The 46,634-nt window shown below is 61.4% G+C and carries 48 protein-coding genes; 18 read left to right on the plus strand and 30 right to left on the minus strand.

Annotated elements, in window-relative coordinates; translation table 11 throughout:
* The 12 genes from CFII68_RS06110 to iscR all read right to left on the minus strand — a co-directional run.
* Positions 1 to 645 (minus strand): helix-turn-helix domain-containing protein (locus CFII68_RS06110; RefSeq protein ID WP_018611565.1); only part of this gene is annotated, 645 nt, incomplete at its 3' end.
* Complete coding sequence (gene pilW / locus CFII68_RS06105; RefSeq protein WP_018611567.1) at positions 645 to 1,403, minus strand: type IV pilus biogenesis/stability protein PilW; 759 nt, start codon at positions 1,401 to 1,403, stop codon at positions 645 to 647. The genes CFII68_RS06110 and pilW, both read right to left, overlap by 1 nt.
* Positions 1,404 to 1,415: 12 nt before the next feature.
* Entirely contained in the window at positions 1,416 to 2,564 is a 1,149-nt protein-coding gene (gene rlmN / locus CFII68_RS06100) for a 23S rRNA (adenine(2503)-C(2))-methyltransferase RlmN (RefSeq protein ID WP_018611569.1), read from the minus strand.
* 28 nt (positions 2,565 to 2,592) lie between these two features.
* Entirely contained in the window at positions 2,593 to 3,018 is a 426-nt protein-coding gene (ndk, locus tag CFII68_RS06095; protein WP_003185145.1) for a nucleoside-diphosphate kinase, read from the minus strand.
* An 88-nt stretch (positions 3,019 to 3,106) separates the two neighbouring features.
* Positions 3,107 to 3,307, minus strand: coding sequence for a Fe-S cluster assembly protein IscX (iscX, locus tag CFII68_RS06090; protein ID WP_018611573.1), 201 nt, complete (start codon positions 3,305 to 3,307; stop codon positions 3,107 to 3,109).
* A gap of 13 nt (positions 3,308 to 3,320) precedes the next feature.
* On the minus strand, positions 3,321 to 3,662 hold the full coding sequence (gene fdx / locus CFII68_RS06085; RefSeq protein WP_018611575.1) for an ISC system 2Fe-2S type ferredoxin: 342 nt from the start codon (positions 3,660 to 3,662) through the stop codon (positions 3,321 to 3,323).
* A 3-nt stretch (positions 3,663 to 3,665) separates the two neighbouring features.
* Complete coding sequence (gene hscA / locus CFII68_RS06080) at positions 3,666 to 5,528, minus strand: Fe-S protein assembly chaperone HscA (protein WP_018611577.1); 1,863 nt, start codon at positions 5,526 to 5,528, stop codon at positions 3,666 to 3,668.
* A gap of 50 nt (positions 5,529 to 5,578) precedes the next feature.
* Positions 5,579 to 6,100, minus strand: a complete 522-nt coding sequence (hscB, locus tag CFII68_RS06075; protein ID WP_018611578.1) for a co-chaperone HscB — start codon at positions 6,098 to 6,100, stop codon at positions 5,579 to 5,581.
* Between the two features lie 8 nt (positions 6,101 to 6,108).
* Positions 6,109 to 6,432 (minus strand): iron-sulfur cluster assembly protein IscA, encoded by a 324-nt coding sequence (gene iscA, locus CFII68_RS06070; protein ID WP_003185155.1) that lies wholly within the window; start codon positions 6,430 to 6,432, stop codon positions 6,109 to 6,111.
* Between the two features lie 24 nt (positions 6,433 to 6,456).
* Complete coding sequence (gene iscU / locus CFII68_RS06065; protein WP_003185157.1) at positions 6,457 to 6,843, minus strand: Fe-S cluster assembly scaffold IscU; 387 nt, start codon at positions 6,841 to 6,843, stop codon at positions 6,457 to 6,459.
* Between the two features lie 43 nt (positions 6,844 to 6,886).
* A complete protein-coding gene (locus CFII68_RS06060; protein ID WP_018611581.1) occupies positions 6,887 to 8,101 on the minus strand; it encodes an IscS subfamily cysteine desulfurase in 1,215 nt (404 codons plus the stop codon).
* Positions 8,102 to 8,151: 50 nt separating this feature from the next.
* On the minus strand, positions 8,152 to 8,643 hold the full coding sequence (gene iscR, locus CFII68_RS06055) for a Fe-S cluster assembly transcriptional regulator IscR (RefSeq protein WP_018611583.1): 492 nt from the start codon (positions 8,641 to 8,643) through the stop codon (positions 8,152 to 8,154).
* Between the two features lie 405 nt (positions 8,644 to 9,048).
* On the opposite strand from iscR, the gene ggt reads away from it, so the two are divergent.
* The gene (gene ggt / locus CFII68_RS06050; protein ID WP_018611585.1) at positions 9,049 to 10,776 is read left to right on the plus strand and encodes a gamma-glutamyltransferase; all 1,728 of its coding nucleotides are present in this window, start codon (positions 9,049 to 9,051) and stop codon (positions 10,774 to 10,776) included.
* A 40-nt stretch (positions 10,777 to 10,816) separates the two neighbouring features.
* A complete protein-coding gene (locus CFII68_RS06045; RefSeq protein WP_018611588.1) occupies positions 10,817 to 11,350 on the plus strand; it encodes a cysteine hydrolase family protein in 534 nt (177 codons plus the stop codon).
* Between the two features lie 95 nt (positions 11,351 to 11,445).
* On the opposite strand, the gene CFII68_RS06040 is transcribed toward CFII68_RS06045, so the two are convergent.
* A complete protein-coding gene (locus CFII68_RS06040) occupies positions 11,446 to 12,306 on the minus strand; it encodes a CAP domain-containing protein (RefSeq protein ID WP_018611590.1) in 861 nt (286 codons plus the stop codon).
* Positions 12,307 to 12,545: 239 nt separating this feature from the next.
* On the minus strand, positions 12,546 to 13,511 hold the full coding sequence (locus tag CFII68_RS06035) for a DMT family transporter (RefSeq protein WP_033062828.1): 966 nt from the start codon (positions 13,509 to 13,511) through the stop codon (positions 12,546 to 12,548).
* A 300-nt stretch (positions 13,512 to 13,811) separates the two neighbouring features.
* Here CFII68_RS06035 and CFII68_RS27580 point away from each other — a divergent pair, with 300 nt between their 5' ends.
* The 3 genes from CFII68_RS27580 to CFII68_RS06020 all read left to right on the plus strand — a co-directional run bounded on the left by CFII68_RS27580 (position 13,812) and on the right by CFII68_RS06020 (position 17,196).
* The gene (locus tag CFII68_RS27580; RefSeq protein ID WP_156886108.1) at positions 13,812 to 13,976 is read left to right on the plus strand and encodes a hypothetical protein; all 165 of its coding nucleotides are present in this window, start codon (positions 13,812 to 13,814) and stop codon (positions 13,974 to 13,976) included.
* 901 nt (positions 13,977 to 14,877) lie between these two features.
* Positions 14,878 to 16,008, plus strand: a complete 1,131-nt coding sequence (locus tag CFII68_RS06025; RefSeq protein WP_018611597.1) for a sensor histidine kinase — start codon at positions 14,878 to 14,880, stop codon at positions 16,006 to 16,008.
* Between the two features lie 96 nt (positions 16,009 to 16,104).
* A complete protein-coding gene (locus tag CFII68_RS06020) occupies positions 16,105 to 17,196 on the plus strand; it encodes an SMP-30/gluconolactonase/LRE family protein (protein WP_018611598.1) in 1,092 nt (363 codons plus the stop codon).
* Between the two features lie 161 nt (positions 17,197 to 17,357).
* Here the strand turns inward: CFII68_RS06020 and CFII68_RS06015 are convergent, their stop codons facing one another.
* From CFII68_RS06015 to CFII68_RS06000, 4 genes are all read right to left on the minus strand, one after another.
* Entirely contained in the window at positions 17,358 to 17,744 is a 387-nt protein-coding gene (locus CFII68_RS06015; protein ID WP_018611599.1) for a DUF1850 domain-containing protein, read from the minus strand.
* On the minus strand, positions 17,741 to 19,768 hold the full coding sequence (locus CFII68_RS06010) for a TRAP transporter permease (RefSeq protein WP_018611600.1): 2,028 nt from the start codon (positions 19,766 to 19,768) through the stop codon (positions 17,741 to 17,743). Before CFII68_RS06010 ends, CFII68_RS06015 begins: the two co-directional genes overlap by 4 nt.
* Before the next feature lie 79 nt (positions 19,769 to 19,847).
* Complete coding sequence (locus CFII68_RS06005) at positions 19,848 to 20,798, minus strand: TAXI family TRAP transporter solute-binding subunit (protein WP_018611601.1); 951 nt, start codon at positions 20,796 to 20,798, stop codon at positions 19,848 to 19,850.
* A 238-nt stretch (positions 20,799 to 21,036) separates the two neighbouring features.
* Positions 21,037 to 22,035 (minus strand): LacI family DNA-binding transcriptional regulator, encoded by a 999-nt coding sequence (locus tag CFII68_RS06000; protein ID WP_018611602.1) that lies wholly within the window; start codon positions 22,033 to 22,035, stop codon positions 21,037 to 21,039.
* 167 nt (positions 22,036 to 22,202) lie between these two features.
* On the opposite strand from CFII68_RS06000, the gene CFII68_RS05995 reads away from it, so the two are divergent.
* The 3 genes from CFII68_RS05995 to CFII68_RS05985 all read left to right on the plus strand — a co-directional run bounded on the left by CFII68_RS05995 (position 22,203) and on the right by CFII68_RS05985 (position 25,906).
* Positions 22,203 to 23,378 (plus strand): Gfo/Idh/MocA family protein, encoded by a 1,176-nt coding sequence (locus CFII68_RS05995; RefSeq protein WP_033062829.1) that lies wholly within the window; start codon positions 22,203 to 22,205, stop codon positions 23,376 to 23,378.
* Positions 23,375 to 24,454 carry a sugar phosphate isomerase/epimerase gene (locus tag CFII68_RS05990; protein WP_018611604.1) on the plus strand — a complete coding sequence of 360 codons (1,080 nt, stop codon included), beginning with the start codon at positions 23,375 to 23,377 and terminating at the stop codon, positions 24,452 to 24,454. The genes CFII68_RS05995 and CFII68_RS05990 overlap by 4 nt, the downstream gene beginning before the upstream one ends.
* Positions 24,455 to 24,673: 219 nt before the next feature.
* Positions 24,674 to 25,906 carry a nucleoside permease gene (locus CFII68_RS05985; protein ID WP_033062831.1) on the plus strand — a complete coding sequence of 411 codons (1,233 nt, stop codon included), beginning with the start codon at positions 24,674 to 24,676 and terminating at the stop codon, positions 25,904 to 25,906.
* Between the two features lie 18 nt (positions 25,907 to 25,924).
* Here the strand turns inward: CFII68_RS05985 and CFII68_RS05980 are convergent, their stop codons facing one another.
* Positions 25,925 to 26,581: a polysaccharide lyase family 7 protein gene (locus CFII68_RS05980; RefSeq protein ID WP_018611606.1), complete on the minus strand. Its 657-nt coding sequence runs from the start codon at positions 26,579 to 26,581 to the stop codon at positions 25,925 to 25,927.
* Positions 26,582 to 26,827: 246 nt separating this feature from the next.
* On the opposite strand from CFII68_RS05980, the gene CFII68_RS05975 reads away from it, so the two are divergent.
* Positions 26,828 to 27,163, plus strand: coding sequence for a hypothetical protein (locus CFII68_RS05975; protein WP_018611607.1), 336 nt, complete (start codon positions 26,828 to 26,830; stop codon positions 27,161 to 27,163).
* A gap of 166 nt (positions 27,164 to 27,329) precedes the next feature.
* Here the strand turns inward: CFII68_RS05975 and CFII68_RS05970 are convergent, their stop codons facing one another.
* The 4 genes from CFII68_RS05970 to CFII68_RS05955 form a co-directional block, all read right to left on the minus strand.
* The gene (locus tag CFII68_RS05970) at positions 27,330 to 29,093 is read right to left on the minus strand and encodes an L-lactate permease (RefSeq protein WP_018611608.1); all 1,764 of its coding nucleotides are present in this window, start codon (positions 29,091 to 29,093) and stop codon (positions 27,330 to 27,332) included.
* Positions 29,094 to 29,346: 253 nt separating this feature from the next.
* Complete coding sequence (locus CFII68_RS05965) at positions 29,347 to 29,595, minus strand: DUF6124 family protein (RefSeq protein WP_018611609.1); 249 nt, start codon at positions 29,593 to 29,595, stop codon at positions 29,347 to 29,349.
* 542 nt (positions 29,596 to 30,137) lie between these two features.
* Positions 30,138 to 30,518 (minus strand): RidA family protein, encoded by a 381-nt coding sequence (locus CFII68_RS05960; RefSeq protein WP_018611610.1) that lies wholly within the window; start codon positions 30,516 to 30,518, stop codon positions 30,138 to 30,140.
* A gap of 133 nt (positions 30,519 to 30,651) precedes the next feature.
* Complete coding sequence (locus CFII68_RS05955; protein WP_018611611.1) at positions 30,652 to 31,455, minus strand: MBL fold metallo-hydrolase; 804 nt, start codon at positions 31,453 to 31,455, stop codon at positions 30,652 to 30,654.
* A gap of 91 nt (positions 31,456 to 31,546) precedes the next feature.
* On the opposite strand from CFII68_RS05955, the gene CFII68_RS05950 reads away from it, so the two are divergent.
* The gene (locus CFII68_RS05950; protein WP_033062834.1) at positions 31,547 to 32,515 is read left to right on the plus strand and encodes a GlxA family transcriptional regulator; all 969 of its coding nucleotides are present in this window, start codon (positions 31,547 to 31,549) and stop codon (positions 32,513 to 32,515) included.
* A 6-nt stretch (positions 32,516 to 32,521) separates the two neighbouring features.
* Here the strand turns inward: CFII68_RS05950 and kefC are convergent, their stop codons facing one another.
* The 4 genes from kefC to CFII68_RS05930 all read right to left on the minus strand — a co-directional run bounded on the left by kefC (position 32,522) and on the right by CFII68_RS05930 (position 37,101).
* Positions 32,522 to 34,348 (minus strand): glutathione-regulated potassium-efflux system protein KefC, encoded by a 1,827-nt coding sequence (gene kefC, locus CFII68_RS05945; RefSeq protein ID WP_018611613.1) that lies wholly within the window; start codon positions 34,346 to 34,348, stop codon positions 32,522 to 32,524.
* Between the two features lies 1 nt (position 34,349).
* Positions 34,350 to 34,871: a glutathione-regulated potassium-efflux system oxidoreductase KefF gene (gene kefF, locus CFII68_RS05940; protein ID WP_018611614.1), complete on the minus strand. Its 522-nt coding sequence runs from the start codon at positions 34,869 to 34,871 to the stop codon at positions 34,350 to 34,352.
* A 176-nt stretch (positions 34,872 to 35,047) separates the two neighbouring features.
* On the minus strand, positions 35,048 to 36,394 hold the full coding sequence (locus CFII68_RS05935) for a cell wall metabolism sensor histidine kinase WalK (protein WP_018611615.1): 1,347 nt from the start codon (positions 36,392 to 36,394) through the stop codon (positions 35,048 to 35,050).
* Positions 36,391 to 37,101: a response regulator gene (locus CFII68_RS05930; protein WP_024617406.1), complete on the minus strand. Its 711-nt coding sequence runs from the start codon at positions 37,099 to 37,101 to the stop codon at positions 36,391 to 36,393. The genes CFII68_RS05935 and CFII68_RS05930 overlap by 4 nt, the downstream gene beginning before the upstream one ends.
* Before the next feature lie 379 nt (positions 37,102 to 37,480).
* Here CFII68_RS05930 and CFII68_RS05925 point away from each other — a divergent pair, with 379 nt between their 5' ends.
* From CFII68_RS05925 to CFII68_RS05910, 4 genes are all read left to right on the plus strand, one after another.
* Positions 37,481 to 38,269: a VacJ family lipoprotein gene (locus tag CFII68_RS05925; RefSeq protein WP_018611617.1), complete on the plus strand. Its 789-nt coding sequence runs from the start codon at positions 37,481 to 37,483 to the stop codon at positions 38,267 to 38,269.
* Positions 38,262 to 38,498, plus strand: coding sequence for a hypothetical protein (locus tag CFII68_RS05920; protein WP_018611618.1), 237 nt, complete (start codon positions 38,262 to 38,264; stop codon positions 38,496 to 38,498). Before CFII68_RS05925 ends, CFII68_RS05920 begins: the two co-directional genes overlap by 8 nt.
* A gap of 154 nt (positions 38,499 to 38,652) precedes the next feature.
* On the plus strand, positions 38,653 to 39,954 hold the full coding sequence (locus CFII68_RS05915; protein WP_018611619.1) for an Nramp family divalent metal transporter: 1,302 nt from the start codon (positions 38,653 to 38,655) through the stop codon (positions 39,952 to 39,954).
* A gap of 69 nt (positions 39,955 to 40,023) precedes the next feature.
* The gene (locus CFII68_RS05910) at positions 40,024 to 40,503 is read left to right on the plus strand and encodes a VOC family protein (protein ID WP_018611620.1); all 480 of its coding nucleotides are present in this window, start codon (positions 40,024 to 40,026) and stop codon (positions 40,501 to 40,503) included.
* 218 nt (positions 40,504 to 40,721) lie between these two features.
* On the opposite strand, the gene CFII68_RS05905 is transcribed toward CFII68_RS05910, so the two are convergent.
* On the minus strand, positions 40,722 to 41,123 hold the full coding sequence (locus CFII68_RS05905) for a RidA family protein (protein WP_018611621.1): 402 nt from the start codon (positions 41,121 to 41,123) through the stop codon (positions 40,722 to 40,724).
* Positions 41,124 to 41,255: 132 nt separating this feature from the next.
* On the opposite strand from CFII68_RS05905, the gene CFII68_RS05900 reads away from it, so the two are divergent.
* The 4 genes from CFII68_RS05900 (at position 41,256) to CFII68_RS05885 (ending at position 44,052) form a co-directional block, all read left to right on the plus strand.
* Positions 41,256 to 42,185 carry a LysR family transcriptional regulator gene (locus tag CFII68_RS05900; RefSeq protein ID WP_018611622.1) on the plus strand — a complete coding sequence of 310 codons (930 nt, stop codon included), beginning with the start codon at positions 41,256 to 41,258 and terminating at the stop codon, positions 42,183 to 42,185.
* Entirely contained in the window at positions 42,182 to 42,919 is a 738-nt protein-coding gene (locus CFII68_RS05895; protein WP_018611623.1) for a CPBP family intramembrane glutamic endopeptidase, read from the plus strand. The genes CFII68_RS05900 and CFII68_RS05895 overlap by 4 nt, the downstream gene beginning before the upstream one ends.
* Before the next feature lie 97 nt (positions 42,920 to 43,016).
* A complete protein-coding gene (locus CFII68_RS05890; RefSeq protein ID WP_018611624.1) occupies positions 43,017 to 43,421 on the plus strand; it encodes a hypothetical protein in 405 nt (134 codons plus the stop codon).
* Positions 43,422 to 43,659: 238 nt separating this feature from the next.
* The gene (locus CFII68_RS05885) at positions 43,660 to 44,052 is read left to right on the plus strand and encodes a GFA family protein (protein WP_018611626.1); all 393 of its coding nucleotides are present in this window, start codon (positions 43,660 to 43,662) and stop codon (positions 44,050 to 44,052) included.
* 5 nt (positions 44,053 to 44,057) lie between these two features.
* Here CFII68_RS05885 and CFII68_RS05880 read toward each other — a convergent pair whose 3' ends face one another.
* Together CFII68_RS05880 and CFII68_RS05875 are read right to left on the minus strand one after the other, a co-directional pair.
* Positions 44,058 to 45,506, minus strand: coding sequence for an aldehyde dehydrogenase family protein (locus CFII68_RS05880; protein WP_018611629.1), 1,449 nt, complete (start codon positions 45,504 to 45,506; stop codon positions 44,058 to 44,060).
* A gap of 204 nt (positions 45,507 to 45,710) precedes the next feature.
* On the minus strand, positions 45,711 to 46,634 hold a 924-nt coding region (locus tag CFII68_RS05875), incomplete at its 5' end, for an FAD-binding oxidoreductase (RefSeq protein ID WP_018611630.1).

The raw sequence follows: 46,634 nt of genomic DNA on the forward strand, positions 1-46,634 counted from the left end.
CGGCGCTGTCGGTGCAGCGGGTGCCGGGGCTGGAACAGCCGGCTCGGCACCCGCCTGGGCATCAGCGGCGTCCTGGCCCTGTGGCAACGCCAGGGCGGTTTCGCCTTCGGCCTGGCCTTCGACGACAGCCTGGTCTTCCGGCTCGTCCAGCGGATGGATCTGGGTGGTGCCGTCGGCGCCCTCGACCTCAACGTGCTCAGGGTTCATGGCGACCGGCTCCTTGCTGCGCAAGGACGCCTGGTCCTGCCACCAGACAAAACCGCCGCCAATCACCGCGATCAGCAGCAACAGGCTGACGATTCGCAAAATGGTGTGGGAAACGCGAACCGGCTCCTCGATGCGACCCAGGCTGTGCACGCTGCTGCCCTGGGCATCGGAACCGGTGTATTGATCGAATTGCTGGACCAGCACGGTCTGGTCCTTGCCGAGCAACTTGGCATAGGCGCGGATGTAGCCCCGGGCGAAGGTGTGCCCAGGCAGCTTGTCGAACGCGCCCGCTTCCAGATTGCCCAGGGAAGCCACGGTGAGATTGAGCTTGAGGGCTACTTCGGCCAGCGACCAACCATTGCTTTCGCGGGCTTGACGCAGGGTCTCACCAGGATTTACGCGAGTCGCTGCTACAACTTCGGGATGCGCCGCTTTCATCATTGCTCCGACAGGTATTGCTGATATTCCGGCGTACCGGGATAGAGTCTTTTGAGTTGCAGGCCGTAACTTGCAGCCTTGTCGCGATCTTCAAACACATGTGCCAGCCGAACGCCGAGCAATAGACTACGTGCATTTTGCTCACTCAGCAGGCTAAAACGCTCGTAGTAGTCACGCGCGGGCACATAATGCCTGTCTTCGTAAGACAACTCAGCCATTTCGAGCAGCGCCCGCGGTTGCTGGCGGTTGAGCCGCAGCGCCTTTTCCAGCTGCTGGCGGGCCAGGTCACGCTGGCCCAGCTGCGCGGCCGTCATGCCGAGGTTTTCGAAAACCCGCGAACGCTCAGGGTAAAGGGTGTCGGCGGCGGCCTGCTCGAAGCGCTCGTAGGCTTCTTTGAAGCGTTTCTGCTCGAAAAGAAAGCTGCCGTAGTTGTTCAGGATCCGTGCGTCTTGCGGGCGGGCAGACAGCGCCTTGCGAAAATGCTGGTCGGCCAGCTCCGGTTCCATCTCGGCCTGGAACACCAGGGCCAGGGCCGCGTTGGCATCCGGGTCGGAATCGTCCAGCTCCAGGGCTTTCTTGAGCGGCACCTTGGCCCGTTCGGTCATGCCCTGCTGCAGGTAGCCAATGCCCAGTTGCACGTAGGCCACACGCGCCTCGTCGCGCCCTTTGCTGGTCCTCATCGGGTTGTAGTCACCCGACAGGACACAACCGGAACAAAGGCCGGCCAACAGCAAAACGAGCGCGAAGCGCAGGGACATAGAGTTCCTCTCTTAGTGACTGTTCGCAGCGTTTTGCACCACATCGTCCGCGGCGTTCAACTCACGCACGGCAATGTAACGCTCGCTGCGACGGGTGCGATCCAGCACCTGTCCTACCAATTGGCCACAGGCGGCGTCGATGTCTTCGCCGCGAGTGGTGCGCACGGTGACGTTGAAGCCAGCGTGGTGAAGCTGATCCTGGAAGCGACGAATCGCGTTGTTGCTCGGACGCTCATAACCGGAATGCGGGAACGGGTTGAACGGGATCAGGTTGATCTTGCACGGGATGTTCTTGAGCAGCTCGATCATCTCGACCGCGTGTTCGACCTTGTCGTTCACATCCTTGAGCAGCGTGTACTCGATGGTCAGCACGCGCTTTTCGCCCAGGGACGACATGTAGCGCTGGCACGACTCGAGCAGCATCTTAAGCGGATACTTCTTGTTGATCGGCACCAATTGGTTACGCAATGCGTCATTGGGTGCGTGCAGCGACAACGCCAGGGAGACGTCGATGTGCTTGGCCAGCTCATCGATCATCGGCACCACGCCCGAGGTGGACAGGGTCACCCGGCGCTTGGAGATGCCATAGCCCAGGTCATCCATCATCAGATGCATGGCCGCGATGACGTTGTCGAAGTTCAGCAGCGGCTCACCCATGCCCATCATCACCACGTTGGTGATGGCACGGTCGACGGTCGCCGGGACGCTGCCAAAGGATTTGTTGGCAATCCACACCTGGCCGATCACTTCGGCGGCGGTGAGGTTGCTATTGAAGCCTTGCTTGCCGGTGGAGCAGAAACTGCAATCCAGGGCACAGCCTGCCTGGGACGAAACGCACAAGGTGCCGCGTTTTCCCTGGGGAATGTAAACGGTCTCGACGCAGCTGCCGGACGCCACGCGCACCACCCACTTGCGGGTGCCGTCGCTGGAGATGTCCTCGCTGACCACTTCCGGACCGCGAATTTCAGCAACGGTCTTGAGCTTTTCGCGCAAGGCCTTGCTGACATTCGTCATGGCGTCGAAGTCGTCGACGCCAAAGTGGTGAATCCATTTCATCACCTGGCCGGCACGGAAACGCTTCTCCCCGATCGAGTCGAAGAATTTTTCCATTTCCTGTTGGGTCAGCCCCAGCAGGTTGGTTTTAACAGTCGATGTAGTCATGGATTCACCTTCACTCTTAAGCCAATGCTTAGCGAGCGGTTACTTCAGTAGCGGCGAAAAAGTAAGCGATTTCGCGAGCAGCAGCGGCTTCGGAGTCCGAACCGTGAACGGCGTTGGCGTCGATGGACTCGGCGAAGTCAGCACGGATGGTGCCAGCAGCAGCTTCTTTAGGGTTGGTAGCGCCCATCAGCTCACGGTTGCGAGCGATAGCGTTTTCGCCTTCCAGCACCTGAACGACAACCGGACCGGAAGTCATGAAGGCAACCAGCTCACCGAAGAAACCGCGCTCGCTGTGCTCAGCGTAGAAGCCTTCGGCTTCGGCCTTGGACAGTTGCTTCATTTTCGAAGCTACAACGCGCAGGCCAGCGTCTTCGAAGCGGGTAACGATCTTGCCGATCACGTTTTTAGCAACGGCGTCAGGCTTGATGATGGAGAAAGTACGTTGAACAGCCATGGTGTAACTCCAGAAACGGTAATTTGCGAAAAATTAAACCCGCGAATTATACGCGGGTTCAGGGGTATTGCCTAACCTGCCAGGTCGATCAGTCGATTTCTTCGATCCAGAGCGCCTGAACCGCTTCCAAGACCTTCTCGCCACAACGGCCAGAGGTGCTGTCGAAATCGGGAAGCTCCATGATCCAGTGCTGCAGATCGACAAAATTAACAGTCAACGGATCCACGTCCGGCTTGGCTTCGGCCAGTTCTTCTGCGATGCGTTGTACATCATTCCAACCATAGCTCATGACAGTGTCACCATCAGTGCGGCGCTTCGGCCGCATGGTTAAGCGAATATTTCGGGATTTCGACGGTCAGGTCTTCGGTGCCGACGATGGCTTGGCAACCCAGGCGCGATTGCGCTTCCAGGCCCCAGGCCCGATCAAGGAAATCTTCCTCCAGATCGTCCGCTTCTTCCAGCGAATCGAAGCCCTCACGAATGATGCAATGGCACGTCGTGCAGGCGCAGACGCCGCCACAGGCACTTTCCATCTCGATATGGTGCTCATGGGCCAGCTCGAGAATGGAGATTCCCGGCTCAGCCTCCACGACCATGCCCTCCGGACAGAACTTCTCGTGAGGCAGAAAAATCACCTGCGGCATCAGTTATTCCTCGATTTCATTCAGGTTGCGCCCCGCCAGGGCGGCTTTCACCGTCGAGTCCAGGCGGCGGGCAGCAAAGGCATCGGTGACGTGCGACAGACGCTTGGTCTGCTGCTCGATGGCATAACCATCGGTGCCTTTGATCAATTCGGACAATTCCTGCATCTGCAGCTCGATGACCATGCGCTCTTCGGCATCCAGCAAGCGCTCGCCGTCAGCCTCAAGGGCACCTTGCACGGCCTCGATCAGGCGCTGGGCGTCGACCTGTTGCTCGCGCAGCACACGCGCCACCTTGTCGTCGCTGGCATGCTGGAACGAATCCTTGAGCATCTTGGCGATTTCGCCGTCGGTCAGGCCATAGGACGGCTTGACCTGGATGCTCGCCTCCACGCCCGAACCCAGTTCGCGGGCAGAGACGTTGAGCAAGCCGTCGGCGTCGACCTGGAAGGTCACGCGGATCTTCGCCGCACCCGCCACCATCGGCGGGATGCCGCGCAATTCGAAACGAGCCAGGGAGCGGCAGTCGCTGATCAGCTCACGCTCGCCTTGCAGCACGTGGACCATCATGGCCGACTGGCCGTCTTTATAGGTGGTGAAGTCCTGGGCGCGAGCAACGGGGATGGTGGTGTTGCGCGGAATCACCTTCTCCATCAGGCCGCCCATGGTTTCCAGGCCCAGGGACAACGGAATCACGTCAAGCAGCAGCAGTTCGCCGCCATCGCGCTTGTTGCCAGCCAGGGTATCGGCCTGGATCGCGGCGCCGATGGCAACCACCTGGTCCGGGTCGATTTCAGTCAGCGGCTGACGGCCAAAGGCCTCGGCAACGGCTTCGCGAACCCGAGGCACACGGGTCGAACCACCGACCATGACCACGGCCTTGACGTCTTCCAGCTCTACGCCGGAATCGCGCACGGCACGGCGGCAGGCCTTGAGGCTGCGGGCGACCATGGGCTCGATCAGGGCATCGAAGGCTTCGCGGGTCAGCGCGGCTTTCCAGTCGCCATAAGCGACTTCAACCGTGGCGGCGTCGGTCAAGGCTTCCTTGGCGGCGCAGGCGGTTTGCAGCAAATGGCGTTGCGCACCTGGATCGAGGTCGGCGGACAAACCGGCTTGCTCGATGATCCAGCCAGCAATGGCATGGTCGAAGTCATCGCCGCCCAGGGCGCTGTCGCCACCGGTAGCCAGGACTTCGAAGACACCGCCGGTCAGGCGCAGGATCGAAATATCGAACGTACCGCCGCCCAGATCGTAGATCGCGACCAGGCCTTCGGCATGCTGGTCCAGGCCGTACGCCACCGCAGCGGCCGTCGGCTCGTTGAGCAGGCGCAGCACGTTCAGGCCGGCGAGCTTGGCCGCGTCCTTGGTGGCTTGGCGCTGGGCGTCGTCGAAATAGGCCGGCACGGTGATGACCGCACCCACCAATTCACCGCCCAATGCCGCTTCGGCGCGCTGGCGCAGGACCTTGAGGATGTCGGCGGAAACCTCGACCGGGCTTTTCGGGCCCTGTACGGTTTCGATGAACGGCATGTGGGATTCGCCACCGACGAAGCGGTACGGCAGTTGGTCGCCCAATTGCTTGACGTCGGACAGACCACGACCCATCAAGCGCTTGACCGAAACAATAGTGTTGAAAGGGTCGGTGGCCGCGGCCAGCTTGGCCGACTCGCCCACTTCGACGCGATCGGCGTGATAGCGCACGGCGGATGGCAGGATCACCCGCCCCTGCTCGTCGGCCAGCGGTTCGGAAAGACCGCTGCGCAAGGCAGCGACCAGGGAATTGGTGGTACCCAAGTCGATCCCGACAGCCAGGCGACGCTGGTGCGGTTGTGGACTTTGGCCGGGTTCGGCGATCTGCAGTAGGGCCATCGTAATCAGGACTTATCTGTAATCAGGCGTGCGACCGGAGCGGCACTGGGTTAATCGTCGAGGCGCTCTTCGAGCTGGCGCACTTCATAGGTGAGCTTGTCGAGAAACTGCATGCGCCGCATCAGGCGCTCGGCCTGTTCGCGTTGCGCGGCATCGTTCCAGCAGGCTGCGAAGCTTTCGTTCAGTGTTTGCTGGGCGTCTTTCAAGCGACGCTTGAATACCGCGACACCGGCCAGGTCGGCGCTGTCCTGCAGGTCCTCGAGCTCTTCGCGCCACTGCATCTGCTGCAAAAGAAACTCGGGATCATGGACCGTGACCTCCAGCGGCAACTCATGGCCGCTGATGGCGAGCAAGTACCGCGCGCGCTTGGCCGGGAGCTTGAGCGTCTGGTAGGCCTCATTGAGGTTCGCCGACTGCTCGAGCGCCCGCCGCTGCTCCGCCTCGGAAGCATCGGCAAAGCGGTCGGGATGGACGCCACGGGCCAATTCAAGGTAACGCGCGGACAACTGATCGAGATCCAGCTGGAACGCAGGCTGCATCTGGAACAACGCAAAATGACAAGGAGTACCCACAAGCCGCCTCAGATGTTGAAGCTTTCGCCGCAGCCACACTCACCGCGCACGTTGGGGTTGTTGAACTTGAAGCCTTCGTTCAACCCTTCCTTGACGAAATCCAGTTCGGTGCCGTCCAGGTACGTCAGGCTTTTCGGGTCGATGATCACTTTCTGACCATGACTCTCGAATACCTGATCGTCTTCGCCCACTTCGTCGACGAATTCCAGTACATAGGCGAGGCCAGAACAGCCCGTGGTGCGAACACCCAGGCGGATACCCTCGCCCTTGCCGCGCCCCGCAAGTGAGCGCTGGATATGGTTAGCTGCCGCTTCTGTCATCTGGATAGCCATGAAAACTCCTTACCAATGCGCGGATCAGATCAAGCCTTTCTTCTGCTTGTAATCGCGAACGGCGGCCTTGATGGCGTCTTCGGCGAGTACCGAGCAGTGGATCTTCACTGGCGGCAGGGCCAGTTCTTCGGCCAGCTGGGTGTTCTTGATGGTTTCAGCTTCATCAAGGGTCTTGCCCTTCATCCACTCGGTGGCCAGGGAGCTGGACGCGATGGCGGAACCGCAGCCATAGGTCTTGAACTTGGCATCTTCGATGATGCCTTGCTCGTTGACCTTGATCTGCAGGCGCATGACGTCGCCGCACGCCGGAGCGCCGACCATGCCGGTGCCGACATCAGGATCCTGCGCGTCCATCTTGCCGACGTTGCGCGGGTTCTCGTAGTGGTCGATGACCTTTTCGCTATATGCCATTTGCTTCAATCCTCATCAGTGAGTCGCTCTGGTGGCGACTTCTTCAGTGCGCCGCCCACTCGATTTTCGAAATGTCGACGCCGTCTTTGTACATGTCCCACAGCGGCGACAGAGCGCGCAGCTTGGTAACGGCCTCGCAGACTTTCTGCGCGGCGTAATCGATTTCTTCTTCGGTGGTGAAGCGACCGAAGGTGAAGCGGATCGAACTGTGGGCCAGTTCGTCGTTGCGGCCCAGGGCGCGCAGTACGTACGAAGGCTCCAGCGATGCCGAGGTGCAGGCCGAACCGGACGACACGGCCAGATCCTTGAGCGCCATGATCAGCGACTCGCCTTCAACATAGTTGAAGCTCAGGTTCAGGTTGTGCGGTACGCGGGCGGTCAGGCTGCCGTTGACGTAGAGTTCTTCCAGGTGCTCGACCTGCTTGAAGAAGCGGTCGCTCAGGGCCTGGATGCGTACGTTCTCGGCAGCCATGTCTTCCTTGGCTACACGGAAGGCCTCACCCATGCCGACGATCTGGTGGGTCGCCAGGGTGCCGGAACGCATGCCACGCTCGTGACCGCCGCCGTGCATGGTCGCTTCGATGCGAACACGCGGCTTGCGGCTGACGTACAGGGCGCCGATCCCTTTAGGACCGTAGGTCTTGTGGGCCGAGAACGACATCAGGTCGACTTTCAGCTTGGACAGGTCGATGTCGACCTTGCCGGTGGACTGCGCGCCGTCGACGTGGAACAGGACGCCCTTGGAGCGGGTCAGCTCGCCGATGGCGGCGATGTCGTTGACGGTGCCGATTTCGTTGTTCACATGCATGATCGAAACCAGGATGGTGTCGTCGCGCAGGGCGGCTTCGACCATGGCTGGGGTGATGATGCCGTCTTCACCGGGCTCGATGTAGGTGACTTCGAAGCCTTCACGCTCCAGTTGGCGCATGGTGTCCAGGACAGCCTTGTGCTCGATCTTGGAGGTGATCAGGTGCTTGCCCTTGGTGTGATAGAAGTGCGCGACACCCTTGATTGCCAGGTTGTCGGACTCGGTGGCACCGGAGGTCCAGACGATTTCACGCGGGTCGGCGTTGACCAGGTCGGCGACCTGGCGACGGGCGTTTTCGACCGACTCTTCGGCCTTCCAGCCGAACACGTGGGAACGGGACGCCGGGTTACCGAAGTTTCCGTCGACCAGCAGGCATTCACTCATTTTTTGCGCAACACGCGGATCAACCGGGGTGGTCGCAGAGTAATCAAGGTAAATCGGCAATTTCATGGACTTTCTCCTAAATCAGGCTGGCTGGCGTTCCGCGTGCTCTGCGGCAGTCATTCGACGGCGGACGCTTCAATCTTGTCCAGGTGCAGCGTCTTGCTATTGCAACGGCGCTGGTCCTGACGCTGGGCTACTTCTTGCACCTCACGACGAGTTACAAGGTCAGCCAAGCTGATACCGCTTAGAAATTCGTGAATCTGCAGGCTGAGGTCGCACCACAAGTGGTGGGTCAGGCAAGTATCGCCGCCATGGCAGTCGCCAAGGCCCTGGCATTTGGTCGCATCGACCGATTCGTTCACCGCATCGATCACCTGGGCAACCTGGATGCCCTGCATGTCGCGCGACAGCTGGTAGCCGCCGCCTGGGCCGCGAACGCTGGAAACCAGGTTGCTGCGGCGCAGCTTGGCGAACAGCTGTTCAAGGTAGGACAGGGAAATGCCCTGGCGCTCGGAGATATCGGCCAGGGACACCGGCCCGTGCTGCGCATGCAATGCCAGATCCAGCATTGCGGTCACGGCGTATCGGCCTTTTGTAGTCAGTCGCATGGACAATTACCACGGAGTTCGGAATGGGGGCGAGTATGCAATTCCCGAGTATTTAAGTCAAGTATAAGACCTAGTGCTTTACTCAGGTTTACCCGCGAAAGAGCGCGCGCATGATAGCAAAGGCTGGCCGGCGGCGACCAGCTATACCGCGTTATCGTTTATCGCGAGCAAGCTTTGCTCCCACAGGATTCCCTCGCTCCCACAGAAGGCTCTTTTAAAAACCAGAACTCCTGTAAAAACCAGGACTCCTGTGGGAGCAAGGCTTGCCCGCGATGCAGGCACCTCGGCGTGACTGAAAAACCGAGGCGATGCCATCGCGGGCAAGCCTTGCTCCCACAGGTGATACAGGACACTTGTGCTCTTGATGCGATCCCCCGACTTTTTAAAACAAGAAGAGGCCGACTCATGAAGTTCGAATCCTTTGCCCGGACCCTCGTTGCCACCACCCTGACCCTCAGCTGTTTGTATGCCCAAGCCGCCTCCCAGGCGCCAGTGGCTGCCGAGAACGGCATGGTGGTCACCGCCCAGCACCTGGCGACCCACGTGGGTGTCGATGTGCTCAAGAACGGCGGCAATGCCGTGGATGCGGCGGTGGCGGTGGGGTATGCCCTGGCGGTGGTGTATCCGGCGGCGGGTAACCTGGGCGGGGGTGGGTTCATGACCCTGCAACTGGCCGATGGCCGTAAGACGTTCCTGGATTTCCGCGAAAAGGCCCCCCTGGCCGCCACCGCCAACATGTACCTGGACAAGGACGGCAACGTCGTGCCCGAACTCAGCACCCGCGGGCACCTGGCAGTGGGTGTGCCCGGCACCGTGTCCGGCATGGAACTGGCGTTGAGCAAATACGGCAGCAAACCCCGGGCGGAACTGATCGCTCCGGCGATCAAGTTCGCCGACGAAGGCTTCACCCTGGAGCAGGGCGATGTCGATCTGCTGGAAACTGCCACCGATGTGTTCAAGAAGGACATACGCGACTCCGGAGCGATCTTCCTGCACAACGGCGAGCCCATGCAGGTCGGCCAGAAGCTGGTGCAAAAAGACCTCGCCAAGACCCTGCGGGAAATCTCCGCCAAGGGCGCCGACGGCTTCTACAAGGGCTGGGTCGCCGATGCCCTGGTCACCTCCAGCCAGGCCAACAAAGGCATCATCACCCAGGCCGACCTGGACAAGTACAAGACCCGCGAACTGGCTCCGGTGGAGTGCGACTACCGCGGCTACCACATCATCTCGGCGCCGCCGCCCAGTTCCGGTGGCGTGGTGCTGTGCCAGATCATGAACATCCTCGACGGTTATCCGATGAAGGACCTGGGGTTCCATTCGGCCCAGGGCATGCACTATCAGATCGAAGCCATGCGCCACGCCTACGTGGACCGCAACAGTTACCTGGGTGACCCGGACTTCGTGAAGAACCCCATCGACCATCTGCTGGATAAAAACTACGCCGCCAAGCTGCGGGCCGCGATCGAGCCGCAACAGGCCGGCGACTCGCAGAAGATCAAGCCCGGCGTGGCGCCCCATGAGGGCAGCAACACCACCCATTACTCCATCGTCGATAAGTGGGGCAATGCCGTTTCGGTCACCTACACCCTGAACGACTGGTTCGGTGCCGGTGTCATGGCGAGCAAAACCGGGGTGATTCTCAACGATGAAATGGACGACTTCACCGCCAAGGTCGGCGTGCCCAACATGTATGGCCTGGTGCAGGGCGAAGCCAACGCCATCGCGCCGGGCAAGGCGCCGCTGTCGTCCATGAGTCCGACCATTGTCACCAAGGACGGCAAGACGGTCATGGTGGTGGGTACCCCGGGCGGCAGCCGGATCATCACCGCGACATTGCTGACTATCCTCAATGTGATCGACTACGGCATGAACCTCCAGGAGGCTGTCGACGCACCGCGTTTCCACCAGCAGTGGATGCCGGAGGAAACCAACCTGGAGACCTTTGCGGCCAGCCCGGATACCCGCAAGCTGCTGGAGAGCTGGGGGCACAAGTTTGCCGGCCCGCAGGACCCCAACCACATTGCCGCGATCCTGGTCGGTGCGCCGTCATTGGGTGGCAAACCGGTGGGCAAGAACCGCTTCTATGGCGCCAACGACCCCCGTCGCAACACCGGGTTGTCGCTGGGGTATTGAGTCATCGCACGGCTCCGATATTGCTTGAAGAGGGAAGGTCATGAACACCGCATTGCTGATCATCGATGTCCAGAACGCGCTGTGCTCAGGCGAAGAGGAATGCTTCGACAGCCAGCGCATCATCCGGACCATCAACGAGCTGGCGGCCAAAACCCGGGCCCTCGGCTTGACGGTGATCCTGATCCAGCACGAAGAGTTGGAAGGTTCGTTGACGTATGGTTCTGCCGCCTGGCAACTGGCCGACGACCTGTTGACCGCTGCCGATGACCTGCGGGTGCGCAAGACCACCCCCGATGCCTTCTACCAGACCGACCTGCAACCGTTGTTGCAGGCCCGAGGCATCGACCGCCTAGTGATCTGCGGGCTGCAAACCGACTATTGCGTCAACGCCACCGTGCGCCAGGCCCATGCCCTGGGGTACGACGTGGTTCTGGCGGCCGATGCCCACTCCACGGTGGACAACGGCAGCATGGCCGCCGAGCAGATCATTGCCAATCACAACAACCGATTGGGGCGGCTGAGCAGTGCGGTGTCGCGGATCGATGTGGTGGCGGCGGCTGACATTCGCCTCTGACCCGAAACCAATGGTTAAACCTGTGTCGAGGGGATGTCTCTGTGGCGAGGGGATAAATCCCCTCGCCACAATGGTGTATGCAAGTCGGGATCACATCACGGTGCGCCAAGCACCATCGTCCAGTACACCCCCGCATCACTGCGCGAATCGCTGGCGGAAGCTGCGCCCATCTGGGTGAACATCGGGTTCATCAGGTTGGCGCAGTGCCCTGGGCTGGCGAGCCAATCGTGCATGGCCTGGCTCGGTGAGCGTTGTCCGGCGGCGATGTTCTCGCCCAATTTGCGTCCGCGAAAGCCGGCGCGCTTGGCCCGATCGGAAGAGGAGCGACCGTCCGGGTCGCGATGGGCGAAATAATTCTCGCGGGCCATCGACCGGCTGTGGCCTTGGGCGGCGGTTCCCAGCGCGGCGTTCCAGCTCAGCGGCCGGGCCGCTGCGAAGCGCTGGCGCCCGCACATCCGTGGCTTGGCCCTGGCGGCGTTGACCTGGGCCAGCAGCGACTTGTCCGCCGCACCCGCGTCGCTCATCCGTGTGCCACCCATGGGCTGCGCCAGCACCACGCGCCATTCATCACCGACCCGATTGACGCCGATGTCGGCGTACTGGTTGTCCAGCAGCGCTGCGCAATGTTCATCGGCCAACATGTCGAAGGCTTCTTCGGCGTCCCGCGCATCGGTCAAGCGAATGCTGCGCACGGCCCGGGCTTGATAGCCGGCGTCTTTCAAGGTGTCCCGCAGGCCACCGCGAAAGCCAATCGGCAAGCCCAGGCTTGAACGCAGCACCAGCGGCGGCGTGGCACGTACTGTGCGCCATTCACAACGGCGCGACTGGCTACGGAAATCGTTGATGGCCTCCACCAGCTGCCTTTCGCCGCGGGCATGGGCGGGGCTGGCGAATAGAGGAAACAGGGCAAGCAAGCACAGCAAAACGAAACGGCAAGAGCGAACAGGGTGGCGCATGGGGCGAACGGCTCAAGAGGGGGAGTTGCCATAGCGCCAGGCTTGGCGCCGATCAGCTGGAAAACCCGCCGCTGCAGATCGGCGGGGGTTTCACGGCTGGGGTAGGACTGTCGGTTTTGGAACAAGTTTCAGGAAGGCGAAGACTATCTGTGGGCTGGCACAACACTATTGTGGCGAGGGGGTTTATCCCCGCTGGGGCGCGAAGCGGCCCTAAAACCTGACATCTCGGTGTGTCAGGTTCATGAAGTCGGCTGAACTTGGGGCTGCTTGACCCGCTCAACCTTGCGATAGGTCAGCAGCACGATGCCCGTCACCACAATCGCACCACCCATCACCTGGCCCGGGTTGAGCATCTGGTCCAGCACCAGCCAGCCGATCAGCAGCGTGGCCAGCGGTTCGATGTTCATCACCGGGGCGTTGCGCGGCATGTCCAGGCGGGGCACGGAAATGAACAGCACGGTAAACCCGGTGCCATAGAGCACCACCAGGGTCGCCAGGGCGAACCAGCCGGTGTTGCTGGCTGGCAGGTCGAAACCGCCGGGCAGGGCGCCTGTCAGGCCAGCGAGGTTGACGCTGCTGAAGACGATGAAGATCGTCAGCAGGCTGCGGACCGAGCCGCGCACCTGGGACAACTTGTGATCGGTGATCCACAGTGCGCAGGCAAAGGCACAAGCCGCGCAAAAGGCCAGACCCACCCCCAGCAGCCATTGCGGGCCGACGCCTTGCCCAGACGAGAACCGCGACGGCACTTCCAGCACGAACACCAGGCCCACCAGGATCATGCCCATCAACGCAGCCGTGCGCGCCGTCGGGCGTGGTCCGCCCAGGGCCCAGGTCAGCAAGGCCAGCAGTATCGGAAACACGTTGCCCACCAGCAGCGCCAACGCCACTGGCACCCGGGCCACGGCGGAGTACAGGCACAGGCTCTGGGCGCCGATCAACAGCCCCAGCGTCAATTGCCAACGCCACGCACCGGGCGGCAGGCGCAGGCTTTGTCGTTGCCAGAGCACCATCGCGGCCAGCACCAGCAGCGTCCCGCCCGAGCGCAGCAGGATCGCCAGCAGCACACCGGCACCGTCATCGAACGCGGCCCGCGCGGCGACGTGGTTGCCGGCGAAGGCACAACCCATGCACAGCAGGACGAGCACCGCGAGGTGGCGGGGTAACGGTGTGGGGGTGTCAGATGCAGCGATGGGGCGAGTCATGGCAGGTGTCTCGAAGGCGGCCGCCAAGGCAAAAGGCCCCGGATCGGCTGTTTTAGTTATAGGTTGTCGTATGACTGTAAGGTTTTTACCTCGTGGGGTGCAAGGGACAAGGTGCGCAGACCTGTGGGTTCTGGTGCATGGGTGCGGTTGCCTCGGTACTTACTTGCTTTGGTGTGTATATCCGTTATTTCGGTAACGGCGGCTGGCTGTTCCGCTCTTACAGCGGGTCACTTTTGGAAGAGCGCCAAAAGTAACCAAAAACGCTTTGCCCCACCACTCGGTGCCTCGCTAGGGCTCGGCATGCCCTCACTCCGGCATTGCTCCGTGGGCCGCCGCGAAGGGCCATCCATGGCCCAGCGCGGCTACCTCGGCATCCATGCCGAGGTGCCCACTGCGCAATACCTGCGTTCGGCCAGCGTGGTTAACGGGGCGCCTGAGATCAACGTCCACCGCGAGGCGGCCTAACGGCCGGCCTGGTTCTTGGTGGAGACCGCGTTCCTCCTGTGGGAGCGGGCTTGCTCGCGAAGGCGGAGGGGCAGTTTGCGGTGATGTTGGATGTGCCGGCCTCATCGCGAGCAAGCTCCCACAGGTGATTCTGGGTGTCCATGAGTCTTGTGTTCACCGCAGGTCATTGTGGGAGCGAGCCTGCTCGCGATGGCGGTGTCACAGTCGATGAAGAGGTTGGATGTGCCGGCCTCATCGCGAGCAAGCTCCCACAGGTGATTCTGGGTGTCCATGAGTCTTGTGTTCACCGCAGGTCATTGTGGGAGCGAGCCTGCTCGCGATGGCGGTGTCACAGTCGATGAAGAGGTTGGATGTGCCGGCCTCATCGCGAGCAAGCTCCCACAGGTGATTCTGGGTGTCCATGAGTCTTGTGTTCACCGCAGGCCAATGAGGGAGCGAGCTTGCTCGCGATGGCGGTGGTTCAGCTACATAGATGTTGGACGTGTCGCGCTCTTGCTTTGCTTTGCTTTGCTTTGCTTTGCTTTGGATTTTGATCTCGACGCCCCGTCAAACCACGCTGGCCGAACGCAGGCATTGCGCAGTGGGCATCCCGGCATGGATGCCGGGATAGCCGCGCTGGGCCATGGATGGCCCTTCGCGGCGGCCCACGGAGCAATGCCGGAGTGAGGGCACACCGAGCCTAGGCGAGGTGCCGAGTGGTGGGGCAGAAGCGTTTTGCTTACTTTTGCGCTTCTCAAAAGTGAGCCGCTGTAAGAGCGGAACCGCCAGCCGCCGTTACCGAAATAACGGATATACACACCAAATAAAAATGAACAGCATTACCCACATTGTGCGGTGCTTTGCTGTACAACAATCAGGCCGCTGTGTCGTCTACAGCATCGCCCTACTTGCGGAAAAACCCATGCGCCTGGCCGATTTCATCCTCGACAATATCGAGCCGATTCTTCAGGCGTGGGAAGACTTCGCCAAAACCATAACCCCTGCGTCCCTAGGCATGGACTCCGTGGCCCTGCGCGACCATGCCGAGCAGATGCTGCGCACCATCGCCGCTGACCTGCGCACCTCGCAAACGCGCAAGGAGGCAATTGCCAAGTCCCACGGGGAGGCTCCGCCGGCGGATGCCGAAACCGCCGCCGAAACCCATGCGGTCATCCGCCAGTCCTCGGGTTTTACCGTGGAGCAAATGGTTTCCGAATACCGGGCCCTGCGCACCAGCGTGCTCATGCTCTGGATGCCGCACACGCAGTTGGATCACAAGCAGGTCATGGACGATCTGATTCGATTCAACGAGGCCGTGGACCAGGCCTTGGCCGAGTCCGTCGTCAGTTACTCGGGGGCGGTGGATGCGTCGCGCAACATCTTTCTCGGGATTCTCGGGCATGACCTGCGCAGCCCCTTGGGCGCGATCCTGCTGAGTTCCGAAGTGCTGCTGCGGGCGGGGGACCTGCCCGCCAAAGCCACCAAGATCACGTCGCGCATCTACACCAGCGTCAAGCGGGCCAACAAAATTGTCGGCGACCTGCTGGACTTCACCCGCACCCAACTGGGTTCGGGCATTCCGGTGCAGCGCTTCAACGGCGATCTGGTGGCCGCCTGCGAAGGCATGGTGGAGGAGGCGCGGGCCTATCACCCGGAAAGCAAAATCCTCTTTGAAACGACCGGTGCCGTGGAGGGGCTGTTCGATCCGGCCCGCATGGAGCAGGTGTTCGCCAACCTGATTGGTAATGCCGTCCAGCATGGCGCCGAAGGCACGCCGGTGACTGTTTCGTTGAGCGTTGAAGAGGACATGGCCGTGATCGCGATCAACAACCAGGGCAAGCCTATCGAGAAAGAGGCCATTGCCAACATCTTCAACCCAATGGTCCGAAATCTGCGCAGCGGTGAAGCGCAGTACGGTTCCACGGCCGGGCTCGGACTGGGTCTGCACATCGCCTCGGCGATCGTATCGGCCCATCAGGGCACCATCGAGGTTCACTCGAAGGCGCGAGTCGGCACGACTTTTACCGTTCGTATACCGCTGCACCCGGACTGATCAATTGTTCGGACGAGCCGTCTCACATGCTTGTACGATGTCTTATCACAGAGTAAAACTGTCGTCCCGTCCAATAATAATTAACGGAGACGCACGATGGATGCTTCGCAATCTGCAACCGCCGCCGATCAGGGCCGCCGGGTTTTCCTGAAAAAATCCCTGGTGGTCTCGGCCGCTGCCGCCGCCCTTGGCAACCTGCCGGGTCTTGCCCAGGCCGAACCCTTGAGCCAGCGTTACCCGGACCCGCTGATCAACATCCTTGACCCCAGCTTCATGGACTTGCGCATCTTCAACGCCAGCGTGGAGAAGCTCGCCACGGGCCTGCGTTGGGCGGAAGGGCCGGTGTGGGTCGGTGACGGTCGTTACCTGCTGGTCAGTGACATTCCCAACAACCGTATCGTGCGCTGGGATGAAATCACCGGCAGCCTGTCGGTGTACCGCGAAAATTCCAATTTCTCCAACGGCATGTGCCGCGATCGCCAGGGCCGGTTGCTGGTGTGCGAAGGCTCCACCACCGCCAGCGAAGGCCGACGCATCACCCGCACCGAGCACAACGGCACCCTCACCGTGCTGGCGGACAGTTTCGAGGGCAAGCCTTTCAACTCGCCCAATGACATCGTGTGCAAGCGCGATGGTTCGGTCTGGTTCACCGACCCACCGTTCCAGACCGGCAACAACTACGAAGGGCACAAAGTGACGCCTGTCCAGCCCCACGCGGTGTATCGCATCGATGGTGAAAACGGCAAGGTCACTCGGGTGATCGATGACCTGGCGGGGCCGAACGGGCTGTGTTTTTCTCCGGACGAAAAAACTCTCTACGTGGTCGAAGGCCGGGCCAAGCCCAACCGCTTGATCTGGGCGATCACGGTCAAGGATGACGGCACGCTGGGCGAGCGGCGCAAGCACATCGAAGGCCTGGATTACGCGGCGATCGATGGGATCAAATGCGATGAAAGCGGCAACCTCTGGTGCGGTTGGGGTGGCAATGGCGACCCCAAGGCCGACCTGGAAAAACTCGATGGCGTGCGGGTGTTCAACCCTGAAGGCAAGGCCATCGGGCACATCTCCCTGCCGGAGCGCTGCCCCAACGTCTGCTTCGGCGGCCGGGAAGGCAATCGGTTGTTCATGGCCGGCAGCCACTCGTTGTATTCGCTGTTCGTGAATACACGGGGGGCGACGTTTGCCTGAGTGAACGGTTCTCCATTGTGGCGAGGATACTGTGGGAGCAAAGCTCGCTCGCGATACAGGCGATGCGGTCTTTCAGAAATCGAGTCGCCTGTATCGCGGGCAAGCCTTGCTCCCACGGCCTAGTCACAAGGGTGTGTTCAGTGGGGTATCCTCTGATGGGTTCAGGATTGTTTGCAACTCCACAGCTCCACGGTCGGCTGGCCCTCTGTCGGCGGCCCCAGCCAATGGCTCATCGCCCGACAACCGCCATCGAAACACAACTGATAATCGCCAGCCTGCGGCGTGCGCCCCAGTTTCAGCGGTTGCAGGGGCGGCACCTGGCGTTGATAGTGCCAGCTGCCATTTTCCAGCCGGGCATTGTCGGGAATCTCCATGCCCGCGCCATTGCCCTTGACCCTGGCTTCACCCAGCACCAGGCCCTGTTCGCTGACGCGATAGTCTTCCTCCCAGCGGATCTTTTCGATGGTGTGGTTCCATGCCAGCGTGAAGTCGGCAACGGGAAGCTGGGCCCAGACCACGCCGGACAGGCCCAGGCACAAACCGATCACGCCAAGGCCCGCCCGGCACGTCGCGAGCGCCAGACGTGCTGGAAAATCAGCAACCCACCCAGTACGAAGCCAATCTCGTCGGTCAATGGCAGGGCTACCACCAGCAACGCGCCAGCGGCAAAGCACAGCAGGCGTTCCCAAATCGGCATTTTCTGTTGCAGGTAACCGGTGGATGCCATCCCCCAAAGCCCGACGGCCAACAACGTCTTGATCAGCATGTACGCGGTCATCCACAGGTTGTCGCCCTGGAGCATCAGTGCCGGGTTATAGACCGTCATGAACGGAATGACGAAGCCGGCGAGGGCGATGCGCACTGCCCAGAAGCTGATCTTCAGGCCACTTTCCCGGGCAATGGGCGCTGCGGCGAAACACGCCAGTGCCACTGGTGGCGTCAGGTCGGCGAGGATGCCGAAATAGAACACGAACATGTGCGACACGATCAGCGGCACGCCCAGTTCCAGTAGGGCGGGCGCGGCGATCGAGCTGGTGATGATGTAGTTGGGAATGGTCGGGATGCCCATGCCCAGTACCAGGCAGGTGAGCATGGTAAGGATCAGTGACAGCAACAGGTTGTCCCGGCCGATGGCGAGGATGTAGCCGGCAAAAGTGGAGGCCACGCCGGTCAGCGAGACCACCGCGATGATGCTGCCCACCAAGGCGCAGGCGATCCCCACCGGAACGGCGTGACGCGCGCCATCCACCAGGGCATGCAGGCAGATGACGAGGGTTTCCCGCGTGCCTTGCATGAACCAGCAGGCCACCACCAACACGCCGATCACCGCAAACACGACACCGATGCCCAGTCGGAAAAAACCGACGCACAGCAGCCCCAGCGCGATCCAGAAGGCACAGCGCAACGCGTAGTTCGAGACCTTGAGAATGATCGCCGAGCCGAGAATCACGATGGCCGTCAGCGCCAGGCCGACCATGCCGGAAAACAGCGGTGTGCGTCCGGAAAACAACAGGTAGACCAACACCCCGAGCGGGATCAGCAGGAACCAGCTCTCCTTGACCGCACCCCAGGCGCTGGGGCACTGGTCCTTGGGCAAGCCCTTGAGGTCGGAGCGCTTGGCTTCCAGGTGAACCATCCAGAACACCGAGCCGAAGTACAGGCACGCGGGTATCAATGCGGCCTTGGCGATTTCAACGAACGGCACATTGATGGTTTCGGCCATGATGAACGCTACCGCGCCCATCACTGGCGGCATGATCTGGCTGCCCATGCTGGACGTGGCCTCTACACCGCCGGCAAACGCCGCCTTGTAGCCGAAGCGCTTCATCAACGGGATGGTGAATTGCCCGGTGGTGACCACGTTGGCGATGCCCGAGCCGGTGATGGTGCCCATCAGCGCCGATGACACCACGGCTACTTTCGCCGGTCCGCCCAGTTTGTGGCCGAACAGGCCCATGGCGAAATCGGTGAACAGCTTGATCATGCCGGCCTTTTCCAGGAAGGCGCCGAACAGGATGAACAGGAAGATATACGTGGCCGACACGTAGGTGGGTGTGCCATACAGCCCTTCGGTGCCGAACGACAGTTGGTTGATGATTTGATCGACGCCATAGCCGCGATGGGCCAAGTCGCCTGGCAGATATTCGCCGAACAGGCCATAGGCCAGGAATACGCCGCAAATGATCGGCAGGGCGATGCCCATCACCCGTCGTGCGGCTTCGAACACCAGCACAATCAGGATCACGCCGATGATCATGTCGGCGGTGGTCAGGTCGCCAGAGCGCTGGATCAGGTCGGCCTCGAACACCCACTGATAGACAGCCGTCGCGACGCCCCCCAGGCTCAAGACCCAGGCCAAGGGTTGCCAGGGTCGCTGCTTGCCATAGGCCGGGTAGCTGAGGAACACCACCCACAGCAGAAAGCCGACATGCACCGCCCGCAGCACGATGCTGGAAACCGGAGAAAACGCGGCGGTGACGATCTGAAACACTGAAAACAACAAGGCCACGTAGAACAGCGTCTTGGGCCAGTCCCGCGGGTCCGTGGCGATGCCGTGCTGGTCTTCACTCATGAGGTGCCTGCCTTCTGTTCACATCCAAGGGGCGAAAACACGACGGCCAACGACAGCGAGCGCCGTTGACCGTATCGGGCTACAGCGCGCCCACTTCCTTGTAGTAGCGCTCGGCGCCGGGGTGGAGCGCGATTGGCAGGTTTTTCGCGGCGTTCTTCAGGGTGATGTCCTTGGCCGCCGAATGGGAGGTGCCCAGGCGGGTGAGGTTCTCGAACAGCAGCTTGGTCATTTGGTAGGCCACCTCATCCGGGACATCTTCGCGGGTGACCAGGATGTTGGTGATGGCCACGGTGGGTACGGCGTCGGTCTGGCCGTCGTAGGTATTGGCCGGGATCATTGCGCTCTGGTACGCCGGGTTGGCGATTTTCTCCACCACATCGGTGGGCACCGATACGTAGTTCAACGCCATGGTCGAGGCCAGGTCGCGAATGGCCGCCATGCCCAGGCCCGAGGATTGAAGCGTGGCGTCCAGTTGGCGGTTCTTGATCAAGTCCACCGATTCGGCGAACGGCAAGTACTGGACCTTCATGTCCTGGTAGGTCAGCCCCGCAGCCTTGAAGATGGCCCGGGCATTGAGTTCGGTGCCGGACTTCGCCGCGCCAACGGAAACGGTCTTGCCCTTGAGGTCGGCCAGGGTCTTGATGCCGGACTCCTGGCTGGCGACGATCTGGATGTAATTGGGGTAGGCGCCGGCGATGGCACGCAGCTTGGTCAGCGGCGCCTTGAAACCGGCGTCTTCCACGCCGTTCTTGGCGTCCGCCACCGAGTCGCCCAAGGCCAGGGCCAGCTCCCCGCGCCCGGCTTGCAGCAGGTTCAGGTTTTCCACCGAGGCCTTGGTGGCTTGCACCGATGTCTTGGCGTCCTGGATGCCGTTGCTGTAGATCTGTGAAAGCCCGACCCCGATCGGGTAATAAACCCCGCTGGTGCCCCCCGTCAGGATGTTGATATACACCGGGGCAGCCTGGGCCGCGGTGGTAACCGCCAAGGCGGCCGCGGCGGCCAGGAGGGTGAAGCGCTTGTTGACTCGCATGGGGGGACCTCTCCGTCTTGTTATGGCTTTATGCAGAGTTCTTCCACTGTAGTTCAAACGCGGGTGATGGCGAGTAAAGCCGTGGTCAGGAGGTTTTGTGGCGAGGGGATTTATCCCCGCTGGGCCGCGAAGCGGCCCCATTAATGAACAACCCAATCAAATTGACACACCGGAGCATCAGGTTTCAGGTCCGCTTCGCGGCCCAACGGGGATAAATCCCCTCGCCACAGGTTCCTTGTTATGCCAGGGGCGCCGTACTGCCACGCACCGTCAACTCAAACGGCAACACCACATGCCGCTCGGCAATCGGCTTTTTCTCGATCAAGGCAATCAGCATCTCCACCGCTTTTTGCCCAAACGCTTCGGCAGGCTGCGAAATGGTGGTCAGGGGCGGGTCGCAATAGGCGGCGAACGGGATGTCGTCAAAACCCACCAGGGAAATATCCTCGGGCACCCGCAGGCCCATCTGCTTGATGCGCCTGAGCGCGCCGATGGCCATCTCGTCGTTTTCACAGAACAGCGCGCTGGGACGGTCGGCTTGCTCCAGCATCGCGCCGGCGCCATCGTCGCCGGCCTTCAAGGTGAAGTCGCCATGGCAGATCAGGCTTGGGTCGACGGCGATACCGGCCTGGTTCAGGGCATCCTGGTAGCCGGCCACGCGGTCCAGGGTCAACGGGCTGCTGCGTGGCCCCTTGATGATGCCGATGCGGCGATGGCCGAGGCCGATCAGATGCTCGGTCATGGCCTGGGCGGCGGCGCGGTTGTCGAGGCTGATGGTCGGGTAGGGGGCGTGCTTGACCACTTCGCAGGCGTTGACCAGCGGCAGGCTTTCAGCGCCTGCGGGCATCGATTCGAAAGGATCGCTGGCGCGCAACTGGATCACCCCGTCGGCCTGGTGGGCGTAGACCAGGGCGGCGAATTCCCGCTCGATCTGCGCGCGGCCCTGGGTGTCGCACAGCAGCAATCGATAACCCGCTGCCTGCGCGGCTTGCTGCGCGCCGCTGATCACCCGGGCGAAAAACGTATTGGCGATGGCCGGCACCAGGATCACCAGGTTGCCGGTGCGCCGGGAGCGAAATTGCACCGCCATCAGGTTGGGCCGATAGCCGGCCTGTTCCACTGCCGCGTTGACCTTGTCCCGCGTCTCGGGAAGCACCCGTTCGGGCGATTTCAGGGTTCTGGACACCGTGGCCACCGAAACACCGGCCAGCCGGGCCACTTCACGAATGTTGGACAAAATCACCTCAGGGGGCAGGGGCTACGGTTGGGGAGCTTACCGCAGGTTGGGCGCCTCACAAATGTTCATGCATGGCCTCATCGGGTTTGACACGCAGGAAAACTGAGCCTAGATTTCTGCCATGATGTAACCGGTTACATCATCATCCTGACAGGAAGAGAATCGCGATGAATCCTGTAGCACCGAAAATAAGAATGGGCTTCGTCGGCGGTGGAGAGGGCGCCTTCATCGGCCAGGCCCATCGTCAGGCCGCGGGTCTGGACGGCGGTTTCGAACTGGTCTGCGGCGCCTTCAGCCGCGACCCGCACAACACTCGGCAGACCGGCGCGGCCCTGGGCCTGGCCGGGTCCCGTTGCTACCACGACTGGCAGCAGATGCTCGACACCGAAGCGCTGCTGCCACTGGATCAGCGCATGGAGCTGCTGGTGATCGTCACGCCCAATCATCTTCATGCACCCATTGCCAGCCAGGCCTTGAAAGCCGGGTTCCATGTGTTCAGCGAGAAACCCGCCGCACTGGACCTCAAGGAGTTGCTGGCCCTCAGGGAGGTGCTGCAAGGCAGCCGTTGCCTCTACGGCCTGGCCCACACCTACCTGGGCTATCCCATGGTGTGGCAGGCCCGGGACATGGTGCGCTCGGGCGTGATCGGCCAGGTGCGCAAAGTACTGGTCGAGTACCCCCAAGGCTGGCTCAGCCAGGATGTCGCCGCCCAGGGCAATAAACAGGCCGAATGGCGCGACGACCCCGGCCAGTCGGGGTTGGGCGGTTGCATCGGCGACATTGGCACCCACGCGTTTTCCCTGGCCGAGTTCGTCGCGGACCAGCCTATCCAACAGCTATGCGCCGCCTTGGGTACGCACATCCCGGGCCGGCAATTGGATGACGACGCCGCGATGCTGTTCAAGATGGCGAGCGGTGCCAGCGGCGCGTTGATCGCAAGCCAGGTCTGCACCGGCGAAGAGAACCCGCTGAAGATTCGCGTCTACGGTGACAAGGGCGCCCTGGAGTGGCGCCAGGAAGAACCGGCGAGCCTGATCCATCGCGCCTTTGACCAACCCCTGCGGATCCTGCGCAGTGGTGTCGGCCAGCCGTGGCTGTGCGCGGCGGCGACCCGGCGCATGCGCCTGCCGGCTGGGCATCCCGAAGGCTACCTGGAGGCCATGGCCAACCTCTACGGCGATTTCGCCCAGGCCATTCGCAGCCATGTCGAAGGCCCTGACGCCCCAGGCGTGCCCGGCATCGAGACCGGCTTGCGGGGCATGGCATTCATCGAGGCCGTCCTCCTCAACCACCGTGGCGACGCGAAGTGGACCACCGTGCAAACCGGAGCATCCTTGCTGTGAATACCCTCGACACATCACCGAGCGGCCTGCGCGGCCCAGGCATTTTCCTGGCGCAGTTCATGTCCGCCGAAGCACCGTTCGACACCCTGGCCAATATTGCCCAATGGGCGGCGTCGCAAGGCTACAAAGCCATTCAACTGCCAACGTCGGGCACGCAGTACATCGACCTGGCCAGGGCCGCTGAGAGCCAGGATTATTGCGATGAACTCAAGGCCACCTGTGCCCAGGCTGGTGTCGAGATCAGCGAGTTATCGACGCACCTGCAAGGCCAGTTGGTGGCGGTGCACCCGGCGTTCGACGCGCTGTTCGACGACTTCGCCCCGGCCCATCTGCGCGGCCAGCCCCAGGCGCGGACCGAATGGGCGATCGAGCAACTCAAGCTGGCCGCCCGCGCCAGCCAACGGTTGGGCCTCAAGGCCCATGCAACGTTTTCCGGCGCGCTGCTGTGGCCGTATCTCTATCCCTGGCCGCAGCGCCCGGCGGGCCTGGTGGAGCAAGGTTTCGCCGAACTGGCCCGGCGTTGGTTGCCGATTCTCGACTGCTTCGATGCAGCGGGTGTGGACCTGTGCTACGAAATCCACCCCGGCGAAGACCTCCACGATGGGGCCTCGTTCGAACAGTTCCTGGAGGCGGTCGATCATCACCCACGGGCGGCGATTCTCTACGACCCCAGCCATCTGCTGCTGCAACAGATGGACTACCTGGGCTTCATCGACCGCTACCACGCGCGCATTCGCATGTTTCACGTCAAGGACGCCGAGTTCCGCCCCGATGCCCGTTCCGGGGTGTACGGCGGCTACCAGGGCTGGGTCGATCGCCCCGGGCGGTTCCGTTCGTTGGGCGATGGCCAGATCGATTTCAAATCGATCTTCAGCAAGCTGACCCAATACGATTTCAGCGGTTGGGCGGTTTTGGAATGGGAGTGCTGCCTGAAGGATTCGCAACAGGGAGCGGCAGAAGGGGCGGCGTTCATCCAGCGGCACATGATCAGCAAGACTGGCAAGGCGTTCGATGACTTCGCCAGTGTCACGGCGGATGAGGATTCCAATCGGCGGTTGTTGGGCCTGTTGAGGTAGCCGGCTCAACCCAAAAACCTGTGGCCAAAACCCAATGGCCAGGAAACCCATTGTGGGAGCAAGGCTTGCCCGCGATGAACGAAAACGCGGTTCAAGGGTTAGACCGCGGCGTGGCCATCGCGGGCAAGCCTTGCTCCCACAGTGGAGGTAAATCCCTTTGCAACAAAAGCGATGTGTTTTTTCTTTCTTCACAAGAACAACAATAAAACGGTGACTGTCATGACCACGATGAACGCACGCCTCAGCGTGATGATGTTCCTGCAATTCTTTATCTGGGGTGGCTGGTTCGTCACCCTGGGGACTTTTCTCTCCAGCACGCTGGGCGCCAGCGGCGGGCAGATCGGCATGGCGTTTTCCACGCAATCGTGGGGGGCGATCATTGCGCCGTTTGTCGTTGGCCTGATCGCCGACCGCTACTTCAATGCCGAACGGATCCTGGCAGTGTTGCACCTGCTCGGCGCGGTGTTGCTGTATCAGCTGTATTCGGCGGCGGATTTCAGCGTGTTCTACCCGTACGTGCTGGCGTACATGGTGGTCTACATGCCGACGCTGGCCCTGGTCAATTCCGTGGCGTTCCGGCAAATGCGCGACCCGGCGCTGGAGTTCTCGCGCATCCGGGTGTGGGGCACCATTGGCTGGATCGTCGCCGGCGTGGTGATCAGTTTTGTGTTCGCCTGGGATTCGCGCGAAGCGATCTCGGCAGGCGGTTTGCGCAATACCTTCCTGATGGCGGCCATCGCGTCCCTGGTCCTGGGGCTCTACAGCTTTACGCTGCCGGCCACGGCACCGCTCAAGGAGCAGGCCGGCACAGGTGGTGTAAGGCAACTGCTGGGGCTGGACGCGTTGGGTCTGTTGAAGGATCGCAGCTACCTGGTGTTCTTCATCGCCTCGATCCTGATCTGCATTCCCTTGGCGTTCTATTACCAGAATGCCAACCCGTTCCTGGCCGAAACCGGGATGACCAACCCCACGGCGAAGATGGCCATCGGGCAGGTGTCCGAAGTGTTGTTCATGCTGCTGTTGCCGCTGTTCATCCAGCGCTTCGGCATCAAGCTGGCGCTGTTGGTGGGCATGTTGGCGTGGGCGCTGCGCTATGTGTTGTTCGCCTACGGCAATAACGGCGACCTGGCGTTCATGCTGTTCACCGGCATTGCCTTGCACGGTATCTGCTACGACTTCTTTTTTGTCTCGGGGCAGATCTACACCGACGCCAAGGCACCGGAACGCTTTCGCAGCTCGGCCCAGGGCCTGATTACCCTGGCGACCTACGGTGTGGGCATGCTGATCGGCTTCTGGGTGGCGGGGCAGGTGACCGATCACTTTGTCGTGGCCGGCGGTCATGACTGGCAGAGCATCTGGCTGTTCCCGGCCGGATTCGCGCTGCTGGTGTTGGTCTGCTTCCTGTTTACCTTCCGTGGCCAGCAGGCGCTTGTTGCGCCGTCAAAGGCCTGAAGCAGGGCTGGGCGTCAGTCATTTGTGACTGACGCTCAGTTTGGTGTAGGTCACTTTCCCGCCTTCATTGGAATAGCCTTTGTTGTCCAAGGTGTAGACGCCGGCCTTGAAATAGAAATCGTAGCCTTGCCAGGACTTGTCCAGCTTCACCTGTTTGCCACCGTTGCCGATCAGCACCGAGAGCTGGCCTTGCTTGTCCATTTGCAGCGTGTACGAGAAGGATTTGTTCAACGGTACCTTGGGCACGGTGTAGATCACCGGGCTCTTCTTGTCCTTGGGCTTGACTCGATATTCCACGTCGATATTGCCGATACCCTTTTCGTAGCGGTACACCAGTTTCAACAAGGGCGTCGGCGCATCCTTGGCGTGAATCTGCGCCACCACCACGCGGCCTTCGGAAGGCACCTGGTTCACCGACAGCTCGCCCTTGAGGGTGTTGGTGCCGCTGTTGTAGCGCCAGTTGCGCAGCTTGCCGTCTTTGCCGGTTTCCCGCAGTTCCGAGCGCGGGTACTCGCTTTTACCGGTATGGGAGCCGGTGACCGGCGCCCAGAAGACGATCCGCTGGCCGTTGTTGTCGAAATACTTGTTTTTCAGGGTCGGCATGGCTTTGGTCGCCACGACCTGCGCCGGCGTTTGCACGGGCAGGGTAATGTTCCAGACAGTCAGGTCAATCATGATAAAACCCTCCAACGGGACCGGCCGTTACCTATCGGCCGTCAAGGCAAGAACTGCCTTCCGTGGCGCAGTTTTCATGTTATCGACGAGGGCCTGCTTCGCTGGAGATGCAACTGACGGATGGCTCTGCGATGAGCCTTCCAGGCACTGAATTGGGCGGATTATCGTGTGTCAATTTGTTGCTGATCGGTTAGAGTACGTGCCGCCCGAGAGACGGATCCCGGGCGTTTTCTCATGGAGTATTCAATGAACCACATCAGCAAAGTTGTCGCCTGCGCACTGTTCGGCCTGGCCCTGGCGGGTTGCACCGGTACCGCGATGAAAACCCAGCAATACGACAGCAGCCAATACACCGTTGTCGGCCACAGTGAAGCCAAGGCCACCGGCCTGCTGCTGTTCGGCCTGATCCCGATCCGCCAGAACAACCGTTTCGTGCGTGCCCAGACCGCAGCGATCAAGGCCAAGGGCGGCGACGCCATGATCAACACCCAAGTCCAGGAAAACTGGTTCTGGGCCTGGGTCCTGACCGGCTACACCACCTCGGTGTCCGGTGATGTGGTCAAGCTGAAAAGCGTTCAGTAAACGTGCTTTCATGGTAGGTGCGCCAATCTGTTTTGAAGGCGTTCACCTGTGGCGAGGGAGCTTGCTCCCGCTGGGGCGCGCAGCGGCCCCGTTTTTTGCGGTCGCTGCGCAACCGAGCGGGAGCAAGCTCCCTCGCCACAAAAGCACATCCTCACGTCCCTATCTATCAATGTCCGCCGACGACCATATGCGTGAACGGCGCCACATACGCCTGCAACGTCACCAGCCCGCCCACCAGAATCGCCAGCACCACCGAGTGGAAAAACACGTAGCGCAGGATCTCGCCTTCGTGACCGTACCAACGGGTCGCGGTGGAGGCGACCACGATCGATTGGGCGTCGACCATCTTGCCCATGACCCCGCCGGAACTGTTGGCCGCCGCCATCAGCACAGGGCTGAGCCCCAACTGCTCCGCTGTCACCCGTTGCAAGCCGCCGAACAGCACGTTGGAGGCCGTGTCCGAGCCGGTCAGCGCCACGCCGAGCCAGCCCAGCAGGGTGCCGAACATGGGGTAGAAAATGCCCGTGGCGGCGAAGGCCAGGCCCATGGTCGCGTCCAGGCCTGAGTAGCGCGTGAGAAACCCCAGGGCCAACATCGCCACGATGGTGATCAGCGAGTAGCGCACCACCCAGAGCGTTCGCAGGTAGTGATGCAGCAGTTGCGGGATGGAATAGCCCATCAGCAAGCCACCGAGAATCGCCGCCAGGAAGATGCCGCTGCCGGTGGCGGTGAACCAGTTGAACTTGTAGACCGCTTCTTCGGTTTTAGGCTGGGGCACCACGGGCGGGACTTTTTCGATCTGCTGGTGGATGGTCCCGAAGGTCAGCAAGGGCGAGAAGATCGGGTTGGCCTCGCGCATCGGTTTGCCCTGGGGGTCGAGCTTGGCCGATTGGGTCTGCGGGTCGATGGCCGGGCGGGTGTCGAAAATGTTCTTGAAGCCCTGGGTGCCCCAGGCGAACACGAATACCGTGAGGATGATCCATGGCATCCAGGCCCGTAGCACGGCGGGGCGGTTGTCGCTGGCGAAAGCGCCGCTTGCGACCGGTTGCTGTTGCTCGCTCGCTTCGATTTTCGAGTCATCGTGCCGGCCCGACAGCGCCGCCGAAGTGTGCACCGTGGCCGGCTTCCAGACTTTGAGGAACCCGGCGAGGCAAGCCATGGAGATCAGCGCGGCAATCACGTCCACCAGCATTGGCCCATGGTAGTTCGACACCAGGAACTGCGGGATGGCGAAGCTGACACCGGCCACCAGGATGGCCGGCCAGACCTCCAGCATCTTGCGCCACCCGGCGAAGGCCCAGATCAACCAGAACGGCACCAGCACCGAAAAAAACGGCAACTGCCGCCCGACCATCATCGACAGCTCCATCTCATCCAGCCCGGTGACTTTGGCCAGGGTGATGATGGGCGTGCCCAGGGCACCGAACGCCACGGGCGCGGTGTTGGCGATCAGCGCCAGGCCCGAGGCGGCCAGGGGCGAAAACCCGAGCCCGATCAGGATCGCGCCGGTCACCGCCACTGGCGTGCCGAAGCCCGCCGCGCCTTCGAAGAACGCACCGAAGCAAAAGGCGATCAGCAGCAATTGCAGGCGTCGGTCATCGGTGATGCGCGCGAGGGAGTCCTGCAGGACCTTGAATGAGCCGTTCTCGGTGGTCAGCCGGTGCAGGAAAATGATGTTGAGGACAATCCAGCCAATGGGCAGCAACCCGTTGGCGGCGCCATAAAGCGCCGCAGACCCGGCCATGCCGGCGGGCATGCCGAAGGCGAAAATCGCAATGAGCAACGCCGAGGCCAGGGCATACAGCGCCGCCAGATGCGCCTTGACATGAAAGAACGCGAGGGACGCCAGCATCACCACCACCGGAACCGCCGCCAGGAGCGTCGACAGCACCGTATTACCGAAGGGATCGTAGACTTGTTGCCAGACCATGTTCCACCTCTGCTTTTTATTGTTGGAAGTGCAGGCCCCGGGGGGATTGGCAAAGAAGTATAGGCGGGGATTGGGGGAGCGGATTGTCCAGGGAATAGCCAGGCATACTCCAGTCGATCGTCCCCACGCTCCGCGTGGGAATGCCGCCAGGGACGCTCCGCGTTCTGCTTCTGGGATGTGACGCAGAGCGTCACGGGATGCATTCCCACGCAGAGCGTGGGAACGATCAAATACAGGCCTTTTGTGATGAGGGCTAGCGTGCTTCGACGTTATCCAGCGCGCGGTTCGCCAGCAATGCGCCCAGCTCGATCAGTTGCTGGATACCCAGGATAATGTGGCGCCTGGGACCTTCCTGGTCGAACGCCAGGTCACTGACCATGGCATTGGCCGAGGCCAGGGTTTCGCTGAGGTTGGCGAGCAGGGTTTCGGTGTCGACGCCATGGGCGACGGTGAAGAGCTGGCCTGGATCGGTGTCCGGTGGGTTGGGTGTTGGTTTGAACATGGTTGAATCTCCAAATCGAAAAATGGAGCCATCACTCTCGCTACCAAACGAAGGGTGGCGGCCATACGCGGGTTGGTAGACCGGTGACTTGGAGAACCGGCGCGTCCGAAGACGCCCTGCGCATGACCGCCATAAAACAGTTCCGAAATGGACTGTATGACAAGGGCTATGCGACAAGTCAAAAGCCGGGCTACCAAACCCGATCGCTGATTCAATCAGCGACCCGGAAACGATAGAGCCCTGGCCCAAGGCGCACAAGCCGGCGGATTCTGGCGCAGTTGTAGGCAACGGCGCAAGACAACGTAGCCCGATCCCGAATGCTCCTACATCTGGATTAACAAGGTCCCCTGCTGGGCTGGAGCCTGGGTTAACCACTATCTGTGGCGAGGGGATTTATCCCCGCTGGGCTGAAGCAGCCCCAAAAAAGGCAGGTAGTGATCAAGCTGACACACCGAGTTGGCAGACATTGGGACTGCTGCGCAGTCCAGCGGGGATAAATCCCCTCGCCACAAAGGAGTCGTACCTGTTGGAGCTTGGTCAGTTCAACCCTTCGCCGCCATCGCCGTCACTTCCACCTTCATCCCTTCAACCGCCAGCGCGGCCACGCCCACGGCGGCGCGAACCGGCCAAGGCTTGGCGAAGAAACGTTTGTAGACCTCGTTGAAAGCGGCGCGGTCAGCCATGTCGGTCAGGTAGATGGTCAGGTGCAGGACCCGGTCCATGGAACTGCCGGCGCCTTCCAGGGCGCTCTTTAGGGCTTGCAGCGTGCATTCGCTCTGCAGCGTGATGTCACCCAGTTCCAGGCTGCCGTCGGCGTGGGTGGGGATTTGCGTGGAAACCAGCAGGCCGCCGAAACCGGCGACGTCGGAGGAAATGGAGTCCTCATCCGAATCTGGAATAAACGTGATATCTGGGTTGCTCATGCAAAGCCTCATGCTGGAAAAGAAAAAGGACCGCCGCAGTTTACCGTCCATTGCTGCGGCGTTCCTGCATTCCTTTGGGAGCGCGCTTGCTCACGATGGCGTCAGGCAGCCAGGGCTTGCCCTGGCTCGGGCGTCATACTCGGGCTGGCCGAGGAATGCTCGCCCGAAAGACCAACGTCTCGCCATCCTCCGGTATCAACAACCGGTCTGCGACACCGGCCTTCACGGCGGCTGCGGCCAGGGCCTTGCGGGTCGTCGGGCAGTGGCTGATCGCTTCCAGGTGATTGGCCACCACGGTCCCGCGAGATAAGCGAGTGAATTCCAGTGTCTCGTCGATGCCCATGATGATGTCGCCGCCGATATCGAACCGTGCCCCGCCTGCCGGAACCACGCTGACCTGTGGCTGGTGTCGCAAGACGAATTCGCACACGGTGGGGGTGAGCACGGTATCGCCGGTGAGGTAGACGCTCGGTTCGCCGGGCAGCTCGATCAGGTAGCCGACGCCGTGCTCCATCAACTTGCCCACCAGGCCCAGCCCGTGGGTGCACCGGACGGTGCGAATAGTGCCGCCCAGGAATGGGGTGGGTTGGTCATGGGCCTGGGCGAGCGCCTGGACATTCAAGCCACGCTTGTTGAGATAGGGCGCGTCATGGGGCGTGCAGATGACCGGGATCTGTTTTTCCCTCAGCCAGCGCTTGGCCGCGCGGTCCAGATGGTCGAAATGGCCTTTCTGGCAGTGGGTGATCAAGCAATGGGTGACGGTCTCGAGGGCCTGCGCTGTCGAGGCCGGAAGCGCCACCAGCGGATTGCGTTGCGTGGCACCAAACAGGCGAAGCGGCGGCAGCGTGCCCTGGCCAGCCAGCATCGGGTCGACGAGCACGCGATACGGGCCGAGTTCAAGAATGATCGTGGCGTTACGGATCTGCTGGATGTTCATGGGGCGTTCCTGTTGAGCGAGCGCTTCATGGTGCCGACTCGGTCCGGTGTGCATAATGGCCGGATCTGACATCTTTGATTCGTTTCAGGCCATGACCAACAAACTTCGCATCGGTTTGCTCCTGTTTCCCGGCTGCATGCCCGCCGGCCTGTTCGCGTTCGCCGATCTGCTGCATGCCGCCAACCGCAGAGGAGGGCGGGCGCTGTTCGAGGCCCGCTACATCGCGTTGCAGGCCGGGCCGGTGGTGTGTGCCCATGGCGTGACCCTGCAGGCGGAAGCGGCGTTGGGCAGCGCCGGGCTGGACGCCGTCCTGGTTCCCGGTTTCTGGGCCGAGTCGGCCGAGCAGGTGAATGCGCTGCTGGCTGAACAGACAACCCTCGTGAGCGCGCTGTCCAAGCATGCCCGATCGCTTCAGCTCTGGTCCTATTGCACCGGTGTCTGCCTGCTGGCCGCCGCCGGCCGATTGGACGGGCAGGGCGCGACGGTGACCTGGTGGCTGGCGCAGGCGATGCAGCAGCAGTATCGAAACGTCCATTGGCAAAGCGAGCAGAACTGCGTGTTCAACGAGCGCACGGCGACCGCGTCTGGGGTGAACGGCTACCTGCCCATCGCCGAAAAACTCATCGAACGCAGCGTCAGCAGCGACGTACTGCGCGATATCACGCGACTCATGGTGCTGCCGCGCCCGGCCATTCCCCATGCGGCGTTCCAGGGCACCGCCCTGATCGAGCAACCCAGCGGATGGTTGCGGCAGTTGCATGGGTTGATCGAACAGATGCCGGCCGAGCGGGTCACTGTGCAGGCACTGGCCAGCCAGTTGGCGGTGTCCGAGCGCACCCTGGCGCGCAAGGTCAGCCGTGAAACGGGTCAGACTGTCGCGGCCTACGCCCGGCGCATCAAGTTGAACCAAGTCAGCGAACGCCTGACGTTGACGGCGCAGCCCCTCGCCAGCATCGGTGCCGAGCTGGGTTTCAGCAGCAGCTCCAATTTGCAACGGATGTTCAAGGCGCTGACCGGGCTGACGCCGGTGGCGTACCGGCGCAAATTCGGGCGTGTGTGACGCCGGTCAACCGGTCGTCTTTTCCGTTTCGTTGCGATGGTGTTCCTGCCAGTTGTCGACGGGGCGGGCACGGTCTTCGTTGAACATGTCCGTGAGCAGCGCATTGGCGCGCCGGTAGGCATCGTGGCGGAACTTGAGGTCATCTTCCGGCTGGGCGACGATTTCCTCCAGCATCTTGAGATTCAGCCGTCGGAACTGGTCTGCCCGCTCGCGCGCTTCGTAAGCCCCCACGCCCATGTGCTCCAGCGCACTGCGACCCAATGACAGCGCACTCTCGAAGGTTTCCCGCTCAGCCGCCTCCACGCCCATCTGCCGAAGGGTGATGAGGTGTCCCATGTCCCGCGCCCGCACGATCAACTGCAACGCGGGAAAGTGCTCCTGGGCCAGCCGGGTCAGCGTCAGGTTGTCTTCCCGATCGTCGATCGCATTGATCAGCACCACCGCTTGGGCCGCGCCGGCTGCATGCAACAAGTCGAGGCGCGTGGCATCGCCATAAAAGACTTTCACGCCGAATTTACGCAGCGTCTCGATGTTGTCAGGGTCGTGATCCAATACCACCACCTCGACGCCGCAAGACATCAACAGACGTCCGGCGATCTGCCCGAAACGCCCGAACCCGGCGATGATCACCCGTGGGTTCTGCTGATCGACGAGGTCGGATTCGCGTTTGTTTTTCTTGGCGACGGACTCGAACCGATCCAGCAACACGATCAGCAAAGGCGTCAGGCACATGGACAAGGCCACCGCCAGGGTCAGGCTCTTGCCCCATTGATCGGTCAAGATGCCGGCCACGGTCGCCGCACCAAACACCACGAAGGCGAACTCGCTGCCCTGGCCCAGCAACACCGCCTGCCAGGAGCGCTGGCCGGCGGGGACGTTGAGGAACCGGCCCGCCATCTTGATCACCAGCAGCTTGATCAGGATGAAACCCAGGGTCAGGGTGACGACTTTCAGCGGTGCGTTGATCAGGGTGCCGAAATCGATCGACATGCCGACACCGATGAAGAACAGACCCAACAGCAGGCCTTTGAACGGTTCAATGTCGCTTTCCAGCGCATGGCGGTATTCAGAGCTGGCGAGCAGCACCCCGGCGAGGAACGCGCCCATGGCCATCGACAAACCGGCCTCTTCCAGCAGAAAGCCGAAGCCGAACACCAGGAAAAGTGCGACGGCACTGAAAATCTCGCGCAAGCCTGAGCGTGCCGCGAAGCGCAGCAGCGGTCGCGTCACGTAGCGCCCCAACAGCACGACGATGGCGATGGCGGCGACGATTTTGCCAATCGATAGCAACAGCGCGGTGCCCGAAGGCGTGTCGCCGTGGGACGACAACAACGGAATCATCGCCACCAGCGGAATCGCCGCGATGTCCTGGAACAGCAACACGGCAAAGCTGCTGCGGCCGACGGCGGTGGCGGTCAGGTTGCGTTCGCTCATGGCCTGCATGGCGATGGCCGTGGAGGACAGGCTCAGGGTCAGGCCGACCAGCAGCGCTGCCGTCCAGTTCAGGCCAAGGGCCGTGCAGAACAAGCCAATGGCAGCGCCACAGGCGAGCATCTGCAGGGCGCCACCACCGAACACCATCTTGCGCAGGGCCCAGAGCCGTTTGGGGTCGAGTTCAAGGCCGATGATGAACAGCATCAGCACCACGCCGATTTCAGCGAATTCCAGAATGGCCTTCACATCGGTAATCAGCTTCAGCCCCCACGGGCCGATGATGCACCCAGCCAGCAGATAACCCAGCACCGGGCCCAGGCCAAACCGAACGGCAATCGGTACGATCAGCGTCGCCGAGGCCAGGTAGATCAGCATTTCAATCAGGCTGTGCGTCTCCATTTCAATCTTCCTTCCAGGCGGCCAGACGAGCGCCATAGTGTTTGATTTGTGCGTGTTGGGCCTCAGGGTCGGCGGCATAGGCGCCATGCACGACCACCGGCTCCAGCCAGCGCATGCCGCAGTAAATGGCCGTGGCGTGGAGAGGTTGGGCCAGCGCCGCAAAATCGGGGTAGTCGGCGATCGCAAAATGCGCCTGATCGCCGCCCGTGGTGACGGCCCACAGCAGGCGCTTGTCCTTGAGGGCTGTGGCACCTTTACCGTAGGCCCAGCCGTGGGTGAACACCTTATCGATCCACAATTTCAGCAGGGGCGGTGTGCTGTACCAGTACATCGGGTGCTGGAGGACGACAAGTTCTGCTTGTTCCACCGCTCGCTGTTCCGCCTCGACGTCGATATCGAAGTTGGGGTAAAGCGCGTAGAGCGAACGTATGACCACGTCCGGGTTGTTCGACACTCGCTTGAGCATCTGCTGGTTGACCCGCGATTTGTCGGGGTAGGGGTGTGCATAAATGATAAGAATCATCGGTGAATTCCTTGGTTTGGCTCCGTCGATTCTTGTTTTTCGTGAGCGCGAGCGGTGGCTTGGAGCGGGGCGATACAAACAAGAGCGCCTTCCTGGGGCAGGGTCCAGGTCGCAAAGGCCGGACATCCTACCGAGGAAGGCGCTGATTGTTTAGAGCTGATCGATACATCGAGGCTTCAGTCAAGCGGCAGCGAGACCCTGGCCTCCAACCCGCCACCCCGTCGATTCCTCAGGGTCAGCGTCCCGCCATGCTCCAGCACCGTCGCCCGGGCCGCCGACAGGCCCAGCCCAACGCCTCCAGTGTGCTTGTTGCGCGAGCCTTCGATGCGAAAGAACGGCGTGAAGACCTGCTCAAGGTGTTGGGCGGCGATGCCGGGTCCGCGGTCCAGAATGCAAATGTCCACACGATTGGCGTCGGCCTCGAGTCGAACCGTCGGTGCGCCGCCATATTTGATTGCGTTGTCGATCAGGTTGACCAAGGCGCGCTTGATGCCGATGGGGCGGCCGACATACACGAAGCGTTGGGCACCTTCAAACGCGACCTCGGTACCGGCGTCCTTGAGGTCATCGACGATGGTGTGCAGCAACTCGGCCAGGTCGAACGCGGTGGCATGTTCCAGCCGGGCATCGTCGCGGAAGAATTCCAGGGCTGAATTGACCATCGCCTGCATCTCGTCCACGTCCCGGAACAAGCGCGATTGTTGTTCGGCATCCTCGATGAACTCCCCGCGCAAGCGCATGCGGGTCAACGGCGCGCGCAAGTCATGGGAGATGGCGGCGAGCATCTGCGTGCGGTCCTGTAGAAAATGCTTGAGCTGGGCCTGCATGGCATTGAAAGCGAGGATCGCCTGGCGGATTTCATGGGGGCCGATGACCGGAATCGGTGGCGCCTGGTGGTCGACGCCGAAGCGCCGGGCGCCTTCGGCAAAACGTTCCAGCGGGGCGGCCAGGTGCCGGGTGGCGATCAGCGCGACGATCAACGTCGAGAGCAGGATCAGGGCGATGATGATCCCGTTGCGCGCCCATTCCTCCAGCCCCCAACTGCGCGAGGGCACAGAGAAGATCACCCACGAATGGTCGGCTAACTCGATGATCACCGCGTAGCGTGCGTCGGGTTGATCGGCCGGCCAGTCGCCCGGTTCGTAGGCTTCGATCCTGGCGTCCGTCCGGCCCAATTGCTGGCGCAGCAACACCGAGCCCTCACTGAACTCCGGGTCGTCGATCACTGGCAACCGCGCCTCTTCACGTCGCTGCAACCATTGTGCGTTGAATGCCTGGTCGCTGGCGGCCTTGGCAATCGCGGGGCGTTGTTCGGGGGCGACGGAGTCAATGATGCGGGTGATGGCGGTGGCCTTTTCCATCAGGCCGGTTTCCATCAGGGGAGGGCGCGCCCAGGCACCGGCCAGCAGGCTGAACAGCTCATTGAGGGCCAACAAGGTCAGCATGGCGATCATGGTGGTCAGGGCGATCCAGCGCGCTACGGTGTCCCGTGGGCGCTGAGCGCGCGAGCGCGAGGGTTTCATCGCTTCACCACGTGGGGGCTGAACAGGTAGCCGCTGTTGCGCACGGTACGGATCATCGACGTACCCGTGATGTCGGTCTCCAACTTGCGCCGCAGGCGGCTGACCTGGACATCGATGCTGCGGTCAAATGCCTCGAAGGTTTCACCGCGCGCCAGGTCCAGCAACTGCTGGCGGGTCAGCACCCGGCGCGAGTGTTCGGCGAACACCAGCAGCAATTCGAACTCTCCGGCGGACAGCGGGATCATGACTTTGTCCGGTGAGCGCAGTTCGCGACGGGTGACGTCCAGTTGCCAGTTCTCGAACTCCAGGATCGGTCGGGAGGAGTCCTTCAGCGTGTCCCTGGCTTCACCGGTGCGCCGCAGCACGGCACGCACCCGGGCCAACAGCTCCCGGGCGTCGAACGGCTTGGTCAGGTAATCGTCCGCCCCCAGCTCCAGGCCGACGACGCGGTCACTCAATTCGCCCATGGCGGTGAGCATGATGATGCCGACCGTGTGTTCGGCTCGCAGCCGTTGGCAGAGCACCAGGCCGTTGTCGCCCGGCAGCATGACGTCGAGGATGATCAGGTCCGGCACCCGCCGCTGTACCGCCTGCCACAACGCGTTGCCGTCGGCGGCCACATCCACGCTGTAGCCATGTTGTTCGAGGAACTTGCGCAAGAGGGCGAGGACTTCGAGGTCATCGTCCACCAGTAGTAAATGGCTCACGGTGGGCACGCAGGGTAATGAATACAGGGGGAATACTAGGGTCAATCCAGGGCCTGCGTCATATATTTCAATCCGGCAATAAAGTTGCGCTCGGGCAATATTCTGGAAATCTGCGGGCAAAAAAACGGCGGCAGGATGGCCCTCGATGTCAGTCAGTTAAAAACGAGTCAGCCCTGCACAAAACCTGTGGCGAGGGGATTTCTGTGGGAGCAAAGCTTGCTCGCGAAACAGGCGCCTCGATATTTGAAAGTCCGCGTCGCCTGCATCGCGGGCAAGCCTTGCTCCCACAGTAAGCGTCCTCCTCTTCACAAGAGCTGTGTCCGGCACCGTTTCTTTAGCTGATCGGTATCGCCTCCATTCCTCGCCGAGATCACCCTGTATGCCGATCACCCAGCCCGCTCTGTTGTTTGTTCGATCCACCGTCGTGGTAGTACTGGCGGCACTCGCCAGCGGTTGCTCCAGCACACCGGCAGCAACGCCGGGGTCGTGTGAAAGCGCGACCTATACCGTTCATGATCCCGCAGAACCGGTCAACCGCGGCATCTTCGCCTTCAACCGAACCGTGGATGACTACGCGCTGGCCCCCATTGCCCGTGGTTACCTCAAGCTGCCGGAGATGTTCCAGGCCGGCGTCCACAACTTCGTGGCGAACTTCGGCGAGCCCAAGGTGTTCATCAACGACCTGCTGCAAGGCAACGCACAACGCTCGGTCAACACACTGGGGCGGTTCGTCATCAACACCACCGCGGGCATCGTCGGGTTGATCGACGTGTCGGGCAAGCTGGGCATCGAGCGTCACGAGGCCGATTTCGGCCAGACCTTCGGCGTCTGGAATGTCGCCCCCGGGCCCATCGTGGAACTGCCACTGCTGGGCAGCGCCAACCTGCGGGACGCGACGGGCAAAGTGCTGAGTTTTGCCGTCGATCCGTTCGGCGACAACAGCAGCACCGTCGACACCCTGGGTACGATCAACACCGTCGGCGGCGTTGTCGATGGCCGCGCCGAGGCATTGCCACTGACCGACCAGTTGCAGACCCAAGCGGATTACTACGCGGCGCTACGCGATGCAACGGCGCAGCAGCGTGCCGATTTTGTCGCGCAAGGGAAGTTGGGGGCGGTGGTGCAGGAAGGCCCGCAATGCCAGGACGGAGCCGCTGCTGATGAGTAGCGAGGTGTTGGTCCTGCATCGGCGAATGCGCGCGCTCGATCCGGATGTGCTGCATTGCCGTGAGGTTGAACTGCGCTTGGCCGAGGATGGCCGCCACGTGCTGCTCAACCGTTATGTCGAGTTGTATCGCCATGAACAGGTCAGTTGGTGCGCCATCCAGCAGCATCGGGTGCCGTTGGCGCGGATGGTGCGCTGGCTGGTCGATAACGGCGAGCAGGTGAGGGATTAGTGGCAATTTGCTCCTGAATACAGCGGTATCTCGGGAGCGGATAGCCTTGAAACATTTTTACATAATTGCGCATTAATTATGGTTGTACGACGTCGTATCTAATATGTTCGACTGTGGCCGTTTCTCACAAAAAAAATAAACGGAGATTCCATCCATGACGAGCACTCCTTCCGCTGAAGGCCAGGCTGCGGCGTCCACGCAAGGCCGTTTCGTACGCCTGCTCAAGCTTCTCGGTCCTGGCATCATCGCGGTCCTTTCCTGGCTGGGTGCCGGCGACTTGATCACCTCATCCGTGGCCGGCGCGAATTATGGCTACGCGATGATGTGGGTGCTGGCGGTCTCTCTGCTGCTGCGCTACCTGATCGTCAACATCATCGCGCGCTTCCAGCTCTGCAATAACCAGGGCATGACCATCCTGCAAGGTTATGCCCAGCTCAATCCGTTTTTCGCCTGGTTCCTGCTGGTGTATGCGTTGCTCATGGGGCACCTGATGAACGCCTACATGATCAAGGGGGCTGGCGAAGCCCTGGCCATGTTGCTCAAGGTCGACTATCCACTGCTGTGTTCGGTGGCAGTGGTGTTGGCGGTGTGGATGCTCGTCGGGCGCAATATCTATTCGATGATCGAAGGCGTGATGAAAGGGCTGCTGGCGATCATGACGCTGGCGTTCCTGGCCCTGGCGGTGATGTCCGGCCCGGATGTCGCCGGCATCGTCAGAGGCACCATCGGCTTCAGTATCCCGCCCGATGAAGGTGTGCACGGCGCGTTGCTGGTGGCCGTCTCGGTGATCGGTGCGGTAGCCGGTTCCATCGCCAACTTCGTTCATCCGTATGTCATGCGCCAGAAGGGCTGGGTGGGGCCAGAACACAAGCGTATCCAGCGTAACGACCTGCTGTTTGCGGTGTTTGTCGGGATCATCATCAACCTGGCCATCTGGATCGTCGGTGCGGAAATCCTGCGACCCAACGGTATCGAGGTCAAAACCCTGGGCGATTTGGGCAAGGCCCTGGAAATATTCTTCGGTTCGATCGGTTGGTACGTGTTCTTCATCGGTGTGTTTGCCACGCTGTTCGCCAGCATCTCCGGCAAGACCACGGCGTTCCCGATGCTCATCACCGACGCCTTCCAGCATGTACGGCCCGGGCGCCGGGAGCGTTACGGCAAAGAGTTCCACCGTGACCCGATGCACAAATGGTTCATGCTGTTCATCCTCGTGACGCCACTGATCTGGTCGCTCCCCGGCATGCCGGACTTCGTCACGCTGACCATCGGCGTCAATGCGCTGAACATCATCGGCTTGCCGGTGATTTCCCTCGGCCTGCTGATCATGTCCAACCAGAAGTCCCTGCTGGGCAAGGAATACCGCAACAACCTGTTCGAAAACATCGCACTGATGTTTGCCACAGGCCTGGCGTTGTGGGTTGCGTTCCAGTTGGGGGTTGATCTGTTTACCTGAGGGCCGGCCATCTGCAACGTTCGGGGGGACTGCTAGACTTTATCGTCCAGTCCCTTTCGGAGAACCGGAATGAACAATAAAAACAGGATCTGCCTCTGGTACGACGGCAACGCCCAGGCAGCGGCAGAATTCTACGCAAAAACCTTTCCCGACAGTGCGGTGAACGCCCTTTATCATGCCCCGAGCGATTATCCGTCGGGCAAGGAGGGCGATGTGATTACGGTGGATTTCACGGTGATCGGCATCCCTTGCATCGGCCTCAACGGCGGGCCGGTGTTCAAGCACAACGAGGCTTTTTCATTCCAGATAGCAACCGATGACCAGGCTGAAACGGACCGCTTGTGGAACGCGATCATCGACAACGACGGCCAGGCGAGCGCCTGCGGCTGGTGCAAGGACAAGTGGGGCTTGTCATGGCAGATCAGCCCTCGTGTGTTGCTTGAAGCGATCGCCAGTCCCGACAAAGCCGCCGCCAAGCGTGCCTTCGAGGCCATGATGACAATGACCAAGATCGACATTGCCGCGATTGAAGCGGCGGTGAAAGGCTAGCCGGCGAATCATCACCATCATTTTCTTGTGGGAGCGGGCTTGCTCGCGAAGGCGGTGGGTCAGTCAACCTCAATGCTGATTGATCCGACGCCTTCGCGAGCAAGCCCGCTCCCACAGTTGTTTTGTGGTGTCTTCGATTGCTCGGCCTGTCCACATCCCCTTGTGGGAGCGAGCCTGCTCGCGATGACGGCGGCACAGCCAACACCATGCAAGCTGACCTACAGGGTGGCCTCAGGCACCCTGGCAATCACCTTGATCTCGAACTGAAACCCATACAGCCACGTCACGCCCACCGCCGTCAGCGTCGGATGCGGTGCGTTGCCCCAGAACTCGGGCACGACGCTCCAGACCCGTTCGAAGATCGATTCGGGATCGACCATGAACACCGTGACGTCCACCACATCGTCAAAGCTGCAACCGGCCGCGGCGAGTATCGCCTTCAGGTTGTTGAATGCCAGCCGAACCTGAGCTTCCAGGTCGGGCTCCGGCGAACCGTTTTCGGTGCTACCAACCTGTCCCGAGACGAACAGAAAACCATTGGATCGAATCGCCGGCGAATAGCGATTGCGCTCATAAAGTGCCTGGCGTCCGGGCGGGAAAACCACATCGCGCTGTGTCATCAATACCTCCATCAAAGAGTGGGTTCCAAACGATGAACTCACTCTAGGGGCTTGTGTCCAGGCGATAAACGAGCAACCTTGGCGATCACTGTTTGTAAAATCCAAACAATCGGATCGATACCCGAGGCACAAATGGATCGTTTTGATGCGATGCAAGCGTTCGTTCGAGTCGTGGAGGCGGGCAGCTTCACCAAGGCGGCTGAAACCCTGCACATGAGCAAGACCACCGTGACCCAACTGGTGCAGCAGCTCGAAGCACGGTTGCGGGTCAAACTGCTCAACCGCACCACGCGCAAGGTCAACGTCACCGCCGACGGCGCGGCTTATTACGAGCGGGTGATCCGGCTGCTGGCCGACATGGACGATGCCGAGACCAGCGTGTCCGGCGCCCAGGCGTTACCTCGTGGGCGCCTGCGGGTGGACGTGCCGAGTCCGCTGGCGACAATGATCCTGATACCGGCCTTGCCGGCGTTCTACGCGCGATACCCGGACATCCAGATCGACATGGGCGTCAGTGATCGCATCGTCGACATGCTCGATGAAAACGTCGATTGCGTGGTGCGCGGCGGTGAGTTGAGGGATCAGTCGCTGGTCGCCCGACGCGTCGGCGATCTTGCCCTCGGCGTTTTCGCCGCGCCGAGTTACCTGGCACGGTTTGGCCTGCCCGCGCACCCGCACGAACTGGAGGATTCGCACCATCGCACCGTGGGTTTCCTGTGGGCACGCACCGGCAAATCCTTGCCCTACGCCATGCGCCGTGACGGTGAGCTGCTTCACGTCAAAGGACGCTACGCACTGGCCATCGACGACGGCAACGCCTACCTCGCGGCCGGTTTGGCAGGGTTGGGCGTGCTCTGGCTGCCCAGGTACATGTCCAGGCCTCATGAAGCGCAGGGCGGGTTGGTGCCGCTGTTCGAAGACTGGCACCTCGAGCCGATGCCGCTGTATGTGGCCTATCCCCCGAACCGGCACATCAGCGCCAAGTTGCGGGTGTTTATCGATTGGGTCGTGGAACTGATGGCGCAACATGCGCCGGTTGACGCCAAGGGAAGAGCGCGATGATCGCCGAAGGACTCGTTGTTCTGCTGGACTACACCCTGTATCTGCTGCCGGGCCTGGCGCTCTTCGGCCTCTGGTTCGCGTTGACGCCCAAGACCCAGACAGCGTTGCGTATCGTGATTGTGCTATTGGCATTCGTGTTGATGCGCGACGCGATGACGCCCTTGGGCATGTGGTCCCTGAACGGCGATCTGCAGATTGGTTTTCTGGCCAACCCGTTCGTGCTGGTGATGTTGGGTGTTTCGTCGCTGCTGTTGGTCGCGTTGAGCGCGCGCCTGTTGCCGGACTTGTGGCAACTGGTCGTTCTATTCAAAGGCAATCGACTGGCGGGCCTGGTCTTGGGCATCGCCGTGGGGTGCCTGATCGGTTTGCCGCTGCGGCTTTATCAAGGGGCTGAAACGGCGATTCCGGGTTATGGGGCCTGGCTGCTCGGCATGGCGGTGCTGGCCTATGGCGCCAACGCGCTGGAAGAGGTGCTGTTTCGTGGCTTCTTGCAGGGCTACCTCGAACTGCACGTCAGCGCCCTGCGAGCAGCGCTGATCAGTGCCGTGGCGTTTTCGGCGCTGCATGCTTTTCTCGCCTTGAGCGTTACCCAACTCGGTTGGACGGTTTTGCTTTTTACGCTGATTGAAGGCCTGGCTTGCGGGCTCGTTCGCATGCGCTACGGCGTCGTGGCATCGACCGCTACCCATGGGACGGCGATATTGCTGATTGCGGTGCCGATGGTGGGACACTAGCGTTGCGCTTGAGCGCTTGACCTCTTTCACCTACTCACTTAGTTTGCCGCCGTCATTGGAAGGCAGCGGATTTTTTTGCGCTGCGAGAGGAGTATGCATGGACGCGTTGATGATGGAGCTAAAGAAGGTTTTCGAGAGCTTGATTGGTGAAATTTATCTTGGCTTGCTGTTGGTAAGCTTGTTGGTGATTTTAATTGCCATGAAAGTAAAACCCTCTAAAGTCGCTTCGTTGTTTGTATGGGGCTTTAGTATTCCGCTTACCTTTTTTTGTTATGTTGTTTGGATTTATGCAAGTGGACCTGAAAGCTGGAACTGGGTGATATTCCTTTTTGAATTGCTGGCGCTTTCGCAAATCGGCTGGTTAGGCGGGGCATTGGTGCTTGTCGGGGTGTTGATCAAAGCAAATGCTTTGAAGAAAGTTGGGGTGTGGCTGTCCATTGGCTCGGTTGCTTTTCATGGTCTTTTTCTAATTCTTATGTACATCTCTGGATCTGGCTCTTAAAGGTCTCGTGGTGTGATTTGTCTTGGATGTCTGGGTTTTTATGGGCTGTTTGTGCTTTCGCCGGCTTGGACTTATTTGTTATCCAGACCGGGTGTTTATTCGATTATTAAATAAGAAGTGGCTTGAAAATGGAGAGGCGATCTCCCGGTGGTCGTGTAGCTGCTATGTTCATAACCACTGATAACGGCCCTCTGCGAGGGCACTTGGACGGTTTAAATGTTTGTGGAGGAGACTCACCATGGACCGATTCACCGGCGGATGCCTGTGCGGCAACGTTCGTATCCAAGCCTCAGGCCGTCCGTATCGCGTAGGCCTCTGCCACTGCCTCGACTGTCGCAAGCATCACGGCGCGCTCTTCTACGCTGCCGCCGTGTTTCCCCAGGATGCCGTGACGATCGAAGGTGAAACACGGGACTACGCCGGACGCTTTTTCTGTCCCCGCTGCGGTTCGTCGCTGTTCGCCCGCTCGGGTGACGAAATAGAAGTGCACTTGGGCACGCTGGACGCCCCCGATCAACTGATGCCCACCTACGAAAGCTGGACCGTGCGCCGTGAGGCCTGGCTGCCGGCGTTTTCGTTCACCCGACAATACGAACATGATCGCGAGGGGAAGGGGCGGTTCGAGGAGTAGGGCGGTCATTCAAACCCCACAATCGCCTTGATCTCCAGATACTCCTCAAACCCGTGAACCCCATACTCACGGCCATTGCCCGAACGCTTGTAGCCACCGAACGGTGCCATTGGGTTCCACGCCGGGTAGTTCAACAGCACTTGCCCTGCGCGGATACGCGACGCAACGGCGCGCGCAAGCTCAAGGTCCTGGCCCTGGACATGCGCGCCCAGCCCATAGACGGTGTCGTTGGCGATGGCGACGGCTTCATCCACCGTGTCATAGGCAATGATGCACAGCACCGGGCCGAAGATTTCTTCCTGGGCGATGCGCATGGCGCTGTCGACTTGCGAGAAAACCGTGGGGCGGGTGTAGAAGCCTTGTTCAAAACCCTCCGGGCGCCCTGGGCCACCGCAGACAAGCTTGGCCCCTTCATTCATGCCCACTTCGATCATGGCTTGCACGCGATTGAACTGGGCCTCGTTGGCGATGGGGCCGAGGATCGTTTCTTCCGATTGTGGAACACCGACGATGATCGCGTTGGCGGTGGCGGCGGCCAACGCCTCGACTTCCGCCAGGCGATTCCTTGGCACGATCATTCGGGTCGGTGCGCTGCACGATTGGCCGACGTTGCGAAATGCCGACATCACGCCCGGCGGCACGGCCTTGGCGAAGTCGGCGTCGGGCAACAGTACATTCGGGGACTTGCCGCCCAACTCTTGGGTAACGCGCTTGACCGTAGGGGCGGCCGCCTGGGCCACCAGTGCGCCGGCGCGGTTCGAGCCGGTGATGGAGATCAGGTCGATGTCGGGATGCGCCGCCATGGCCGCGCCGACCTCGGCACCGCTGCCGTTCACCAGGTTGAAGACGCCGGCAGGCAGGCCTGCGTCATGCACCAATTGCGCGAAGAGAAGGGCGCTCAGGGGCGACAGTTCGCTGGGTTTCAACACCACCGTGCAACCGGCGGCAATCGCTGGGGCGACTTTGGCGGTGATTTGGTACAGCGGCCAGTTCCACGGCGTAATGAGGCCGCAGACGCCGATGGGTTGGCGTTGAATGGCCGTGCCATGCTCAATTTTCTGGAAGGTGTAAGTGGACAGCACATCGCGGGCCACCCGAACGTGTTCGGCGGCCAGCGGCACTTGCATGGCCCGTGCGAAGCCGATGGCCGCGCCCATTTCCAGCGAGAGCGCCTGGGCCAGTTCTTCTTTGCGTTCAAGGATCAGCGCGTGGATCTTTCCCAGGATCGCCACGCGTGCTTCCACCGGGGTCGCCGACCAGTCGGGAAATGCTGCGCGAGCCGCCGCGACGGCGCAGTCAACGTCCTCGCCGGACCCGCGGGCGACCTCGGCAATGACTTGCTCGGTAGCGGGATTGACCACGGGCAGCGTGGCCGGGTATGCCGGAGACTGCCAGTCACCATTGATATAAAACTGCTGGGACGTGGGCGGGGTGTTCAAAAAGGGGGTGGTCATCCAACGGGCTCCCATAGAGCGGTGATAGCACTGCCGGCGACAGATCCTGAGGCCGTTTTCTTCTCGATAAACTAACAAAGCGGCCGGGATGGGATATGCCGTTCTCAAGCCTGGCAAAGAAGAATCTGCTGTATCTGCCGGGCTAACTTGGCAAAAAAAATGGCGGCGCCCGTTTAGGGCAAAAAGGGCGTCCAGTCGCTTGTGTCATATGAGTCTGCCGGTGCCAGGCGTGCTCATCCGGGGCATTGTCAGGGCGGTCGGTTCGGTAAACCTGCGAATATCAAAAGGGCTGATCAGCGTGCGAGTGCTGCCGGTGCTGATCAGCTCGGCCATGACGTCGCCGACGCCCGGGCCGAGCTGGAAGCCATGCCCGCAGAACCCAAAGGCATAGAACAACCCCTTGACCTTGCCGCTTGGCCCCATGATCGGCAGCGAGTCTGGCGTATAGCTTTCGATGCCGCTCCACACCCGGATAATGTTGAGGTTCGCCACCCCGGGCAGCAGGCGGCTCATCTGCTGCATCTGGTTGAGCAGGCTCTCGGGCTTGAAGTAGGCGCGACGGTTGATCATGTCCGGTTTGCAGCGGTTGCCGCCGCCGATGATGAGGTTGCCTCGGGGGATCTGCCGGAAATAAATCACCTCTTCCTTTATCTTGGTGAACACGCCGATCACGGTCGGCAAGGCATAGGGCACCGGCTCGGTGACCGACATCTGTGGGCCATTGGCTTCCAACGGCACCGCTTCGTCGAATTGTTCGGCCAGCTTCGCCCCCCACGCGCCCGCCGTGATCAGCAGTTGCTCAGCGATGAATAGCTGGCCGTCGGTGGTGGTCACGTGGAATTGGTCATTCACCTTTTGTACCGCGGCGACTTCCGTTCGCTCGCGGATGCTGGCCCCGGCCCGTGTCGCCGCGCGGGCAAATGCCGGGGCTGCCAGGCGCGGGTTGGCGTGGCCGTCGTGAGGGGCGTACGAGCCGCCCTTGACCTGCGCGCCGAGGAACGGGAAGCGCGCGTGCAACGCCTTGCCGGTGATGATCTGCAAGTCCAGCTCACGGGCTTCGGGGGCGGCGGCGTAGGCTTCAAGCTCGGCGATTTCGTCCTCGCGATAACAGACGCGCATATGGCCGCT

The organism is Pseudomonas sp. CFII68 (assembly GCF_000416195.1).
In the GTDB taxonomy this organism is placed as follows: domain Bacteria; phylum Pseudomonadota; class Gammaproteobacteria; order Pseudomonadales; family Pseudomonadaceae; genus Aquipseudomonas; species Aquipseudomonas kilonensis.

Excerpts from the sequence above, each read along its gene's own strand:
- iscA (WP_003185155.1), bottom strand. The coding sequence starts at position 6,432 with ATGGCTATCCAGATGACAGAAGCGGCAGCTAACCATATCCAGCGCTCA.
- ndk (WP_003185145.1), bottom strand. The coding sequence starts at position 3,018 with ATGGCTGTTCAACGTACTTTCTCCATCATCAAGCCTGACGCCGTTGCT.
- CFII68_RS06035 (WP_033062828.1), bottom strand. The coding sequence starts at position 13,511 with ATGACTCGCCCCATCGCTGCATCTGACACCCCCACACCGTTACCCCGC.
- CFII68_RS05880 (WP_018611629.1), bottom strand. The coding sequence starts at position 45,506 with ATGACCACCCCCTTTTTGAACACCCCGCCCACGTCCCAGCAGTTTTAT.
- CFII68_RS05890 (WP_018611624.1), top strand. The coding sequence starts at position 43,017 with ATGGACGCGTTGATGATGGAGCTAAAGAAGGTTTTCGAGAGCTTGATT.
- CFII68_RS05900 (WP_018611622.1), top strand. The coding sequence starts at position 41,256 with ATGGATCGTTTTGATGCGATGCAAGCGTTCGTTCGAGTCGTGGAGGCG.
- CFII68_RS05985 (WP_033062831.1), top strand. The coding sequence starts at position 24,674 with ATGACCACGATGAACGCACGCCTCAGCGTGATGATGTTCCTGCAATTC.
- CFII68_RS05955 (WP_018611611.1), bottom strand. The coding sequence starts at position 31,455 with ATGAACATCCAGCAGATCCGTAACGCCACGATCATTCTTGAACTCGGC.
- CFII68_RS05925 (WP_018611617.1), top strand. The coding sequence starts at position 37,481 with ATGCCGATCACCCAGCCCGCTCTGTTGTTTGTTCGATCCACCGTCGTG.
- CFII68_RS06005 (WP_018611601.1), bottom strand. The coding sequence starts at position 20,798 with ATGCGAGTCAACAAGCGCTTCACCCTCCTGGCCGCCGCGGCCGCCTTG.
- CFII68_RS06060 (WP_018611581.1), bottom strand. The coding sequence starts at position 8,101 with ATGAAATTGCCGATTTACCTTGATTACTCTGCGACCACCCCGGTTGAT.
- kefC (WP_018611613.1), bottom strand. The coding sequence starts at position 34,348 with ATGGAGACGCACAGCCTGATTGAAATGCTGATCTACCTGGCCTCGGCG.
- CFII68_RS05995 (WP_033062829.1), top strand. The coding sequence starts at position 22,203 with ATGAATCCTGTAGCACCGAAAATAAGAATGGGCTTCGTCGGCGGTGGA.
- fdx (WP_018611575.1), bottom strand. The coding sequence starts at position 3,662 with ATGCCGCAGGTGATTTTTCTGCCTCACGAGAAGTTCTGTCCGGAGGGC.
- kefF (WP_018611614.1), bottom strand. The coding sequence starts at position 34,871 with ATGATTCTTATCATTTATGCACACCCCTACCCCGACAAATCGCGGGTC.
- hscA (WP_018611577.1), bottom strand. The coding sequence starts at position 5,528 with ATGGCCCTACTGCAGATCGCCGAACCCGGCCAAAGTCCACAACCGCAC.
- CFII68_RS05950 (WP_033062834.1), top strand. The coding sequence starts at position 31,547 with ATGACCAACAAACTTCGCATCGGTTTGCTCCTGTTTCCCGGCTGCATG.
- CFII68_RS05965 (WP_018611609.1), bottom strand. The coding sequence starts at position 29,595 with ATGTTCAAACCAACACCCAACCCACCGGACACCGATCCAGGCCAGCTC.
- ggt (WP_018611585.1), top strand. The coding sequence starts at position 9,049 with ATGAAGTTCGAATCCTTTGCCCGGACCCTCGTTGCCACCACCCTGACC.
- iscR (WP_018611583.1), bottom strand. The coding sequence starts at position 8,643 with ATGCGACTGACTACAAAAGGCCGATACGCCGTGACCGCAATGCTGGAT.
- CFII68_RS05895 (WP_018611623.1), top strand. The coding sequence starts at position 42,182 with ATGATCGCCGAAGGACTCGTTGTTCTGCTGGACTACACCCTGTATCTG.
- CFII68_RS06040 (WP_018611590.1), bottom strand. The coding sequence starts at position 12,306 with ATGCGCCACCCTGTTCGCTCTTGCCGTTTCGTTTTGCTGTGCTTGCTT.
- CFII68_RS06010 (WP_018611600.1), bottom strand. The coding sequence starts at position 19,768 with ATGAGTGAAGACCAGCACGGCATCGCCACGGACCCGCGGGACTGGCCC.
- CFII68_RS06025 (WP_018611597.1), top strand. The coding sequence starts at position 14,878 with ATGCGCCTGGCCGATTTCATCCTCGACAATATCGAGCCGATTCTTCAG.
- CFII68_RS05915 (WP_018611619.1), top strand. The coding sequence starts at position 38,653 with ATGACGAGCACTCCTTCCGCTGAAGGCCAGGCTGCGGCGTCCACGCAA.
- rlmN (WP_018611569.1), bottom strand. The coding sequence starts at position 2,564 with ATGACTACATCGACTGTTAAAACCAACCTGCTGGGGCTGACCCAACAG.
- CFII68_RS05980 (WP_018611606.1), bottom strand. The coding sequence starts at position 26,581 with ATGATTGACCTGACTGTCTGGAACATTACCCTGCCCGTGCAAACGCCG.
- iscU (WP_003185157.1), bottom strand. The coding sequence starts at position 6,843 with ATGGCATATAGCGAAAAGGTCATCGACCACTACGAGAACCCGCGCAAC.
- CFII68_RS05920 (WP_018611618.1), top strand. The coding sequence starts at position 38,262 with ATGAGTAGCGAGGTGTTGGTCCTGCATCGGCGAATGCGCGCGCTCGAT.
- CFII68_RS05970 (WP_018611608.1), bottom strand. The coding sequence starts at position 29,093 with ATGGTCTGGCAACAAGTCTACGATCCCTTCGGTAATACGGTGCTGTCG.
- pilW (WP_018611567.1), bottom strand. The coding sequence starts at position 1,403 with ATGTCCCTGCGCTTCGCGCTCGTTTTGCTGTTGGCCGGCCTTTGTTCC.
- CFII68_RS05975 (WP_018611607.1), top strand. The coding sequence starts at position 26,828 with ATGAACCACATCAGCAAAGTTGTCGCCTGCGCACTGTTCGGCCTGGCC.
- iscX (WP_018611573.1), bottom strand. The coding sequence starts at position 3,307 with ATGAGCTATGGTTGGAATGATGTACAACGCATCGCAGAAGAACTGGCC.
- CFII68_RS05935 (WP_018611615.1), bottom strand. The coding sequence starts at position 36,394 with ATGAAACCCTCGCGCTCGCGCGCTCAGCGCCCACGGGACACCGTAGCG.
- CFII68_RS06020 (WP_018611598.1), top strand. The coding sequence starts at position 16,105 with ATGGATGCTTCGCAATCTGCAACCGCCGCCGATCAGGGCCGCCGGGTT.
- CFII68_RS05960 (WP_018611610.1), bottom strand. The coding sequence starts at position 30,518 with ATGAGCAACCCAGATATCACGTTTATTCCAGATTCGGATGAGGACTCC.
- CFII68_RS27580 (WP_156886108.1), top strand. The coding sequence starts at position 13,812 with ATGCCCTCACTCCGGCATTGCTCCGTGGGCCGCCGCGAAGGGCCATCC.
- CFII68_RS05910 (WP_018611620.1), top strand. The coding sequence starts at position 40,024 with ATGAACAATAAAAACAGGATCTGCCTCTGGTACGACGGCAACGCCCAG.
- CFII68_RS06045 (WP_018611588.1), top strand. The coding sequence starts at position 10,817 with ATGAACACCGCATTGCTGATCATCGATGTCCAGAACGCGCTGTGCTCA.
- CFII68_RS05905 (WP_018611621.1), bottom strand. The coding sequence starts at position 41,123 with ATGACACAGCGCGATGTGGTTTTCCCGCCCGGACGCCAGGCACTTTAT.
- CFII68_RS05885 (WP_018611626.1), top strand. The coding sequence starts at position 43,660 with ATGGACCGATTCACCGGCGGATGCCTGTGCGGCAACGTTCGTATCCAA.